46 protein-coding genes, 2 tRNA genes and 1 pseudogene are annotated in these 57671 nt (G+C 70.1%); 16 read left to right on the top strand and 33 right to left on the bottom strand.

Translation table 11 applies throughout. The features are described from left to right. Positions 1-33: 33 nt before the first annotated feature. Positions 34-1041 (top strand): XRE family transcriptional regulator, encoded by a 1008-nt coding sequence (locus G3I56_RS13630; RefSeq protein ID WP_164409437.1) that lies wholly within the window; start codon positions 34-36, stop codon positions 1039-1041. Here G3I56_RS13630 and G3I56_RS13625 read toward each other — a convergent pair. Then, positions 1025-1813, bottom strand: coding sequence for a GntR family transcriptional regulator (locus G3I56_RS13625; protein WP_164409217.1), 789 nt, complete (start codon positions 1811-1813; stop codon positions 1025-1027). The two genes, G3I56_RS13630 and G3I56_RS13625, sit on opposite strands and share 17 nt — an antisense overlap. Positions 1814-3489: 1676 nt before the next feature. On the opposite strand from G3I56_RS13625, the gene G3I56_RS13620 reads away from it, so the two are divergent. Further along, on the top strand, positions 3490-3882 hold the full coding sequence (locus G3I56_RS13620; protein WP_164409216.1) for a CBS domain-containing protein: 393 nt from the start codon (positions 3490-3492) through the stop codon (positions 3880-3882). Positions 3883-3939: 57 nt separating this feature from the next. Here the strand turns inward: G3I56_RS13620 and G3I56_RS13615 are convergent. The 4 genes from G3I56_RS13615 to G3I56_RS13600 form a co-directional block, all read right to left on the bottom strand. Next, a tRNA-Met gene (locus G3I56_RS13615) sits at positions 3940-4013 on the bottom strand. Between the two features lie 215 nt (positions 4014-4228). Further along, entirely contained in the window at positions 4229-6037 is a 1809-nt protein-coding gene (locus G3I56_RS13610; protein WP_164409215.1) for a tetratricopeptide repeat protein, read from the bottom strand. A gap of 206 nt (positions 6038-6243) precedes the next feature. Continuing rightward, positions 6244-6317, bottom strand: a tRNA-Met gene (locus G3I56_RS13605). A gap of 72 nt (positions 6318-6389) precedes the next feature. Next, entirely contained in the window at positions 6390-9329 is a 2940-nt protein-coding gene (locus G3I56_RS13600) for a UPF0182 family protein (protein ID WP_203689864.1), read from the bottom strand. A 165-nt stretch (positions 9330-9494) separates the two neighbouring features. Between G3I56_RS13600 and G3I56_RS13595 the strand changes: the two genes are divergently transcribed. Then, positions 9495-10037: a PPA1309 family protein gene (locus tag G3I56_RS13595; RefSeq protein ID WP_164409213.1), complete on the top strand. Its 543-nt coding sequence runs from the start codon at positions 9495-9497 to the stop codon at positions 10035-10037. A gap of 62 nt (positions 10038-10099) precedes the next feature. Here G3I56_RS13595 and G3I56_RS13590 read toward each other — a convergent pair whose 3' ends face one another. The 4 genes from G3I56_RS13590 to G3I56_RS13580 all read right to left on the bottom strand — a co-directional run bounded on the left by G3I56_RS13590 (position 10100) and on the right by G3I56_RS13580 (position 13275). Then, positions 10100-11194 (bottom strand): PDZ domain-containing protein, encoded by a 1095-nt coding sequence (locus G3I56_RS13590; RefSeq protein WP_164409212.1) that lies wholly within the window; start codon positions 11192-11194, stop codon positions 10100-10102. Between the two features lie 58 nt (positions 11195-11252). Continuing rightward, on the bottom strand, positions 11253-11411 hold the full coding sequence (locus G3I56_RS43205) for a hypothetical protein (protein WP_006379628.1): 159 nt from the start codon (positions 11409-11411) through the stop codon (positions 11253-11255). Between the two features lie 131 nt (positions 11412-11542). Beyond that, entirely contained in the window at positions 11543-12004 is a 462-nt protein-coding gene (locus G3I56_RS13585; protein WP_164409211.1) for a molybdenum cofactor biosynthesis protein MoaE, read from the bottom strand. Positions 12005-12162: 158 nt separating this feature from the next. Then, positions 12163-13275, bottom strand: coding sequence for an SDR family oxidoreductase (locus tag G3I56_RS13580; RefSeq protein WP_164409210.1), 1113 nt, complete (start codon positions 13273-13275; stop codon positions 12163-12165). Positions 13276-13462: 187 nt separating this feature from the next. Here G3I56_RS13580 and G3I56_RS13575 point away from each other — a divergent pair, with 187 nt between their 5' ends. Together G3I56_RS13575 and G3I56_RS13570 are read left to right on the top strand one after the other, a co-directional pair. Continuing rightward, positions 13463-14866: a zinc-dependent metalloprotease gene (locus tag G3I56_RS13575; RefSeq protein ID WP_164409209.1), complete on the top strand. Its 1404-nt coding sequence runs from the start codon at positions 13463-13465 to the stop codon at positions 14864-14866. Further along, entirely contained in the window at positions 14863-15378 is a 516-nt protein-coding gene (locus G3I56_RS13570; protein WP_164409208.1) for an NUDIX hydrolase, read from the top strand. The genes G3I56_RS13575 and G3I56_RS13570 overlap by 4 nt, the downstream gene beginning before the upstream one ends. Before the next feature lie 66 nt (positions 15379-15444). On the opposite strand, the gene G3I56_RS13565 is transcribed toward G3I56_RS13570, so the two are convergent. The 4 genes from G3I56_RS13565 to G3I56_RS13550 all read right to left on the bottom strand — a co-directional run bounded on the left by G3I56_RS13565 (position 15445) and on the right by G3I56_RS13550 (position 19310). After that, positions 15445-16200 carry an AIM24 family protein gene (locus G3I56_RS13565; RefSeq protein ID WP_164409207.1) on the bottom strand — a complete coding sequence of 252 codons (756 nt, stop codon included), beginning with the start codon at positions 16198-16200 and terminating at the stop codon, positions 15445-15447. Between the two features lie 17 nt (positions 16201-16217). Continuing rightward, positions 16218-16898 (bottom strand): AIM24 family protein, encoded by a 681-nt coding sequence (locus G3I56_RS13560; protein WP_164409206.1) that lies wholly within the window; start codon positions 16896-16898, stop codon positions 16218-16220. 11 nt (positions 16899-16909) lie between these two features. Further along, the gene (locus G3I56_RS13555; protein ID WP_164409205.1) at positions 16910-18574 is read right to left on the bottom strand and encodes a TerD family protein; all 1665 of its coding nucleotides are present in this window, start codon (positions 18572-18574) and stop codon (positions 16910-16912) included. A 133-nt stretch (positions 18575-18707) separates the two neighbouring features. Beyond that, complete coding sequence (locus G3I56_RS13550) at positions 18708-19310, bottom strand: M48 family metallopeptidase (protein ID WP_164409204.1); 603 nt, start codon at positions 19308-19310, stop codon at positions 18708-18710. Between the two features lie 330 nt (positions 19311-19640). Between G3I56_RS13550 and G3I56_RS13545 the strand changes: the two genes are divergently transcribed. After that, positions 19641-20849, top strand: a complete 1209-nt coding sequence (locus G3I56_RS13545) for a TOMM precursor leader peptide-binding protein (protein ID WP_164409203.1) — start codon at positions 19641-19643, stop codon at positions 20847-20849. Further along, on the top strand, positions 20842-22206 hold the full coding sequence (locus G3I56_RS13540) for an AarF/ABC1/UbiB kinase family protein (RefSeq protein WP_164409202.1): 1365 nt from the start codon (positions 20842-20844) through the stop codon (positions 22204-22206). The genes G3I56_RS13545 and G3I56_RS13540 overlap by 8 nt, the downstream gene beginning before the upstream one ends. A gap of 7 nt (positions 22207-22213) precedes the next feature. Here G3I56_RS13540 and G3I56_RS13535 read toward each other — a convergent pair whose 3' ends face one another. The 5 genes from G3I56_RS13535 to G3I56_RS13515 form a co-directional block, all read right to left on the bottom strand. Then, positions 22214-22429 carry a hypothetical protein gene (locus G3I56_RS13535; protein ID WP_164409201.1) on the bottom strand — a complete coding sequence of 72 codons (216 nt, stop codon included), beginning with the start codon at positions 22427-22429 and terminating at the stop codon, positions 22214-22216. 126 nt (positions 22430-22555) lie between these two features. After that, positions 22556-22879, bottom strand: coding sequence for a hypothetical protein (locus G3I56_RS13530; protein ID WP_164409200.1), 324 nt, complete (start codon positions 22877-22879; stop codon positions 22556-22558). After that, positions 22876-23244 (bottom strand): WhiB family transcriptional regulator, encoded by a 369-nt coding sequence (locus G3I56_RS13525; RefSeq protein ID WP_020119791.1) that lies wholly within the window; start codon positions 23242-23244, stop codon positions 22876-22878. The genes G3I56_RS13530 and G3I56_RS13525 overlap by 4 nt, the downstream gene beginning before the upstream one ends. Positions 23245-23417: 173 nt before the next feature. Further along, positions 23418-23741: a hypothetical protein gene (locus G3I56_RS13520; protein ID WP_164409199.1), complete on the bottom strand. Its 324-nt coding sequence runs from the start codon at positions 23739-23741 to the stop codon at positions 23418-23420. Between the two features lie 171 nt (positions 23742-23912). After that, complete coding sequence (locus G3I56_RS13515) at positions 23913-26108, bottom strand: ATP-dependent DNA helicase UvrD2 (protein ID WP_343239940.1); 2196 nt, start codon at positions 26106-26108, stop codon at positions 23913-23915. A gap of 179 nt (positions 26109-26287) precedes the next feature. On the opposite strand from G3I56_RS13515, the gene G3I56_RS13510 reads away from it, so the two are divergent. Next, complete coding sequence (locus G3I56_RS13510; RefSeq protein WP_006383423.1) at positions 26288-26545, top strand: glutaredoxin domain-containing protein; 258 nt, start codon at positions 26288-26290, stop codon at positions 26543-26545. A gap of 100 nt (positions 26546-26645) precedes the next feature. Here G3I56_RS13510 and nudC read toward each other — a convergent pair whose 3' ends face one another. From nudC to G3I56_RS13485, 5 genes are all read right to left on the bottom strand, one after another. Then, positions 26646-27605 (bottom strand): NAD(+) diphosphatase, encoded by a 960-nt coding sequence (gene nudC / locus G3I56_RS13505; protein WP_164409197.1) that lies wholly within the window; start codon positions 27603-27605, stop codon positions 26646-26648. Positions 27606-27759: 154 nt separating this feature from the next. Beyond that, positions 27760-29169, bottom strand: a complete 1410-nt coding sequence (locus tag G3I56_RS13500) for a dipeptidase (protein WP_164409196.1) — start codon at positions 29167-29169, stop codon at positions 27760-27762. A gap of 4 nt (positions 29170-29173) precedes the next feature. Further along, the gene (locus G3I56_RS13495; RefSeq protein WP_164409195.1) at positions 29174-32707 is read right to left on the bottom strand and encodes a UvrD-helicase domain-containing protein; all 3534 of its coding nucleotides are present in this window, start codon (positions 32705-32707) and stop codon (positions 29174-29176) included. 134 nt (positions 32708-32841) lie between these two features. After that, entirely contained in the window at positions 32842-36240 is a 3399-nt protein-coding gene (locus tag G3I56_RS13490; protein WP_164409194.1) for an ATP-dependent DNA helicase, read from the bottom strand. 252 nt (positions 36241-36492) lie between these two features. Further along, positions 36493-36858, bottom strand: coding sequence for an MGMT family protein (locus G3I56_RS13485; RefSeq protein ID WP_164409193.1), 366 nt, complete (start codon positions 36856-36858; stop codon positions 36493-36495). Between the two features lie 185 nt (positions 36859-37043). Here G3I56_RS13485 and G3I56_RS13480 point away from each other — a divergent pair, with 185 nt between their 5' ends. The 3 genes from G3I56_RS13480 to G3I56_RS13470 all read left to right on the top strand — a co-directional run bounded on the left by G3I56_RS13480 (position 37044) and on the right by G3I56_RS13470 (position 43090). Next, positions 37044-39779, top strand: a complete 2736-nt coding sequence (locus G3I56_RS13480) for a lysylphosphatidylglycerol synthase domain-containing protein (RefSeq protein WP_164409192.1) — start codon at positions 37044-37046, stop codon at positions 39777-39779. Between the two features lie 96 nt (positions 39780-39875). Beyond that, positions 39876-41426: an alpha/beta hydrolase gene (locus G3I56_RS13475; protein WP_164409191.1), complete on the top strand. Its 1551-nt coding sequence runs from the start codon at positions 39876-39878 to the stop codon at positions 41424-41426. A 116-nt stretch (positions 41427-41542) separates the two neighbouring features. Then, positions 41543-43090 carry an alpha/beta hydrolase gene (locus tag G3I56_RS13470; protein ID WP_164409190.1) on the top strand — a complete coding sequence of 516 codons (1548 nt, stop codon included), beginning with the start codon at positions 41543-41545 and terminating at the stop codon, positions 43088-43090. Positions 43091-43179: 89 nt separating this feature from the next. Here the strand turns inward: G3I56_RS13470 and moeZ are convergent, their stop codons facing one another. The 9 genes and pseudogenes from moeZ to G3I56_RS13430 form a co-directional block, all read right to left on the bottom strand. After that, on the bottom strand, positions 43180-44358 hold the full coding sequence (moeZ, locus tag G3I56_RS13465; protein WP_164323214.1) for an adenylyltransferase/sulfurtransferase MoeZ: 1179 nt from the start codon (positions 44356-44358) through the stop codon (positions 43180-43182). A gap of 63 nt (positions 44359-44421) precedes the next feature. Then, positions 44422-45171: a spherulation-specific family 4 protein gene (locus G3I56_RS13460; RefSeq protein ID WP_164409189.1), complete on the bottom strand. Its 750-nt coding sequence runs from the start codon at positions 45169-45171 to the stop codon at positions 44422-44424. After that, complete coding sequence (locus tag G3I56_RS13455) at positions 45159-46118, bottom strand: NAD-dependent epimerase/dehydratase family protein (protein WP_164323210.1); 960 nt, start codon at positions 46116-46118, stop codon at positions 45159-45161. The genes G3I56_RS13460 and G3I56_RS13455 overlap by 13 nt, the downstream gene beginning before the upstream one ends. 147 nt (positions 46119-46265) lie before the next feature. Beyond that, a complete protein-coding gene (locus G3I56_RS13450; RefSeq protein ID WP_164409188.1) occupies positions 46266-47573 on the bottom strand; it encodes a hypothetical protein in 1308 nt (435 codons plus the stop codon). After that, positions 47570-49294, bottom strand: a complete 1725-nt coding sequence (locus G3I56_RS13445; protein WP_164409187.1) for a DUF3492 domain-containing protein — start codon at positions 49292-49294, stop codon at positions 47570-47572. Before G3I56_RS13445 ends, G3I56_RS13450 begins: the two co-directional genes overlap by 4 nt. A 223-nt stretch (positions 49295-49517) precedes the next feature. Further along, a pseudogene (locus G3I56_RS13440) lies at positions 49518-50156 on the bottom strand (ATP-binding cassette domain-containing protein); the annotation flags it as partial. Between the two features lie 351 nt (positions 50157-50507). Then, positions 50508-50600, bottom strand: coding sequence for an Ms4533A family Cys-rich leader peptide (locus G3I56_RS45030; protein ID WP_343239939.1), 93 nt, complete (start codon positions 50598-50600; stop codon positions 50508-50510). A gap of 56 nt (positions 50601-50656) precedes the next feature. Further along, complete coding sequence (locus G3I56_RS13435) at positions 50657-51943, bottom strand: DUF3152 domain-containing protein (RefSeq protein ID WP_164409186.1); 1287 nt, start codon at positions 51941-51943, stop codon at positions 50657-50659. 8 nt (positions 51944-51951) lie between these two features. Continuing rightward, entirely contained in the window at positions 51952-52980 is a 1029-nt protein-coding gene (locus G3I56_RS13430; RefSeq protein ID WP_164409185.1) for an alpha/beta hydrolase, read from the bottom strand. A gap of 167 nt (positions 52981-53147) precedes the next feature. Here G3I56_RS13430 and G3I56_RS13425 point away from each other — a divergent pair, with 167 nt between their 5' ends. The 4 genes from G3I56_RS13425 to G3I56_RS13410 all read left to right on the top strand — a co-directional run bounded on the left by G3I56_RS13425 (position 53148) and on the right by G3I56_RS13410 (position 55004). Next, complete coding sequence (locus tag G3I56_RS13425) at positions 53148-53363, top strand: hypothetical protein (protein ID WP_164409184.1); 216 nt, start codon at positions 53148-53150, stop codon at positions 53361-53363. 173 nt (positions 53364-53536) lie between these two features. After that, the gene (locus tag G3I56_RS13420) at positions 53537-54178 is read left to right on the top strand and encodes a TetR/AcrR family transcriptional regulator (RefSeq protein ID WP_164409183.1); all 642 of its coding nucleotides are present in this window, start codon (positions 53537-53539) and stop codon (positions 54176-54178) included. 135 nt (positions 54179-54313) lie between these two features. Then, a complete protein-coding gene (locus G3I56_RS43770) occupies positions 54314-54541 on the top strand; it encodes a DUF3107 domain-containing protein (protein ID WP_164409182.1) in 228 nt (75 codons plus the stop codon). Between the two features lie 193 nt (positions 54542-54734). Then, positions 54735-55004, top strand: a complete 270-nt coding sequence (locus G3I56_RS13410) for a hypothetical protein (RefSeq protein WP_164409181.1) — start codon at positions 54735-54737, stop codon at positions 55002-55004. A 92-nt stretch (positions 55005-55096) separates the two neighbouring features. On the opposite strand, the gene G3I56_RS13405 is transcribed toward G3I56_RS13410, so the two are convergent. Beyond that, entirely contained in the window at positions 55097-55888 is a 792-nt protein-coding gene (locus tag G3I56_RS13405) for a ferritin-like fold-containing protein (protein WP_343239938.1), read from the bottom strand. 470 nt (positions 55889-56358) lie between these two features. On the opposite strand from G3I56_RS13405, the gene G3I56_RS13400 reads away from it, so the two are divergent. Further along, positions 56359-57671 (top strand): DEAD/DEAH box helicase (locus tag G3I56_RS13400; protein ID WP_239134880.1); only part of this gene is annotated, 1313 nt, incomplete at its 3' end.

Below are 57671 nucleotides of genomic sequence, written 5' to 3'. Positions count from 1 at the left end.
GTCACCGACGTTGCGTCGACCGCGAGTTTGCGGGTGTATGTGTCCGAGTGGGAGAACGGCAAGCGCACGTTGTCGGACCGCTATGCGGCGATCCTGAGGCAGCTTCTCGGGGTCACCGACAGGGAGCTGAGGGGTGCTTCGCTAGCTCCCGTTCCGCCGATGGCGGACGGGTACGACGAGCTGCTGAGCAGGATCGATTCAGCTACCAGCGTCGGCGTATCCATGGTGAAGACGTTCAACGACCAGACCGAGATACTGCGCACGATGGACCGTCAGATGGGTGCGGCCGGTCTCGTCGACCAGATGACGGGGCATCTCGCCCGCCTGGAAGACGCATTGAACTTCGCGGTGCTTCCCACCACACGTCGACCTGTGGCGCTCGCGCTCGCGGGGGCGTCGACCTTGGCCGCATGGCAGGCGATCGACTCGGGGGCGGTCGAACGGGCTTGGCGGCACTACGAACTCGCGAAGCGGGCAGCGCGCGACGCTGAGGCTCCGATGTACCTCGCGCACGCGATGGCGGAACAGGCATACGTGCTGTGTGAGGCTGGCCGGCCGTCCCTCGGTGTCGAGCTGGTACGCGATGCGCAACGCACCGTTGGGCAAGCAGGGTCGCCCCGCCTTCGCGCATGGCTGTACGCGGCTGAAGCGGAGATGTGCGCTCACGCGGGGATGCCCGACGACTGCCGCCGCGCCCTCGATGCGGCCCTGGCGAGCATCCCGCCCGGCTCCGAGGATCGCGACCCGGACATGTTGAGTATCTTCCTCAACGGTGCCCACCTCGCTCGGTGGCACGGCAACGTTCTCGCCCTGCTTGGCGACGGCGAAGCAGTGACCAGCCTGTACGACGCCTTGGACGTGGTGGACCCCACCTTTGTCCGAGCGCAGGCCGGCCTCCATAGCGACCTCGCGCAAGCGCACCTCGCACGAGCCGAGTACGACGACGCGCACACCCACCTGCGACAGGCACGACTGTTGGCGAGCCGCACCGGTTCGGTGCGGCAGCGCCGCCGCGTCGACCTGCTCAGTGCGCGGCTGTAAGCCCCTGCTTGCCGCGACTCGCCAGGATGTGGAGCAGTGCAACGAGGGTGCCGGAACCCATCAGATCACCGCGTGCCATCAGCCCTGGTACGTCGGCCAGCGGCACCCACTCGATGTGCCCCGCCTCTTCGAGGTCCGTTGGCGAACCGACATGGTCGGCCCCGTGGCCTACGAAGATCTCGTGAGGCGAGTCGACCATGCCGACCATGGGCTGGTAGGTGACTACGTGGTCCACCGACTTGGGCCGCCAGCCGGTCTCTTCGACGACTTCCCGAAGTGCCGTGGTCGCGGCCTCCTCCCCTTCGTCCACGATGCCGCCGGGCAACTCCCACCCCCACTGCTGCGGGACAAAGCGGTACCGCCACATCATGAGCACGCGGTCTTGGTCGTCCAGAACGGCGGTGATGGCGACGCGCTGGAGCTTCACGACATGATGTTCGAAGCGCTCCACTCCGGGCGGTTCGACGTCCCAGAGTTGGAGTTTGACCCACTGGTTGTCGTAGAGGTCTCGCTCGCCATGGATGCGCCACGGCTCCAGCCCCTCAGGGGTCTTGACGCTCACCGCGCCCGGCACGCGGTACGAACTCCGACCCCGTACCTCCAGCGCGCCCTCCACTACCAGTCGGGCCAGCACTTGCCGAAGCGCGGTCCGACCGATGCCGAGTTGTTCCACGAGTGTGCGCTCCGACGGGAGCTTGTCACCGGGTGCGTACTCGCCGGCGGCGAGTCGTGCGCGAAGCGTCTCGTAGACCTTGGTCGTCTTCGGTCCCATTCGCAGGGCACTCTCCGTCCTGAGGTGGTGCGTACCAGCGTAGCGGGCGTGCACCACACTGCGGCTGGTGTCATTTCGCTACGTCGCGGCAGAGGTGGCCAGCTCCACGGCCAGGAGATCACGGCTCCGGCGTCGTGTGTACGGGGCAGGTTGGCGCGCCATCTGACCTCGCGAGCTTCGTGATTGCTCTCTGATACCACGCGTGAAGCGGGAAGAGTTACACATCTGGTTCGCTGCGGAGGTGACTCTTTACCGCATCGAGACTTCAGGGCATCGCCAAAGCGTGCAAAATGCCGCAAGCGGCACAATTATTCTTCCATGTTGGATTAGCTCGAACGGGTGAGTCTTGAGCATGGACCGATACCCGTGAGCACAATTAGGTAACCCTAGTCAGGTCACGTCGTTAGCTCAGGTTGATACAGCGGCGCAGCGGAAGGCACTGAACCGCTGCATCAACGAAATGGACGCAGTAGCGAGAAAGGAACTGGGGCCAGTCGTGAAAGTTTATGACACGACGACACGCACCTTTTCGGTGACGATTACTACTGCGTTCAGCAAGCCGACGGTCACCAGGGAATGCCAAGCAGCCTGGTCCCAGGGTTCGTTTTTGGTGACGAGTAGGACTAGGTCGATAGCGCACCCAGCCAGCAGAGAGAGCCCCCTCTGAAGGACCGCGCCCTTCGCTGCAACCACTGCGGCGTGGCCGCTATTTGATGCTGGCGCAGCGGCTTGGCCGCTCGCTGCGACGGGTCCTTGGTTCGAGCTGTTCTGTTCGGGCAACTTACAACCCCAAAAGATGTGGGCGGACACTGGGCCCTCGCGACCGGAAAATTGGTTACTCGCCGGTCGCGAGGGTGGTCACGCTCGCTTGAGGCCGCAAGGCCTCACTGGAGGGCGAGGGGCTCCACCCCCTCGCCCTCCTTCGGCGTGTCCTCAGATCCAACGAGAACACCGAGGTGAAGTTACGGGCGTAGACATTCCTCGAATCGGAAGCAGGGCCTCTAATAACTATTCAAGTATTACTAACCGAAATAGCGATCCTGTGTACCTATGATTTTGCGTGACAGGCGGCGAAAGTCAGGGCATCTGACAGTGCATGCCGTATCAGTTTCTGTCGCCCCTCAATATAGTCTGGACAGCCGAAGATTCGAGGCCGGAAGGATCGCTACCACGGTTGCTGGATTCCAGCTTCAATAGCGAGCATCTCGGCGCCGCAGCCACGCGCGCGCCCTTACGCTCCCGTGGGCGACATGCGGACGGCCGAGGCGAGTTCTGGTCCAAGCTCTTAGTTTCAGCAGGTCAGCGCAGTCCATGAGCGGACATCTTGGGAGGACTGCAAATCTCCCGGTGGCGTCCCAGCCGGGCCGTCCTTGGGCCGTCCGAGGGCGACCAGCGATGACCAACGACAACCAACGACAACCGCGACCATGCAGCTCACCAGTGGAGCGCAGGGTGATCCTGCACCCCACCAGCGGTAACGTTCAATACCAGCGCTACTGATCCCGCCCCTGATCCCCCGCGCGCCCTGTAACAGCCTTACACGCCCCCTTGTTGACCGTCTCTTTAACTGCCACCCTGAAGCTCCCCCCACTTGTGAACTTGTGAAACGCTGAACAAGCCAGCGCGGACAGGACACTCAACAGGGGCGGGAACTCTCTAGGAGGTGGCTCCACCCCATGCTCGTACGTGACGCCATGAGCACCGTGGTCCTCACCATCGGCCCCGATCACACACTCCGTCAGGCCGCCGCGCTGATGGCCGCGCGGCGTATCGGCGCGGCGGTGGTCCTCGACCCGGACGCCGGCGCCATCGGAATCCTCACCGAACGCGACATCCTCAACTCCGTCGGCCGCGGCCAGAGCCCCGACGCGGAACGCGCCCACGCCCACACCACCAACGACGTCGTCTTCGCCACGCCCTCCTGGACCCTGGAGGAGGCCGCACACGCGATGGCCCACGGCGGCTTCCGCCACCTCATCGTCCTGGCCGACGGCGAGCCCACGGGCATCGTCTCGGTCCGCGACATCATCCGGTGCTGGGCCCCGATACGACAGCACGCACCGGCCTGAACGGGAAACGCACCGAGGGCCGAAGTCCTGTATCGGACTCCGGCCCTCGGCCTCAAGTAGCGGGGACAGGATTTGAACCTGCGACCTCTGGGTTATGAGCCCAGCGAGCTACCGAGCTGCTCCACCCCGCGTCGGTAAACCCAACGTTACGTCAGCCCCACCTACGAAGGCAAATCACTTGAGCACCGGCAGCCAGGCCGGATCATTTCAGCCCGTCCGGCGTTTGAGGACGAGGCCCCTTCAGGGCCGAAGCGGGGGTCTGGGGGCGCAGCCCCCAGGAACAGGATGGGACGTGTAGGGGCGGCGGGGGCGAAATAGCCAACGCCCACCCCCACCCACCGCACCGTCAGGCAGAAAGCTCTTCCCGCAACGCGTCCCGCAACCGAGCCGCCCGCTCCGCAACCTCCGCCGGCCCCAGCGAAACCGCCAGATCAGCCCACCGCTGCCCCTCCGCCAACTCCCCCCGCCGCGCATACACCAGCGCCAGCCGCAGCGCGGCCCGCCCATGCCCCGCCTCAGCCGCCCGAGCCCACCACACCGCGGCCTCGGGCTCACTCCCCTCCCGAGCCAGCAACAGCCCCAGATTGAACGCCCCGTTACGAGACCCGGCCTCCGCCGCGGCCCGGTACCACCGAGCCGCCTCCACCACGTCCCCACGAGCCGACGCCAGCATCCCCACCCGCACCTGCGCCCGCCGGTGCCCCTGGGAAGCCGCCCTCTCGTACCACTCCTCGCACTCCGTCTTCTCGTGCGCGATCTCACCGAGCTCGTGCGCGGGCGCCTGCGGACGGCGCGCGTCGAGCACCGAGGCCAGCCGATACGCGGCCTCGGGGCTCCCGCCGCCCGCCGCGCACCGCAGATACCGCTCGGCCTCCCGGTCGTCGCCTTCCCGCAGCCGGGCGATCCCGACCTGAAGCGCCGCCTCGGTGTGCCCGGCGCCGGCGGCCCGCTCGTACCACCGCAGCGCGGCCACGTCCTCGCCCCGCCCGGCGTGCAGAATCCCCAGATTGAAGGCCGCGTCAACACTGCCCACCTCGGCGGCCTTGGAGAACCACGGCTCGGCCCCGGACGCGTCCCCACCCTGCAACAGCAGAATGGCGAGCGCGTTCGCGGCCTCGCGGTGCCCGGCGTATGCGGCCCGCCGGTACCACTGCTCGGCCTGCGCGGTACGCGACTGCTCGGCGCAGAGCAGTCCGAGGTTGTACGCGCCGTTCACGTCCCCGGCGTCCATGGCCGCCCGGTACCAGCGCTCGGCTGTCTGGGTCTCACCGCGCTCGGCGTGCAGCGCGCCCAGCGCGTTGGCGGCGTTGCCGTCCCCGTCCTGGGCAGCCCGCAGCCACCACACAGCGGCGCTCTCGGCGTCCCCCGCGTCGCGCAGCAGGAACCCGAGTGCACACGCGGCCCGTGCCTCGCCGTCCTTGGCGGACGTCAGATACCAGCGCCCGGCCTCCTTGAGCTCACCGCGCCGCTCCAGAATCGCCCCGAGATGCAGCGCGGCCCGCTGATGCCCCCGAGCGGCGGCCTGCCGATACCACTGCTCGGCCTCAGCGCCGCCGCCCTCACCCGCACCGTCCTCAGCGCCGGCGCTCTCCGCACCTTCCGCAGCCTTGCGGTCGAGCGCACGGGCGAGCCGGTAAGCGGCCTCCCGGTGCCCCCGCTCGGCGGCAACCCGCATCCACTGCCCCGTGGCCGCGTCCCCGCGGTGCTCCAGCAGATCGGCGAGGGCGTACGCGCCCAGCATGTGCCCCTGCTCGGCGGACTGGCGCAGCCAGTACTCGGCGGCCGGCTCGTCGCCGCGCTCACGGTGGTGGCGGCCGAGTGCGTGCGCGGCGGCGGCGGAGCCGGCGACAGCCGCGACCCGCCACCATCCGGCGGCATCGTCGGCGTACCCGCGCTGATGGAGGAGGACGCCGAGGTTGTTGGCCGCGGCACGGTCACCCGCGGCGGTGGCGGCACGCAGCAGAGGCTCGGCTCCGTCGAGATCACCACGGCGCAGCAGCATGGCTCCGAGGACACTCATCGCCTCGACGTCGCCGGCCTCGGCCGCGAGCCGCCTGCGTGCCTCTTCTACCGCCTCGCCGGTTTCGTCCCGGTCGGAAGGCTGCACAAATCGCCCTGTCTCCAACAGAGTTGCCTTGTCCCCCATAACGTCCATCGTCGCACCACCTGCAACCTGGGTACACCTGGTATACCGCAGCCAGTGAGGTCTCTACAGCGTTTTGTCGACATGCCCACAGAGAGACAAGTGAAACACAATTACCCTCAACTGCCCCGGGTAGGCGCGGCCTTCACCAGGTCGGCACATGCGTTCGCACAGCGCGAAGGCCCGGATCCTTGGAGGATCCGGGCCTTCGCGATCAGTAGCGGGGACAGGATTTGAACCTGCGACCTCTGGGTTATGAGCCCAGCGAGCTACCGAGCTGCTCCACCCCGCGCCGTTGTGTTTAAACCGTACCACGGCGCGGGAGGAGCGGGAGCCACAGCCTCAGCAGGGCCTCCGAGCAGCACTAACTACTGGTGGAAGTACTGCTGGGACTGGGGCTGGGGCTCGCGGTACCGGAGGAGCCGCTCCCGGCGCCGGTCTTCTTGTCGGCCGCGGTCTGCGCCTCCTCAGCCCGCTTGAGCGCGTCCTCGAGTTCCGTCTGCGCCTTGCCGTACGCCTCCCAGTCGCCCTTCTTGAGGGCGGCCTGGCCGTCGTCGAAGGCCTTCTGGGCGTCGTTGAGGGCCTCTTGGACCGTCGGGTTGCCGGACGCCGGTGGCGGCGTCGTGCCACCGCCGTCGTCCGGTGGCTCGGTGGTCGTGCCCTCCGCCCCGAAGACCTTGTCGAGCGCGGCGTCGAGTGTGTCCTCGAAGGCGGTCTGGCCGTCGTAGGTCACCAACACCTTGCGCAACAGCGGGTACTTGAGTCCGCTGCCTCGTACGTAGACGGGCTCCACGTACAGCAGCCCGCCGTCGAGCGGCACCGTCAGCAGGTTGCCGTACTCGATCTCCGAGTCCCCGCCTCTCAGCAGCCTGATGGTCTCGGCGATGTTCTGTTCGGAGTTGAACTGGCTCTGGACCTGTTTGGGTCCGCTGACGGTTCCGCTCGTCGGCAGTTTCAGGATTCTGATCTTGCCGTAATCACTCGTCCCCGCCTCGGCGTTGACAGACATGAAGGCACTCAGGTTGTCCCTGCCGTTCGGCGTGAACGTCGTCGTCAGGGAGAACACCTGCGCCTGCTGGTCGGGCATCTTCATGCTCAGGTAGTACGGCGGCACCGCGTCGCCCGACTTGTTGCTCGGGTCGTCCGGCACCTGCCACACCTCGGAACCGCTGAGGAACGTCTCGGCGTCCGCCACGTGGTAGCGGGTCAGCAGCTCGCGCTGGACCTTGAACAGGTCCTGCGGGTACCGGAGATGGGCCATCAGCGCGGCCGAGATGTCGCCCTTCGGCTCGACCGTGTTCGGGAAGGCCTTCATCCAGGTCTTCAGGACCGGGTCCTTGGTGTCCCACTGGTAGAGCTTGACCTCGCCGGTGTACGCGTCGACGGTCGCCTTCACCGAGTTGCGGATGTAGTTGACCTGGTTCTGCTGGGCCACCACCGCGCGCTGGTTGTTGCCGGCGGTGAGCGAGTCGGCCGTCGTGTCTCCCAGCGTGGTGCGAGAGGCGTACGGATAGCCGTTCGTCGTCGTGTAGGCGTCGACGATCCACTGGATCTCACCGTCGATGACGGCCGGGTAGGCGTCACCGTCGATGGTCAGCCAGGGCGCTACCGCCTCGACGCGTTCCTTGGGCGTGCGGTTGTACAGAACCCGCGAACCCTCACCGATGGCACCGGAGTAGAGGATCTGCGGCTCACCGAACGCGACGGCGTACGCGGCACGGTTTATCGGGTTGGAGAGGCTGACTCCGCTCTTCCCCCGGTAGCTGGTGGTCTTCTCACCGGTGTCGTCGGAGTAGTCGATCTCCTTCTGGGGACCGCCGACGATCGAGTACTGGCTGGTCTTCTCGCCGTAGTAGATCCGCTGCTGGTACGTCCCGAGGTCACCCGTGGACGGCAGGTCGGACTCGGTGAAGACCGGGCGGCCCTGGGCGTCCCCCGTGGTGCCCTTGGCCGCGACCACGCCGAATCCGTGCGTGTAGCGGAAGTGGTCGTTGATCCAGTTGTTCTTCGGAATGCCGTTGAGGTTCAGCTCTCGCAGACCGATGACCGTGTCCTGGTCCTTGCCGTCCTTGCTGTACCGGTCGACGTCCAGGTTGGTCGGGAACGCGTAGTAGTTCCTGATCTGCTGGAGCTGCTGGAACGTCGGCGACACGATGTTCGGGTCCACGATGCGGATGCTCGCCGTGGCGTCGACGTCGTCGCGCAGCTTGGTCTTGTCCTCGGTGTCACTGCGGCCGGCGTACTCGCTGACCTTGGCGCCGTCGATGCCGTACGCCTCGCGCGTCGCCTTCAGGTTCTTCTCGACGTACGGGGCTTCCTTCGCCTGCTCGTTCGGCTGGACCTGGAACTTCTGCACGATCGCCGGGTACAGCCCGCCGATGAGGATGGCCGAGAGGACCATCAGTCCGAAGCCGATGACGGGCAGCTGCCAGGTGCGCCGCCACAGGGTCGCGAAGAACAGCAGCGAGCAGATGATGGCGATGCAGAACAGGATCGTCTTGGCCGGCAGGTAGGCGTTGGCGTCGACGTACCGCAGACCCGTCCAGTTGCCGGTCGCCTTGAAGTCACTCGACTTCACCGCGAGGCCGTACCGGTCGAGCCAGTACGCGACCGCCTTGAGGGCGACGAAGATACCCAGCAGCACGGACAGATGGCCCGTCGCCGCTGCCGTGGCGCGAGCGCCCGGGCTGGTGATGCGCAGCCCGCCGTACAGATAGTGGGTGAGGGCGGCGGCGATCAGGGAGAGGATCGCGGCTGCGAAGCCGAAGCCCATCAGGAAGCGGTACCAGGGCAGGTCGAAGGCGTAGAACGACACGTCCAGACCGAACTGGGGGTCCTTCTGCCCGAAGGACACTCCGTTGACCCACATCAGCCAGGTCCGCCACTGCCCGGACGCCGACGCGCCCGCGATGAGGCCGACCAGGGCGGTGATACCGAGCAGCAGCCACTTCTTGTACGGGGCGATGCCCATGCGGTACCGGTCGAGGCTCTGCTGCTCCATCGACATGGCGCTCAGCGGCGGGCGCAGCCGGTGCGCCAGCCAGATGTTCACCCCTACCGCAGTCGCCATCAGCAGACCGAAGACGAAGAAAAGACCGATCTTGGTCCACAGCGTGGTCGTGAAGACCGATGAGTAGTTGACCGAGCGGTACCAGAGCCAGTCCGTCCAGAAGCCCGCGAACATGATGAACGCCATGCCGAGTACGGCAAGGACGCCCAGCGTCATGAGCAGGGTCCGGACGCGCCGGGACGGGCGGCCCACTCTGATCCGTGGCCCCTGCGGGCCTCCGCCGCGGTCCGGCATCTGGAAAGCCAAGGTCGGCACCTCAAAAGTCGCTGTCGGTCCGTCAGGCCCCCGTGTTCGCGGACCATCCGTCAGGCCTCGTGATCGTAGAGGCCTCACCTATGCAACTTACTCACGCTTTACTCGGTTCCCGCTTCGGGCCATGAACGAGGCAGGATTGTGACCATGTCCAACACTCCCATGGCGGCGAACCCGCTCACCCGGGCCGTACTCGAGATCGACGAGTACGTCTCCGGCCTCGGCTGGGACCAGCCGGCCCGCCTCTTCGCCCTCGTAGACACCGCCCGCCTGCGGGTCCAGGAACCGGCTCTCGCAGCCCAGCTCGGCCTGGCCGACGAGCAGACGACCACCGGTCTCACCCCGATCGAGCAGGACGAGATTCCGGCGGGCAAACCGCTGGACGAGTTCCTCGCCACCATCGCCTGGCCCGACTCCGTGGTCGGCTGCGCCCTCACCGTCGAGCGCCTGATGCTCCCGCCGTCCGCGGAGGCGTCGGTTCCGGCGGGACTGAGCGAGAAGAAGCTGTCGGCCTGGGTCGCCGCGCACCCGGACCGTCAGGAGGTCCGGATGACGGTCGCGGTCCTGCGCGACGGCACGCGCGACTCGGCGGTACGCCTGCGCGAGAAGGACGCGGCGACGGAGGTACTGACGGGCTCGGGCCTGGTACCGGGCCTGGCGGAGGCACTGTCGGCGACGTTCGCGGACTAGCGGAGGAACGAGATGTGGGTGAGCGGCCCTACGGACCGCTCACCCACATTCCTGCCCGACTACTACTTGGTGCCGCACTTCGGCAGCTCACCGGTGTCACCGGAGCGGATGTCCTTGAGAGCGTTCAACGCCTCACCGATGGTGCCCACCTTGACGAGCGTGAGCCCGTCGGGGGTGTCCTTGGCGGCGGCCTCACAGTTGTCGGCCGGCGTCAGGAAGTACTGGGCCCCCTTGTCCCGCGCGCCGACGGTCTTCAGCTCGATCCCCCCGATGGGGCCGACCTTGCCCTCGTCGTCGATGGTGCCGGTGCCGGCCACGAACTTGCCGCCCGTGAGGCTCCCGGGCGTCAGCTTGTCGTAGATACCGAGAGCGAACATGAGACCCGCGCTGGGCCCTCCGACATCGGCGAGCTTGATGTCGATGGTGAAGGGGAAGGTGTGGTCGGTCCCGGCGGAGATCCCGACGATGGCGCGCTCGGCGTCGTCGTCCTCGGACCTGGTGGTCGTGATGGTGACGTCCTGTGTCTTGGTGGCCGCCCGCTTCGCCTTCTCGGCGGCTGCCTGCTCCGCGGCGGGCACGATGGTGAAGACGACCTTCTCGCCGGCCTTGTGCTTGGTCACCAGCTTGGCGACATCGCCGGGCTCCTTGACCGTCGTACCGTCGACAGCCTTGATGACATCACCGGCGTGCAGCGCGCCCTCGGCCGGGGACCCCTTCAGGACAGTGGAGACGATCACCCAGGACTGCACCGGGACGTCGAGCTGCTCCAGGGCCGCGACCTTGGCGCTCTCCTGGGACTGGCTGAACTCCTCGGCGTTCTCCTGGGTCGACTGCTCCTCGGTCTTGCCGTCCGGGTAGAGCGTGTCGTGCGGCACGATCTTGCTGTCGTGCGTGAGCCACCCGAACACGGCCTCTACGAGGTTCATCTTGTAGTCGGCGCTGGTGACCCGAACGGTGGTCATGTTCAGATGCCCGGTGGTCGCGTAGGTCTTGCGCCCGGAGATCTGCAGCACCGGGTCGCCGCCGTGGTCCCCGAGAGTGTTCACGGTCGGCCCCGGCGACAGCTCCGAATACGGCACGTTGATGAACACTCCGGCGCACAGGAGCGCGATCAGCATCAGGGTGGAGGCGAGCAGCGTCGCGGTGCGGCGTGGCATGGCACGACAGTACGGGACGGTCCTGTCGGCGCACCGTCAGGGCCGCCCGTCCGGTGGCTCAGGTACGGGACTTCTCCATGGCCTCGCGGAACCGCTCGTAACCGTCGAGTTCGGGACCGTCACCGCGCGTCCTGCGCGTCCGGTTGGCCCAACTGCCCCACAGACCGGCGCCGATCGCAGCCACAAGCGGAATCAGCAACCAGGCGAGTGCCGCCATGCCGACCTCCCAACCCCAAAGAGCGACTGCAACTGACTGATCAGCAGATTAACTTCCGCCGTGTCAACGCTCACGCCCGGGGGGCGGTTACGCAACCGGAGACGCCTCACGCACAGGGTCACCCGCCCGGCTCAGCAGACGCCGACCCATTCTTCGGTCCCGTCGGAGAACGTCTGGTGCTTCCAGATGGGCACCTCGTGCTTGAGGTCGTCGATCAGCTTCCGGCAGGCCGCGAAGGCCTCCCCCCGGTGCGGGCAGGACACGGCGACCACGACAGCGAGGTCCCCCACGGCCAGGTCCCCGACCCGATGCACAGCGGCGAGCGCACGCACCGGAAACTCGGCGACGACCTTCTCGGCGACACGCCGCATCTCGGCCTCGGCGCTGGGGTGACACGAATAGCCGAGCGCCTCGACATCGGCACCACCATCGTGATTCCGCACGGTCCCCACGAACAGGGCGGTCCCCCCGGCGGAGTCGTCTCCCACAGCCCGGAAAACCTCATCCAGGGAGAGCGGCGCCTCCCGAACGGCAACGAGCTTGATGGGCTCCAGAGCGGCCTGCTCACCGGGATGATCACTGAGGGATGCCATACCCCTCATCGTGCCACGCCCGCACATACAGCCCGTCCGGCGTTTGAGGACGAGGCCCCTTCAGGGCCGAAGCGGGGGCCTGGGGGCGCAGCCCCCAGGAACAGGATGGGACGGGTAAGGGCGGCGGGGGCGAGAAAACTCCACCCGCGCCCCACCCCTCAGATCCGCCGCCGAGCCTTCCGAGCCCGCCGCACCAACGCGGCCGTACCCAACAAAGCCACCGTCGCCCCCGCGGCCCCCGCCGCGGTCGCGTCCTTCCGCCCAAGCCGCCGCCCAGCCAGCGTGTGCCGCCCGGCAACCTCCTCGAGCAGCTCCGCGAGCACCTCCTCGTTGCTCCACTGAGGCCGCCACCCGGCATCGTGCAGCCTGCTCCCGCTCACCACCCAGGGATACATCGTGTACGCCAGATCCCCGGCCGGTGAGGGCGTGAGCCCGATCCTGTGCAGCCGGGCTGCCGCGCCCAGAGCGACAGCGGACGGCAGCTCCATGCGCCGGATCCCGCTGATCTCCTCGACCTGCTCCTGCTCCAGCCACCCGTCGCACCCGACGGCCAGCTCTCCCTCGACCTTCTCCAGCACCGCGTACTCCAGAGCGCTGCACAGATCCTCGACGTGACAGAACTGCCAGGCGGGCCGCGACCCGGCCACGACCAGCAGCCGAGGCGACTCGAAATACCTGGTCAGAGCGGTGTCCGTACCGCCGATCAGCACCGCGGGCCGCACGACCGTCACATTGAGCCCGGGATGCGCCCGCGGTGCGCGCCGGGCGAGCCGCTCGATCTCCAGCAGGTCGCCGACCCCGGTCGCCTCGGCAGTCGCGCGCAGCTCGGCGTCCTCCGCGAGCGGCAGTTCGTTGTCCGGCAACGCCCCGTAGACCATCGCGGACGTGCACAGCACGACCCGGTGCACCCCGGCCGCGGCGGCAGCCGTCAGCACGGTCTGCGTCCCGCGCACGTTGTACGCCGTACGGGCCGCGCCGTCCGTCTCCAGGTCCAGATCCAGGGCCAGATGGACCACGACGTCGGCGCCCCGCAGCTTCTCCGCGATGGCCGGATCCCGTACATCGAGGATGTGCCACTGCGCCGCCGCGCACTCGCCGCGGCGCTCGTCGATGGCGACGACCTGCTTGATCTCCTCGGACGCGGCGAGTCGCTCCGTGAGCAGCGCTCCGATGCCTGCCGCGGCACCGGTGACCGCGACGACCGGCCCGCGTTGGGCCGGGTTGGTTGAGTGGTTTCGCGCTGCGCGAACCTGCGGATCTGGGGAACTCACCGGCGTCTCCAGCGGTTGTCTTCAGTAAGGACGCGCGTGACGCGTACGTACCAGGTGACATCCATCCTGCCGCAGGCCAGGAGTCGGCGAAGCACCGAGCCCCCAACCGGCCACGGTGTCTAGGCTGGGTGGTGTTGTCGGGCAGCCGCCGTCGAAGAGCCGACGGCCTTACCAGCCGAGGAATCCCGTGAGTGACACCCCATTCGGTTTCGGCCTTCCGCCGGAGGAGCCGGAGAACGGCGACGAGGGCAAGCAGGAGGACCAGCAGGGCGGTGGTGGTCAGGGACCGTTCGGTTTCGGACTGCCCGGCTTCGGTGGTCCCGGAGGCGACAATCCGCTCGCAGCCATGTTCGGTTCCATGAACCCCAACGACCTGGGCGCCGCGTTCCAGCAGCTGGGCCAGATGCTCTCGTACGAGGGCGGTCCGGTGAACTGGGACATGGCCAAGCAGATCGCCCGCCAGACGGTCTCGCAGGGGACGTCCGACGGCACCAAGGACTCCAGCATCGGCCCCTCGGAGCGCACCGCGGTCGAGGAGTCCGTCCGACTGGCGGACCTGTGGCTGGACGACGCGACATCGCTGCCGTCCGGTGCGGGCTCCGCCGTGGCGTGGAGCCGCGCGGAGTGGGTCGAGGCCACCCTGCCCGCCTGGAAGGAGCTGGTCGACCCGGTCGCCGAGCGCGTCGGCGCGGCCATGGGCGATGTCCTGCCCGAGGAGATGCAGGCCATGGCGGGCCCGTTGATCGGCATGATGCGCTCCATGGGCGGCGCGATGTTCGGCACGCAGATCGGACAGGCGGTCGGGGTGCTCGCGGGCGAGGTCGTCGGCTCGACGGACATCGGTCTGCCGCTGGGCCCGACCGGCCGGGCCGCGCTGCTGCCGGCGAACATCGAGGCGTTCGGCAAGGACCTGGGTGTGCCGCAGGAGGAGGTACGGCTGTATCTCGCCCTGCGCGAGGCCGCCCACCAGCGCCTGTTCGCCCATGTGCCGTGGCTGCGTTCCCATCTGTTCGGCGCGGTCGACGGCTACGCGCGCGGGATCAAGGTCGACACGGCCAAGCTGGAGGACGTGGTCGGACAGTTCGACCCGCAGAACCCGGAGCAGCTGCAGGACGCGCTTCAGCAGGGCATGTTCCAGCCGGAGGACACCCCGGAGCAGAAGGTCGCCCTGGCCCGTCTGGAGACGGCGCTGGCCCTCGTGGAGGGTTGGGTGGACGCGGTGGTGCACGCTGCGGCGAAGCCCCGCCTGACGTCCGCGGACGCGCTGCGTGAGACCCTGCGCCGCCGGCGTGCCTCGGGCGGCCCGGCCGAGCAGACGTTCGCCACCCTGATCGGCCTGGAGCTGCGCCCCCGCCGTCTGCGCGACGCCTCGCGCCTGTGGGCGTCGCTGACGGACGCCCGCGGTGTCGACGGCCGGGACGGCCTGTGGGCCCACCCGGACATGCTGCCGACGGCCTCCGACCTGGACGACCCGGACGGCTTCGTGCACCGCGAGCAGCTCGACTTCTCCGAGCTGGACAAGATGCTCGGCGAGGCGGCGGGCGGCTCCGCCGAGAAGCCGGACCTGAAGAAGGACGACGACTCCGAGTGACTCTCCACGACGACACGGTCCAGGTGCTGGAGAAGTACGAGGATCAGCAGGATCTCCGTCAGGTCTACCTGGACCATCTGGACGGCCATCCCGACGGCATGTGGAAGGCCTGCGAGGACGGACATATCACAGCCAGCGCTCTCGTGATCGACCCGGAGCGTGAGCGGGTCCTGCTCACGCTCCACAGGAAGCTGCGGATGTGGCTCCAGATGGGCGGTCACTGCGAGCAGAGCGACAACACGCTCGCCGATGCCGCGCTCCGCGAGGCCACGGAGGAGTCCGGCATCCCCTCGCTGAGTCTGCTCCAGAGCACTCCGGTCCGCCTGGACCGGCACCACACGCCCTGCGCCTGGCACCTGGATGTGCAGTACGCCGCCCTGGCCCCGCGGGGAGCCGTGGCGGCGATCAGTGACGAGTCCCTGGACCTGCGCTGGTTCGCCTACGACGAGGTGGCGGACGTAGCGGACGACTCAGTCGTACGACTGCTCGAAGCAACCCTCGCCAGACTGTGAACGTGTAAGGGGCGACCACCCATGGCGGTCGCCCCTTACACGTCACCTGCCACCTGGCCGGTGCGACTAGCTCCAGGCGTTGCCCTGGTTCTGCGCCCGGGCCCCGTGCTGTCCCATACCGAACTGGGCGGCGGCGCCCGAGCCGATCTGGGCGTTCTGCGGCGGCAGCAACTCGCTGGGCTGGACCAGCGCGTAGCCGCTGCCCATGAAGCTGAGCTCCCAGCCCTCGCCGGTGTTGCCGCGGCGTCGCCACACTCCGGAGGTGTGCGTCTGGGCCTGCATCTGCACGCGCAGGCCGGTCGACCAGGCGACGATCGCGTCGGCGTCACAGTTGACGTACTTGTCCGGCGTCACCTGCATCATCAGCGGCGCGCCCGAGGTCATCAGAGCGACCCTGCCGCGGCCGGTGATGTTGAGCTGGTACTTCCCGGAACCGGAGATGCCGTACAGGCTGTCCACGGCGATGACCTCGTGGTGCAGCCCGGAGTCCATCGCCAGCACGTAACTGCTGTCGACCGTCAGCCCGTCCTGCTCCACGTCCACCACATGGATGTGCTGGGCGAGGTTGGCGAGATAGACGGTGCCCTGGCCGTGGCAGCGCATCAGGTCCAGGCCCTCGCCCGTTTGTGCGCGCGAGCGGCCCTGGTTGCTGCTCTGGTACTCGGCGTCGAACTCCATCAGGCCCTGGTAGGCGACCATCGTGCCCTTGCGGGCGAGGATGTCGTCGTGGCCCTCCAGGGTGACCCGGAGCATCTGCTTGCTCTGCAGACTCCAGCGTTCCTGGGTCTGCGAGTCGTTGTGCGCGAAAAGTGGGCTCTGCATGGCGTTCTGGTTCCCCCTCAGCCCCGGACCCGGAGACGGTCGGTGCTGTCCTCGCTGGGCTGGACGACGACGATGCCCTGGCCGGAGAAGGCCATCTGGTAGGCCTCGCCGCTGCCCCGCCCGATGAGCGACTGCGCCTTGAAGCTGCGCTTGCCCTTCACCTTGAGGTTCGGGGACCAGGCGACGAGCGCGTCCGGGTCGACGTACGTCTCGTCGTCGCCGCCACCGCAGTCGACGACGATCGGCTTGCCCCGGGAGGTCAGCGCGACCCAGCCCTGCCCGGAGATCTTGGTGTTCCACAGGCCCTGCCCGGCGAACTTCGCCAGCCCCTTGACCCGCTCGACGCCCCAGGTGAGGTGTGCGTCGAAGGCGAGCAGGTTGGTGGCGTTGACGGAGATGCCGTCGCCGTTGAGGTTGATCACGACCACGTTCGCGCCGTAGTCGGCGAGATAGAGCAGGCCGTCCCCCGAACACTTCATCAGGGGCGCGCCCTCGCCGGTCATCCAGTCCTTGGCGATCTGGCGTACGGCCGGCGGGTTGGGCTCGTACTGGACGAACCCTTCGTAGGCGACCATCGACCCCACGCGCGCGAGGAGGTCGTTTCCGGTCTGCATGGCGACCTTCAGCATGTGATTGCCGTGGTTGTCCATGCGGGCGGTGACGGGTGCGGGAGCGTAGCCCGCGAGTGGCTGGTTCATGACGGGCTCCCTCAGACCTCGTACGGCTGGACGACGATGAAGTTGCCGGGCGCGCCTCGGAACTGGAGGTTGACGCCCTCCCCGGTGTCACCGGGGTAGGCGTTGCGGCGCATCCGCACCTGGCTGGAGACAACCACCTGGGAGGCGGCGGACCAGGCGACCACGGCGTTGCAGTCGGCGAACGTGGTGGGCGTGACGGGCAGGACGACGGGGACGCCGTGCGTCTTCACGACGATGGTGCCGGTGCCCGTGAACAGCATGGTGAAGAGGGCACCGCCGGGAATGCCGTGTCCCTCGACGCGACGCACCTCGTACTGGAGGCTCTCGTCGAACGCGAGGACGTTCTCGGCGGACACGCAGATGCCGTCGCCCTGCAGCTCGATGGGGTGCAGCATCGTGGAGTTGTCGGCGAGGAACACCTGGCCCTGGCCGGTACAGCGCATCAGCTGCATCTCCTGGCCGGTCGCGCCACCCACGACGCGGCCGGCGAATCCGGCGCCCTTGTAGCTGAAGTCGACCTTGCCCTGGTAGAGGACCATGCTGCCCTGTCGGGCCAGCACGGGCTGACCGCCCATGCCCAGGTCGACGCGGATCAGCTTCTTGTTCTGCTGCGTCCAGCGCTGACCGGTCGGCGTCTCCTTGAACTGCTGGAGCGCGGCTGTGACGCCGGCGCCCTGCCCAGCACCTTGCGGTACGCCCTGGGGCACGCCGTAGGTGGCCTGCGGGCCGGGGACCTGCCCGAACGGGGGCTGCTGGCCGTAACCCGGGGGTGGGGTCGGCTGCCCGTAGCCGGGCGGGGTCTGGGGCGCCTGGGGCTGGCCGTAGCCGGGGGGCAGTGACCCTGTCTGGGCGGGCGGCTGGCCGTACGGGGCCTGCGGGTGCCCCGGCTGTCCGTAGGGCGCCGGAGCCGGAGCCGGGGGCGGTACCTGGGCGCCGCCGGGCGGTGTCAGGGGCGCGATGATGGTGGGAGCCGCGTGCATCGACGGCGCGGGGGCCGGAGCCGGGGGCGCGGTGGCTCCCGGAGGGGGCGCGAAACCCTGCGCGGCGGGCTGCTGAGCGGCGGGGGCCGGTGCCGGAGCACCGAACGCGGGCGGCGCGAAACCGGGAGCGGCACCGGTCTGGGGCTGCTGCGGAGCGGGCTTCTCCTCCTCGGCGACCTCCCCGCCGAAGTTCTTCAGCAGCGCGTCGAGGCCGCCGTCGAAACCCTGTCCGACCGCGGCGAACCGCCACACGTCCTTCAGGTAGAAGTCGCCCAGCATCACGGCCCGCTCGGTGGAGAACTCCGAGCCGTTGAAGGAGTAGCGGGCCACCTCTTCACCGCCGGCGACGATACGGAGGTATCCGGGGGCGATCTGCGACATCTGCCCGGCGCCGTCGAGCGTGGCCGTGAAGGACAGTTTCTGGATCTGCGGCGGGATCCGGTCGAGCGTGACGCGGAAGGACTCCGTGTCGCCCGCCTGAGCGCCCAGGATCTGGATGGACTCCTCGGGTGACTTCGGCTGGTTGAAGAAGACGAAGTACCGGTCGTCCGAGAGCCGCTCGTCGGCGTCGAGGCCGAAGCAGCTGATGTCGAAGGTCAGCCCCGGTCCGGAGATCTGTACACCTACGTACAGGTCCGTGCCCGCTGTGAGATCACTGATCCTGGCCTTGTGGCCGCGTTGGAATTCCCTGGCCATGCGTACCGACCGTCCCCCATCCCGAATGCCGAATGCGTCGGGTCAGGCTAACGGCTAATTCCGGACGTGACCCGAGCCGGTACAAACCCGGTACACAACACCCCGTCACCACCGCGCACTCGCGGCCCGGAGATCAGTCCCCGCGCGCGGAGGGCGGATGCGGCAGCCGGTCGGCGGCGACCACTCCTTCAAGGTAGCCACGGGCCCTCTCGGTCCGCGGATACGCGTCCAGGAGCCGCCAGAAACGGGGCCCGTGCCCAGGAACCAGCAGATGCGCCAGCTCATGGAGGAGGACGTAGTCGACAACGTACTCGGGCATGCCCTGCAGCCGGTGCGACAGGCGGATGCTGCCCTCGGCCGGTGTGCACGATCCCCAGCGCGTGTTCTGGTTGGTGACCCAGCGCACCGAGTTGGGCCGGGCGCGGCCTTCGAAGTACTGGGCCGACAGCTGCTCGGCGCGCTCGGCCAGCTCGCTGTCGCCGGGCACCCGTTTGTTCTTGCTCTCCTGGGCGGCCAGTTTGTCGAGCATGACAGTCACCCAGCGTTTTTCCTCGGCCTCGGACATCCGGGCGGGGATGAGCACGACGGTGCGATCGCCCTCGCGGTACGCGGAGACCGTCCGGCGTCGCCGGTCGCTCCTGCGAACCTCGATCGCGCTCGCCCCCGAGCCGCTCGGCGGCTGGCTCGTCGTACTGCGCTGTGGGTTTCCGGCGCGGTGCAGTGGGTCGGCGGGCACGGCACGACGTTACCCGCTGTGCATGGAGGAAGTCTTGACTCCGGCGCGGTTCGGCGGCGATCCCCACCATGCGTTTGATTTGTACGACTAACACCCACCGCCTGTGGACAACTTTCGACGCCCGATGGGCGAACCGGGCATGCTGGCATCCATCGGCGGACGAGCACTGACATCCACCGACAAACAAGGACTTTCCACGGGGATTTTCTCTGGCTACGGGGGCCTGCCATGCGATCAACCACCACACCTGCGCCTGCTTCGGACACGGCTGTCACACAGACGGCCACAAGGCACTCGGGTGAGACCCGCCCGCGTGTCAGTCACCCCATCATGAAGGGCGCGTTGCGCAGCGGCTGGCGGGATCTGAACACGGTGCAGTTCGGGATGACGCCCGCCCACGCGATGACACTCGGCCCGATGGACACGGCGACGGGCAGCTTCCTGAGCCTGCTCGACGGCACTCGCGGACTGCCGCGCCTCCATGACGAAGGGCACCGCATGGACCTGCCGGCCGCCCATGTCGACGGACTGGTGGAGCGGCTGAGCGAGGCCGGCCTCCTCGACGACGCGACAGGCGGCGGCCCGGCCGTCGAAACGCTGCGCGGCAAGGAGAAGGTTCTGGAGCGGCTGGGTCCCGATCTGGCCTCTCTGTCTCTGATCGCACGGGACCCGGGCGAGGCGATGGCACGGCTGGCCGCTCGCAGGTCGCTGCGCGTGCAGGTCCGGGGCGCGGGCCGGGTGGGCGCCGTGGTGGCCTCGCTGCTGGCGGGCGCGGGCGTGGGACACGTCGATGTGCGCGACGGCGGCGTGGTCGAGCCGTGGGACGTCGCACCGGGTGGTCTGCCCGTCGATTCCGTCGGCGAACGCCGGGACGAGTCCGCGCGGCGCGCTGCCCGCCGGGCGGCACCGGACCGCTCACCACGGCGTACGGCGGCCCAGTCGCCGCCCGGCGAGCACGACCCCGGTCTCTCCCTGGTGATCCTCGCCCCGCGCGACGACCTCGCCGTGCATGCTCCCGACCCGGCAGCCGCAGAACCACTCGTGACCTCGGGCACACCCCATCTGTACGCGGGCGTGGTGGAGGGAACCGGCATCGTGGGCCCGCTGGTCCTGCCGGGCGAGACGGCCTGCGCCGGCTGTCTGGACCGGTGGCGCGTCGACCGGGACCCCGTCTGGCCACGCCTGGTGGCGCAGTGGCGCTCCGCACGTCCGCGCCAGGTCAGGGCCTGTGATCTGGCCCTGGCGACGACGGTCGCGGGCCTGACCGCGAGCCACGCGCTCGCCTTCCTGGACGGTAGGACCCCGTCCACCGCGGGCGCCCGTTGGGAGGTCTCCGTACCCGGTCTCGACTGGCACGCCCGACCGGTCTGGGCCCACCCCGCATGTCCCTGCGGTGCCGAGGAGAAGAGTAAGAAGGAGGAACACACCTCGGAGGACGGGGAGTCGCACGAGACAATGGCGGAGCAACGGCCGTCGACGGAGTTACGCCGTGAGGCAGACGCGGCGCGGCTGTCCGGAACTTGGAGGGCTCATGTCTGATCTTCCCCGGAAGGCGGTCACCCGTACCGCCAAGCTCGCCGCGCTCCCGCTCGGCATCGCCGGGCGGGCGACCTGGGGACTCGGCAAACGGCTCGTCGGCGAGTCGGCGGACATCGTCGGCCGCGAACTGCAGCAGCGCACGGCGGAACAGCTGTTCAAGGTGCTCGGCGAGCTGAAGGGCGGTGCGATGAAGTTCGGGCAGGCCCTGTCCGTCTTCGAGTCGGCCCTGCCCGAGGAGGTCGCGGGCCCCTACCGCGCGGCGCTGACGAAGCTCCAGGAAGCGGCCCCGCCGATGCCGACGCGCACGGTGCACTCGGTACTCGAGGCACGGCTCGGCGCGGACTGGCAGGACCTGTTCCTGGAGTTCCAGGACAAGCCGTCCGCCGCGGCCTCGATCGGCCAGGTGCACCGGGGGCTGTGGCACGACGGACGCGAGGTCGCGGTCAAGGTGCAGTATCCGGGCGCCGGCGAGGCACTGCTCTCCGACCTGAACCAGCTGAGCCGCTTCGCCCGCCTGTTGGGGCCCCTCATCCCCGGGATGGACATCAAGCCGCTCATCACCGAACTCCGGGACCGTGTCTCGGAGGAACTCGACTACGGCCTGGAGGCCCAGGCCCAGCGGACCCATGCGGAGGAGTTCACGGACGATCCGGACGTCGTGGTACCGGCCGTCGTCCACCAGTGCGAGCAGGTCCTGGTGACGGAGTGGATCGACGGCATACCGATGTCGGAGGTGATCACCGACGGTACGCAGGAGCAGCGCGACCGCGCGGGCCAGTTGCTGGCGCGGTTCCTCTTCTCGGGCCCCGCCCGCACCGGCCTCCTGCACGCCGACCCCCATCCCGGCAACTTCCGTCTGCTGCCCGGCGGCCCGGGCGGCAAGGACGACTGGCGTCTGGGCGTACTCGACTTCGGTACGGTCGACCGGCTCCCGGGCGGTCTGCCTCCGACGATCGGCCACTCACTGCGCCTGACCCTGGACGGCCAGGCCGAGGCGATCTACGAGGCCCTCTGCGCGGAAGGCTTCGTCAAGGACACGATCGACCTGGATCCCGACGCTGTTCTCGACTATCTCCTGCCGATCATCGAACCTGCCCAGGCTGACGAGTTCACCTTCAGCCGAGGCTGGATGCGCAGCCAGGCGACCCGCATAGCCGACCCGCGCTCCCCCGCGCACCAACTGGGCAAGCGGCTCAACCTGCCCCCGTCGTACCTGCTGATACACCGTGTGACCCTGAGCACCATCGGTGTCCTGTGCCAACTGGGAGCGACGGTCCGCATGCGCGCGGAACTGGAGGAGTGGCTGCCGGGGTTCCTGCCGGAGGCCGAGGAGGAGTCCGCGGCTGCCGAGGCCTGAGCAGACTTCACCACCAGGCCGGGTCAAGCCGCCCCTCGATCGCCCTGAGGTTCTCCCGGGCACACGTGTCGCAGAGGTAGTGACGCGTTCCGTTCTCCACCGAGCAGGTCCAGGTCAGCAGCGTGCCCTCGGCCCGCGTACCGCAGCGGGCGCACACGACGGGTCGGGAGTCCGTCGGGGAATCGGCGTCCTCGCCACCACTGCTACCGGGAAGACTCGTCACCCGGCGACGATATCGCCGAGACCGGCGGTCTGGAGGGCACAACGCACCGCGGGGGCCGGTCCGTTCTGACGGACCGACCCCCACGGGAAGTGGCTGCTGTTGCTTACTGCAGAGCTGCCGTGATCGTTACTGCATGACCGCCATGGCGAGCGCACGGCGGGCACGCAGAGAGGCGCGCTCCGCTCGGCGCTGGAGCCGACGAGCGGTCACCACGCGGTGCGCGCGGCGTTCCCGCTCGGCCTCCTGGAGGCGGTCGTGCATATGCGCACGAGCCAAGGCTTCTGGGATGAGTTGCATCTCTCGGGTCCTGTTCTGGCGCGAGTCGTTCGCACCGGTGGTGGTGAAGTCCGGGGTCGCGGAGCCGACGGGCTCGCTGGTGGTCGGCGTCATCGGGGCCTGCTTCTTGGGGTCGTGCGTGAAGGGGCGGTCGATCGTTCCGGTGATGTTCATGCTGTGACCGGGTTCTTGCGCGGACGGCCACGGGGCCGCTTGCGGGCCACAACGACACCCTGGACGAACAGTTCGCCGCCCCAGACGCCCCAGGGCTCACGCCGCTCCTTGGCGCCGGCGAGGCAGGCCTCCATCAGCGGGCAGGTGCGGCAGAGGGACTTGGCGTACTCGACGTCGGCCGGCGACTCGGCGAAGAAGACCTCCGGGTCGTAGGAACGGCAGGGGACAGGTACGCCGAGGTTCTCGATGGCGTCGTCGAGCGCGGTGAGCGCGGTGAGCGGGATCAAGGTGCTGTCCTCCGTGAGGCCGGGCGGGGGGATCGTTTCGGAAGGCGGTACTGACGGGGCGTGCGCTTCGAGTTGCACGGGTTGTTTTCCTCGTCTGGTCGTTCCGGCCCTGTTGGGCCGGGTGCGGCTGGTACCGGCGGGTTTTCTCTTGTCCCGAGGCCCCTTCACTCCGTCGTCCCCGTTCGGGGAAAACAGAAGGGCCGCGGATCCCGGGTGGGGTTCCGCGGCCCTGAAGGCGCCGGCCTGATCAATCAGGCTGGATCACTCCAGGGTTCTGGCCCACGGAAGGCCCACATCGTGTGGTGCTGCGTCGTCTGCTTGAGGGATCCGGCACCGGCCGCAAAGGCATAGGCCGGGGCCTTCGCCTCTACTGCTCCTGCTTCCAGTGCCTTGCTCGGTCGCTCATTGCGCTCACGGACAGGAAGACCCGCGAGAGACAGGGAGGACGCCGGCCGGACGGCAGGAATGCCGGACAGACCGGTGCCCAGGTCCGAGACGCCGAGCATGCACAGGGAGACGGTCGAGAGATCGGTCATTTTGACCGTGCTGACAGAGCTGGTGTTGATGCTGATCACTGGACTCGCCTCCTCTCGGCGTCTTGGGGGACTGGGGTGAACCAGTCCAACAGATATACGACTATGAAGTACAGCACAGGGCCAGGCCTTCTGAGAAGACTCTGTTCCCGTGGCTAAGAACCTATGGGGATTCCCGGGGCATGCGCAAACTATTTTTCCGACGAGTTTGAATCAGTCACTGCCGACCTCACCCTCTACTTCCTGACCTGCGCAGATGGCCAGAACATCGGATCCGTACCGGTTGAGCTTGCGCACTCCGACGCCGGGGATACGGGCCAGCTCCCCTGCTTCGTCCGGGATGGTCTCCGCGATCGCCATCAGGGTCCTGTCGGTGAAGACACAGAAGGCCGGCTGCCCACTGCGCGCCGCCTGGACCGCCCGCCACTCGCGCAGCCGTTCGTAGAGGCCCTCATCCATGTCGGAGGGGCACTCGTCGCAGCGCATCAGCTTCATCTCGCCCGCGTCGGTCAGCGTGCGCCCGCAGACCCGGCAGCGGGCAGGCGTTCTCTGGGTCCGGCGCGGGACGGCCCCGGGGGGGCCTCCGTAGCCGCGCTCGATGCCACCGGAGCCGGCCGTGCCCGTCCGGACGGACGTGGTGACGGAGCCGGGGCGCAGTCCGTCCAGGAAGCGGCTGGGACGGCGGTTCGGACGGCCCCCGGGCGCGCGGGAGAGCGCCCAGGAGACATGAAGGCGTTCTCGCGCGCGGGTCACTCCGACGTACAGGAGGCGGCGTTCCTCCTCGATCTGTTCATCGGTCTTCGCGTAGCTGATCGGCATCATGCCCTCGGCGACGCCGACCAGGAAGACGACGTCCCATTCCAGGCCCTTGGCCGAGTGGAGGGACGCGAGAGTGACACCCTGCACGGTCGGGGCGTGCTGGGCGTTCGCCCGCTCGTCGAGTTCGGCGACGATGTCGGCGAGCGTGGCACTCGCTTTCGCAGCAGCGAAGTCCTGCGCGAGGTTCACCAGTGCGGCCAGCGACTCCCAGCGCTCCCTGACGGCCCCGGAGCCGGCGGGCGGCTGACTGGTCCAGCCTTCCCCCGACAGCACGGCACGCACCTGGGAGGGCAGGTCGATGACGTCGTCCAGGAGGGAGTCGTTGGCTCCGAAGCGGGCGGCGGCGCGCAGCGCGCTGATGGCCTTGCGCACCTCGGGCCGGTCGAAGAACCGTTCGGCGCCACGCAGTTGGTAGGGGACTCCGGCATCGGCGAGTGCCTGTTCGTACGTCTCGGACTGGGCGTTCGTCCGGGTCAGGATGGCGATTTCGCTGGCGGGCACGCCGCCGGCGACGAGGTCCCGGATGCGGCGGGCGGCGCCCTCGGCCTCGGCGGGTTCGTCGGCGTACTCGGTGTAGACGGGTTCGGGTCCGGGGGCGCGCTGGGAGATCAGTTCCAGGCGGTGTTCCGCGGCGCGGCCCCGGGCCTGGGCGAGCAGTCCGTTGGCGAGGTGGACGACCTGGGGTGTGGAGCGGTAGTCGCGGACCAGCTTGACGACGGTGGCACCGGGGTGGCGGGTGCGGAAGTCGAGGAGATGGTCAGGAGTTGCTCCTGTGAACGAATAGATCGTCTGGCTGGCGTCGCCGACCACACAGAGACTGTCCCTTTCCCCGAGCCACAGCTCCAGCAGCCGCTGCTGGAGCGGGCTGACGTCCTGGTACTCGTCGACCACGAAATGCTGGTACTGGGAGCGGACCTGCTCGGCGATGTCGTGCCGGTCCTGGAGGACAGCGACAGTGAGCAGCAGGACGTCCTCGAAGTCGATGAGGGAGCGGTCCCGCTTCAGATCCTCGTAGGTGGCGTAGAGCTGGGCGATCTCGGCCGGGTCGCGGGGTGCGACGCGGCCGGACTTGGCGACGGCGGGCACGTAGTCGGCGGGGACGGTCTGGGTGACCTTGGACCATTCGATCTCGGCTGTGACGTCCCGCAGTTCGCCCCGGTCGAGGCGGATGCGGCAGGCGGCGGCGGCATCGGCGACGAGCTGGATCTTGCGGTCGACGAGGCGGGGCATGGAGCCGCCGACGGCTTTCGGCCAGAAGTACTGGAGCTGGCGCAGCGCGGCCGAGTGGAAGGTGCGCGCCTGGACTCCGCCGGCGCCGAGCTGGCGCAGCCGCCCGCGCATCTCACCGGCGGCACGGTTGGTGAAGGTGACGGCGAGCACGCTGGAGGGCTGGAGCATTCCGGCGCGGACGCCGTAGGCGATGCGGTGGGTGATCGCCCGGGTCTTTCCCGTGCCTGCACCTGCCAGTACGCACACCGGCCCGTGCAGGGCGGTGGCCACCTCGCGCTGCTCGGGATCGAGTCCGTCGAGCACCGCGTCGGCCGAGTCCGGAACCTGCGGGAAGAGGGTGGAGTGCGTTGCTGCTGTCACACGGCCATGCTGCCAGGTCGCCGGAGACAGGTGAGCCGGTTGTCCACAGGCAGCCCCTTGCGGTCGTACTAATGCGGCAGGCATCCCCTCTCGGACACCCTGCGGGAATGGCGGCCGGGCCGCGTACGTTCCACCACAACGAGCACCCGTCCCCCGAACTGCTGAGGAGCGCGAGAGACATGCCGGGCACTGTGACGATGTACAGCACCACATGGTGCGGATACTGCCGTCGGCTGAAGAGCCAGATGGACCGCGAGGGCATCGCGTACAACGAGATCAACATCGAGCACGACCCGGACTCCGCAGCGTTCGTGGAGAAGGCGAACGGCGGCAACCAGACGGTTCCGACCGTACTGGTCGTTCCCTCCAACGACGGCCCGGAGGTCGTGATGACGAACCCGAGCCTCGCGCAGGTGAAGCAGGCCCTCGGCGCCTGACCCCGCGTGTCCCGGACCCCCGACCGGCCCGACGGCCGTGCGGGGGTCTTCGCATGCCCCGGCACATCGGCGGGACCGGCTCAGGAACCGGCCTCGGGCGTCAGAGCGCGCTGTTCGGTTTCGGCAGCGGCTTGCCGTACCAGAGTTCGATCAGGCGTGCCGCGATCGAGATGCCGTACGGCGGCAGGACCTCACCGGATTCGAAGCCCGCGCGCAGCTCCTCACGGGAGAACCAACGGGCCTCGTGGATCTCGTCGCCGTCGACCTCGATGTCGGTGGAGGTGGCACGGGCCATGAAGCCGAGCATGAGACTGGACGGGAACGGCCAGGGCTGGCTGGCGACGTACTCGACCTGGCCGACGTGGATGCCGGCCTCTTCGAACACCTCGCGGCGCACCGACTGTTCGATGGACTCGCCGGGCTCGACGAAACCGGCGAGCGTCGAGAAGCGGCCCTCGGGCCAGTGGACCTGGCGGCCGAGGAGGATGCGGTCCTCCTCGTCGGTGACGGCCATGATCACGGCCGGGTCGGTCCGCGGGTAGTGTTCGGCGCCGCAGGCCTGGCAGCGGCGGATGTGGCCGGCGCCGGCGATGACGGTGCGCTCGCCGCAGCGGGAGCAGAAGCGGTGCAGGCGCTGCCAGTTCTCCAGGGCGACGGCGTGCACCATCAGACCCGCGTCGCGGGGCGAGAGGAGCAGGCCGGCCTCGCGCAGGCCCGCGGGGCGCGCGGACTGGTCCATGCGGCCGGGCAGGGCGTCCTTCTGGAGGGCGAAGTAGCTGGTGCCGTCGTCGTCACTGCCGAGGAAGTAGCGGTGCGCTTCGGTGAGAGGGGCTTCGAAGGAGGGGGTCATGACGAGCTCGGTACGCCCCTCGGACGTCTCGTCGATGAGGACCTGGCCGCCGGAGACCACGAAGCAGCGGGTTGTGGGGTGGCTCCACGCCGCGGCGAGCCAGGCCTCGTCGAGCCGGTGGTGCGCGGCCCGGTCGATGCCACTGGGGGCGGTGAGCGAGATGGGACGGTCGGCGGTGTGGTCGGTCCAGGTGGTCACAGGTGCTTCCAACTCCCCCGGTGGAACGGATATTTCGGCGGTCGGTTCAGCGGGATGCGGGTGGGGACGCATGGGGGGCGGCGGTTTCCGGGCGGGTTCACGCAGGTGCGGGGCGGTGCTTCCAGTGTGCCCCGGGTCGGCTGCCGGTCCGGACCGCTCAGGGTTGTCAGGACTCATGGCGCCAGTTCTCCGCCAGATCGCCCCACAGGTAGGCGGTGGTCTCGACGCCCTTGAGGAGCAGGTCGATCTCCACCTTCTCGTTGGGGGCGTGCCAGCCGTCGGACGGGACGGAGATGCCCAGGAAGAGCACGGGGGCACCGAGGACGTCCTGGAGGTCGGCGGCCGGGCCGCTGCCGCCCTCGCGCGTGTAGCGGACCGGCTTGTCGAAGGCGCGGCTCATGGCGCGCACCACGGACTGCAGGGCGGGGTGGTCCAGCGGGGTCAGGCACGGGCGCGTGGCCGCCGCGAAGGTGATCTCGTACCGGATCCCGGCGGGAACGCGGGTCGCGGCCCAGTCGCGGACGATCTTCTCGATGTGGTCGGGGTCCTGGCCGGCGACCAGCCGGAAAGAGAGTTTCACCATGGCCGAGGCCGGGACGATCGTCTTGCTGCCGGGCCCCTGGTAGCCGCCGCCGATGCCGTTGACCTCAGCGGTGGGACGCGTCCAGACGCGCTCCAGGGTGGTGTGTCCGGCTTCGCCATGGGTGGCGTACGACTTGGCGGTGCGCAGCCACTGCTCCTCGTCGAAGGGGAGTTCGGCGAAGAGTTCACGCTCGCGGTCGGTGGGTTCGGTGACTCCGTCGTAGAAACCGGGGATCGTCACACGCGCGTGCTCGTCGTGCAGTGCGGCGACGAGGCGGGCGACGGCGGTCGCCGGGTTGGGCACGGCGCCGCCGAAGGATCCGGAGTGGATGTCCTGGTCGGGTCCCTGGAACTGGATCTCGCACTCGGCGAGGCCGCGCATGCCGGTGCACACCGTGGGGGTGTCCTCGGCCCACATGCCGGTGTCGGAGACGATCACGGCGTCGGCGGAGAGCCGGTCGGCGTGCTCCTCGACGAGGGAACGGAAGTGGACGGAGCCCGACTCCTCCTCGCCCTCGACGAGCATCTTCAGATGGACGGCGGGTGCGGTGCGGCCGGTGGCGGCGAGGTGGGCGCGGACGCCGAGTGTGTGGAAGAACACCTGGCCCTTGTCGTCGGCGGCCCCGCGCGCGTGGAGACGGTTTCCCCGGACGACCGGTTCGAAGGGGTCGCTGTCCCAGCCGTCCTCGATGGCCGCGGGCTGCACGTCGTGGTGGCCGTAGACGAGGACGGTGGGGGCGGCGGGGTCGTCGGCGGGCCACTCGGCGAAGACCGCCGGGGCTCCCGGTGTCGCCCAGACCTCGACGGTGGGGAAGCCGGTTTCCCTGAGTTTGGCGGCGAGCCAGTCGGCGCTGCGGCGTACATCGGCGGCGTGGTCGGGCTGCGCCGACACGGACGGGATGCGCAGCCACTCGGCGAGGTCGTCGAGGAAGGTGACGCGGTGCTGCTCGATGTACGTACGGACGGCGCTGTCCGGGGCCTGGCTCATGGTCATGAGCTTATCGGCCCGCACTGACGTCCTCGTCCGGTACTTCGAACGCTGCGGGCTCGTCCAGGAGCAGCCGCTCCAGTGCGGCCCGGTCCGGGAGATCGTCCGGCCGGACGATCTCGCCGCTGCGCACGTACAGGAAGGCCGCCCCGACGGCCTCCGGGGGAACGCCCTGCTGCTCGGCCCAGGCCAGGCGGTAGACAGCGAGCTGGAGGGGGTCGGCGGTGTGGGCGCGGTGGGTCTTCCAGTCGATGATCTCGTATCTCGCTTCCGCGCCGTCGCCTTCCTTGTAGACGGCGTCGATCCGGCCCCGTACGACGCGTCCGGCGATGTCGAGCTGGAAGGGGGTCTCGACCCGGTAGGGCGTGCGGTGGGCGTACACGGTGTGCTCGAAGGCGTCCTTGAGGGCCTGCAGGTCGCGTTCGTCGGCGATCTCCGCGTCGCTGCCCGGTAGTTCCTCGGGCTCCAGCATGGGGAGCCGCAGTTCCTCGAAGCGGGCCTCGACCCAGGCGTGGAAGCGGGTGCCCCGGCGGGCTGCGGGCTGCGGTGGGCGTGGCATGGGCCGGGCCAGCTCCTGCGCGAGGGCGTCCGGGTCGGCGGCCAGGAGCATCAGCTGGGACGCGGTCAGTGTCGGGGGCAGGGGGACGTCGGTGACGCTCGCCCGCGCGCGCAGCAGTTCCCCGGCGAGCGCGTCGAGGTCGCGGTCCCAGGAGGCGGCGGCGCGGGCCTCCTCAGGTGTGAGATCCGCTTCGGCGGGGTGTCTGCGGGCGTGGGGCACCGTGCGCGGGCGGTCGTGGTCAGGCCCGGTGTGGGTCACGCGCGCGTGGGACGGGGTCTGTACGGGCGGTTCGGGGCGCTCCGTCGTCCAGGCGTCCCAGTCACCGTCGTCCTCGGCGGGGGAAGCGGCGTCTTCGCGGAGGGGGCCGTCGTCAAGGGGTTCGTCATCCTCGTACGGAGGCTCGTCGTCCGGCGGCGGGGGCCAGTCCGGGTCGTCGTACGCGTCGGCGTCGTGTGCGGTCGCGGGGTGACCGTCCTCGTGGGAGGCGAGGGTCTCCAGGTGGGCGAGGACCGTCTCGGCTGCGGCCCGGCGGCGGCGGAACGCGGCGTCGTCCAGGGGCAGGGGCCACAGTTGGTCGGCGGTCGTCGCGCCCAGGGCGGGATTCTCCTCGTCCTCCGGCGGTTGGTCCGCCCAGGCCTCGATCTCGCCGTGTCCGGCCGTGCAGTGGTCGTGGAGGGCCTGCAGGAAGTCGGAGGGGCCTCGGGGCTTCTTCTGGGAGGGGCCCCACCAGTGGCCGGAGCCGAGCAGGAGGGAGCGGGGACGGGTGAAGGTGACGTAGCCCAGGCGGAGTTCCTCGGTGTGCTGGTGGTCCTTCATCGCCTCCTGGAAGGCCTTCATGCCCCGGGAGTCCCAGGCCTCGATGTCGGGCAGTGTGTCGGTGTCGCCGCGCAGTCCGTGCGGCAGGACCTTGGCCTGAGAGGTCCATTTCTCGCGGCCCTGGGCGCTGGGGAAAGTGCCGGTGACCAGGCCGGGAACGGCCACGACGTCCCACTCCAGCCCCTTGGACTTGTGGGCGGTGAGCACCTTGACGGTGTTCTCGCCACCGGGCAGGGCGTTGTCGAGGCCCTTCTCGTACTGCGCGGCCGTGCGCAGGAAGCCGAGGAAGGCGAGCAGACTCGCCTCGCTCTCGTGGGCGGCGAACGAGGCGGCGATGTCCAGGAAGTTGGAGAGGGTCTCGCGGCGGCGGGCGGCCAGGGCATGCGGGGACGCCGACAGCTCCACCTCCAGTCCGGTGACGGCGAGGACGCGGTGCAGTACGTCCATCAGCGGGTCGGCGAGTGAGCGGCGCAGGTCGCGCAGTTCGGTGGCGAGCCGGGCGAAGCGCACGCGCGCGTCCGGCGAGAAGGGCAGCCCGTCGTCGTCGCCCTGGCCCCTCAGAGGTGTCTCCAGGAAGGTGTCCAGGGCGTCCGCGAGCGAAATCACCTCGGCGGGATCGACCCCCTCGACAGCCGCGGCGAGCCGGCGGTCCGGGTTGTCGGCGTCGCTCCCGCGCGCGTGGGACACGAGAAGGCGGGCCCGGCGGCCGAGGAGGGCGAGGTCGCGCGGCCCGATGCGCCAGCGCGGGCCGCTCAGCAGCCGGACCAGGGAGGCGTTGGCCCCGGGGTCCTGGAGGACCTCGCAGACGGACACGAGGTCGGCGACCTCGGGCAGGTGCAGCAGCCCGGAGAGCCCGACCACCTCGACGGGGATGTCCCTGGCGACGAGCGCGCCCTGGATCTCGGCGAAGTCGGTGGCGGTGCGGCACAGGACGGCGATCTCGCCGGGTGCCTTGCCGGTGCGTACGAGGTGGGCGATGGAGTCGGCGAGCCAGTCGATCTCCTCGGCGTGGGTGCGCAGCAGCGCGCAGCGCACCTGGCCGTCGCGCTCGGCGCCGGGTGCGGGGCGGAGGGCCTCCACGCCCGCGTGCATGGCGCGCAGGGGCTCGGCGAGGCCGTTGGCGAGGCCGAGGAGGCGGCCTCCGCTGCGGCGGTTCTCACTGAGCGACTGGCGGGCGGCCGAGCTGCCGTCGGCGTGGGCGAAGTGCTCGGGGAAGTCGTCGAGGTTGGCGACGGAGGCGCCGCGCCAGCCGTAGATCGCCTGGCAGGGGTCACCGACCGCGGTCACCGGATGGCCGGTTCCGTCGCCGAACAGGCCTGCCAGGAGGACGCGTTGGGCCACCGAGGTGTCCTGGTACTCGTCGAGGAGCACCACCCGGAACTCGTCGCGCAGGACGCGGCCCACTTCGGGGACGCGGGCGAGCGCGGCGGAGAGAGCGATCTGGTCGCCGAAGTCGAGGAGGTCGCGCTCGCGCTTGGCGGCCCGGTAGCGGGTCACCAGTTCGGTGAGTTCACGGCGGGCCGCAGCTGTCTCGGGGACCTTGCGCAGGTCCGCGTTGGTGAGTTTGGCGCCCTCCAGGGCGCGCAGCAGTTCGGCGTCGTACGCGCGCAGTTCCTCGGGCCGGACGAGGTGTTCGGCGAGTTCGGCGTCGAGATTCAGGAGGTCGCTGACCAGGTCCGGGAACGAGCGGGTGAGTGCCGGATAGGGGCCGGGGGCTTCGCGCAGTACGCGCGCGGCGAGTTGGTAGCGCGTCGCGTCGGCGAGGAGGCGGGCGGTGGGTTCGAGGCCGATGCGCAGGCCGTGGTCCTTCAGGAGGCGGCCGGCGAAGGAGTGATAGGTGGAGATGACCGGTTCGCCGGGCGGGTTGTCGGGGTCGATGACGTCCGGGTCGGTGACGCCCGCCCGCACGAGCGCCTTGCGGACGCGTTCGGCGAGTTCACCGGCGGCCTTGTTGGTGAAGGTGAGGCCGAGCACCTGTTCGGGCGCGACCTGGCCGGTGCCGACGAGCCACACCACGCGTGCCGCCATCACCGTCGTCTTGCCCGACCCGGCTCCGGCCACGATCACCTGCGGGGCGGGCGGCGCGATGATGCAGGCCGTCTGCTCCGGGGTGAACGGGATGCCGAGGAGCTCTTTGAGCTGCTCGGGGTCGCTGATACTGGCTGGCACGTCAGAGAGGCTAGCGGCGGCCACTGACAGTGGAGGCCAGGTTCGCCGTCCGGGGCGGCACAAGCGCAGGTCGGCACAGGTGGTGCCGTACGTCACTCCCGTACGGCGTCACCCTCGTGCGGGGCCGACCGGTGTCACTCGACGACGTGCCGGCCTTCCGGGCGGGCACTGCACGACGCCCGGAAGGAGCAGTGCGCGCAGTGCTGGCCGACGGTCGGGCTGAACCGTTCGTCGAGCACCTTGCCGGCGGCGGTGGCCAGCAGGTCGCCGACCCACTCCCCCTCCGCCTCTGTCTCTTCCCCGAGGGGGGCCTGCGCCTGGACCTTGGGCAGCGTCTCGCCCCCGTCCTTCTTCGCGGCGCCCTGACGCAACTGGACGAGTTCCGCGCCGCCCGGTTCGGGGCGCACACCGTCGAAGGCGTCGTCGACGGCACCTTCGCGGACGGCGAGCTGGTAGACGGCGAGCTGGGGGTGACGGGCCACCTCGGCGGCGGTGGGCGTCTGTTTTCCGGTCTTGAAGTCGACCACGTAGGCCCGGCCCTCGCCGTCGGCCTCGACGCGGTCCATGGAGCCGCGGATGCGCACCTCGTAGTCGCCGGCTCCGAGGGTCACGTCGAAGTCGTGCTCGCTGGCCACCGGGGTGCGGGCGGTGCGACTGGAGTCGACGTGCCACGTCAGGAAGCGTTCGAGCGCCACGCGCGCGTGCTCCTTCTCCTGCGTCGACTTCCAGGGCGCGTCGAAGGCGAGTGCGTTCCAGACGGAGTCGAGGCGTTCCATGAGGACGGCGAGGTCGGCGGGGGTGTGTCCGGAGGCGACCTCGTCGGCGAGGACGTGCACCACGTTGCCGAAGCCCTGGGCGGCGGTCGCGGGGGCGTCGGCCTTCACCTCGCGGCCCAGGAACCACTGCAGGGAGCAGGTGTTGGCGAGTTGGTCGAGGGCGCTGCCGGAGAGCACGACGGGCTGGTCGCGGTCGCGCAGCGGGACCTTGCTCTCGGTCGGCTCGTACATGCCCCACCAGCGGTAGGGGTGGGCTGACGGTACGAGTGGGCGGCTCTCCTCGTCGGTGAGCGCGGCGAGCCGGGCCAGGCGGCGGGCGGCGGCCTCTCTGAGGGGGGCGGACACGCGCGGGTCGACCGTGGTGGCGCGCAGTTCGGCGACGAGGGCGGCCACGGAGAGGGGGCGGCGCGGGCGGCCCGTGACGTCCTTGGGTTCGACGCCGAGTTCGGTGACGAAACGGGAAGGCTGGTCGCCGTCGTCGGCGGGAGCCTTCACCGCGGTGACGACCAGGCGTTCACGCGCGCGTGTGGCGGCCACGTAGAACAGTCGCCGCTCCTCGGCGAGGAGTGCTCCCGGGGTGAGCGGTTCGGCGAGTCCGTCGCGGCCGATGCGGTCGGCCTCCAGGAGGGAGCCGCGGCGGCGCAGGTCGGGCCACAGACCCTCCTGGACGCCCGCGACGACCACGAGACGCCACTGGAGGCCCTTGGAGCGGTGCGCGGTCATCAGACGTACGGCGTCGGGGCGCACGGCACGGCGGGTGAGGGTGTCGGCGGCGATGTCCTCGGCGTCGATCTCCTCCAGGAAGTTGAGGGCGCCACGGCCGCCGGTGCGCTCCTCCGCGCGCGTGGCGGTCGCGAACAGAGCGCACATGGCGTCGAGGTCGCGGTCGGCGTTGCGTCCGGCCGCGCCGCCGCGCCGGGCGGCCCGCTCCAGCCGTCCTGGCCAGGGTGTGCCGTTCCACAGGTCCCAGAGGGCTTCCTCCGCTGTGCCGCCGCCCGCGAGGCGCTCACGTGCCTTGCCGAGCAGCGCGCCGAGGCGCTGGGCACCGCGCGCGTACGTCGGATCGTGGACGACCAGACGTTCCGGTTCGGCCAGCGCGCGAGCCAGGAGTTCGTCCGAGGGGGGTGGTACGGGGTTGCCCGCGGTCCTCTCCTCCTCTCGCAGGGCGCGGCCGAGGCGGCGCAGGTCGGCGGCGTCCATGCCTGCGAGGGGGGAGGTGAGGAGGGTCAGGGCGGTTTCGGTACCGAGCCAGGCGGTGGCTCCCGACGGGGCGACGTCGGCGTCTTCGCCCCCGCCGTCCTCCGCTCCTTCGGTGTCCCTCTCCTCACCCGAGCCCGAGCCCGAGCCCGAGTCCCAGCCCGACGCCGCTGCGGTCGCCACCGCTCGGAGCGCCGTCAGGAGCGGTGCCACCGCGGGTTCGTGGCGCAGGGGCAGGTCGTCGCCGTCGATGTCCAGGGGGACCCCGGCGGACGTGAGGGCGCGCCGGACCGTCGGGATCGTACGGCCGCCGGCCCGCACCAGGACAGCCATTTCACCCCAGGGGACACCGTCCTCCAGGTGTGCGCGGCGGAGGATGTCGGCGATGTTCTCCAGCTCCGTACCGGACGTCGGGTACGTGAAGACCTCGACGCGGCCTCCGTCGCGGACCGGGGCGAGTCCGCGGTGGGCGCGCACCTTCTCGGCCGGGAGGCGGCTCAGGGGCATGCGCTGGGTGAGGAGACGGGTGGCTGTCAGCAGAGTGGCGTCGGAGCGGCGGGACGTCCTGAGAACCTCGACCGGGGCAGAGCGGCCGTCCGCGCGCGGGAAGGCATCCGGGAAGTCCAGGATGCCGTTGACGTCCGCGCCGCGGAAGGCGTAGATCGACTGGTCGGGGTCGCCGAGGGCGACGAGTGTCCGGCCGCCTCCGGCAAGCGCGTGCAACAGCCGTACCTGGGCCGGGTCGGTGTCCTGGTACTCGTCCACGTATACGGCGTCGTAACGGGCGGCGAGCTGCCCGGCGGTGTCGGGGCGGCTCGCTAGGAGTACGGCGCGGTGCACGAGTTCCGCGTAGTCGAGCACTCCTTGCATGTCGAGTACGTCGAGGTACTCGGCGAGGAAGGCGGCGGCGGCCCGCCAGTCCGGGCGGCCGATACGCCGGGCGAAGGCGTCCAGGGCGTCCGGGCCGAGGCCCAGTTCGCGGCTGCGGGCGAGGACCGCGCGGACCTCGTCGGCGAAGCCGCGGGTGGTGAGGCAGGCGCGCAGTTCGTCCGGCCAGCGCACGTGGGCCAGGCCGAGTCGCTCCAGGTCGGGCTGGCCGGCGAGCAGTCCGCGTACCGCCACGTCCTGTTCGGGGCCGGAGAGGAGCCGCAGGGGTTCCGCGAACAGGTCGCTGTCCTGGTGGGCGCGGACCAGGGCGTAGCAGAAGGAGTGGAAGGTGGTCGCGCGGGGAGCGCGGGCGGCTCCGATGCGCAGTGCCATGCGGTCGCGCAGTTCGACGGCCGCCTTGCGGCTGAACGTCAGCACGAGGATCCGCTCGGGGTCCCCGCCACGGGCGATCCGGGCCGCCACGGATTCGACGAGGGTGGTGGTCTTCCCGGTACCCGGACCTGCGAGGACGAGGAGTGGGCCCCGCGCGTGGTCAACCACCGCGCGCTGTGCGGCGTCCAGAAGAGGGGGATCCTGCCGCGTGGGCGGGGTGCGCACCAGCCGGTAAGCGCCACGGTTCCCCTGTCGCACCTGGAGGTGCGACAGGCGCCTGGTGGAGGAAGAGGAGCTCACGTGGTTCGCCGGTCCTGGTGGGTGTGCTGGTTGGCCGACCGCGTGGAGGACGGTGGCCGGGAGGTGAGGGGGGTGGGTGCAGCCGACGGTACGCCGACGGGCGGTTCGGAAGCAGGTCTTCCGCTTGTTCACTCCCGCCCCGAGCGTCACCCGGGCCCCTCGCCCCACGAACGTACGCCATGGCACGGACGTGCCCGGTTTACCCCGTACGGGCCACTGGTCCCCCTGACGCCCGCCCGATGGCGGAAGCTGTCAGGTGTGACCCTCCGCCCGCTCACCGCCGTCCCACCGCGCCCGTCTCATGTCGAGGCGCGGCAGATGCCCCTCGGCGGACCGGCTCGCCTCCTTCAGTGGCGTGCCCTCCGCGCGGTAGTGGCTGAGGGCCTCCAGTTCGTGGCCCGGGAGCAGGACGCCGTCCGCGCGGACCACCCGCCACCACGGAACAGCCCCTCCGTAGAGGGCCATCACACGCCCGACCTGGCGCGGTCCGCCCTCCTCCAGCCACTCGGCCACATCGCCGTACGTCATGACACGCCCGGGAGGGATCAGTTCGGCGGCCTCCAGGGCTCGCTCGGCGTACTCCGGCAGGGCGTCCGCCGGACGGCTCTCGTCGCTCATCCGACCCATCCTGCCCCACCCCACCGACAACGTGACGAGACGGCGACCGTGGGTATTCCTCGCCCCGGAGCAGTGCTTGCGGCAGACTGTGCGCCCCCGCATTGCACCCTGATGCCCCTGTGTGTCAGTGGGGCATGCCACCATCGTGCGGGCGGTGACCGGTGATACGAGACCAAGAAGAGACCATGAAGCAGCAGGGCGTGCACCCCGAAGGCACGGAGGACACCTCTGAGGTCTCGTCGCGCCCCGGTGCGGACGGCACCGGCAACGAGCCCGAGCGGACACCGGCCGGGCCAGCCGCCGACTGCGCCGACGACGAGGCCCACGCGGAGGAGGTCGAGGGCGACGAACCGCTGCTCCCCGCGCGCGTGCACCGCCCCTCCGATCTCATGCGGCTCCTGGCCGGCGTCTTCGCGATCGTCGTCCTGCTCGCGATCGCCGCGTTCGCGCACGGCACCACCTCGGGGCTCGAACAGGACATCAACAAGGGCACCGGCCAGGCACCCGACCTGCTGATCAAGATCGCGGGTCTGGCGTCGAGCATCGCGATCCTCCTGGTGCCGGTCGCCTTCGCGATCGAACGGCTGATCAAACGGGACGGGCTCCGCATCGCCGACGGTGTGCTCGCGGCGGTCCTCGCGCACGGGGTGACCCTCGCCACCGACCTGTGGGTCGCCAAGGCCGCCCCGAACTCCATCCAGGAGGCGCTGACCCAACCCTCCCCCGGCGACATCCACGCGCTCACCGACCCGGTGCACGGCTATCTCGCGCCAGTCATCGCGTACATGACGGCCGTCGGCATGTCCCGTCGGCCGCGCTGGCGCGCCGTGCTGTGGGTGGTGCTGATGCTCGACGCCTTCTCGATGCTGGTCACCGGCTACACGACACCGTTCTCGATCATCCTGACGGTGCTGATCGGCTGGTCGGTGGCGTACGGGACGCTGTACGCGGTCGGCTCGCCGAACGTGCGTCCCACCGGACGCAACCTGATGGCGGGCCTGCGGCACGTCGGTTTCCGCCCGGTGAGCGCGGCCCGCGAGGAGGTCCCGGAGGCCGCGGACAGCGGTGACCGCGGCCGGCGCTACTTCGTCACCCTGGAGGACGGCCCCCCGCTGGACGTCACCGTGGTCGACCGCGAGCAGCAGGCGCAGGGATTCTTCTACCGCATGTGGCGCAACATCACGCTGCGCGGCCTGGCCACCCGCAGCAGCCTCCAGTCGCTGCGCCAGGCGCTGGAGCAGGAGGCTCTCCTCGCGTACGCGGCGATCGCCGCCGGGGCCAACGCGCCGAAGCTGATCGCGACCTCGGAGCTCGGCCCTGATGCCGTGATGCTCGTCTACGAGCACACCGGAGGCCGCACGCTCGACTCGCTGGAGGACGAGGAAATCACCGACGACCTGCTGCGCAACACCTGGGACCAGGTGAGGGCCCTGCAGTCGCGGCGCATCGCGCATCGCAGGCTCGTCGGCGAGGCGATTCTGGTGGATCGTTCCGGCAAGGTGATCCTCACCGACCTCCGGGTCGGCGAGATCGCGGCCGGGGACCTGCTGCTGCGCATGGACATCGCCCAGCTGGTGTCGACGCTGGGGCTGCGCGTGGGCGCCGAACGCACGGTGACGTCCGCGGTCGGAGTGCTCGGCCCGGACGCGGTGGCGGACTGTCTGCCGATGCTCCAGCCCATCGCCCTGTCGCGCTCCACGCGCGCGACGCTGCGCAGACTCGCCCGCGAGCGCGCCCAGCGGCAGCGCGAGGCGGTCCTGGAGGCGTCCCAGCAGGCAAAGCAGGCCCGGCTTGAGGCGGCCCAGCCCGACGCTGTGCCGGTGATACTGGAAAAGTCCGACAAAAAGGCCGTGCGGGCGGAGCAGCGGGCCGAGAAGCGGGCCATCGACGAGGCTCTGGAGGGAGCCCGGGAGGAGGATCTGCTCGCCCAGATCCGCCACCAGGTGCTGCTGATCAGACCGCAGGCACCGGTCGAACCGGCCCGGCTCGAACGGGTGAGACCGCGCACCCTGATGAGTTTCATCGCGGGCGCGTTCGGCGCGTACTTCCTGCTGTCGCAGCTCACCCACATCGAGTTCGCCACGCTGTTCGACGAAGCCGAGTGGGGCTGGGTCATCGCGGCCGTGCTGTTCTCGGCGCTCAGTTACTTCGCCGCCGCGATGAGTCTGCTCGGCTTCGTGCCGGAGCGGGTGCCGTTCATGCGGACCGTGGCCGCACAGGTCGCCGGGTCGTTCGTGAAGATCGTGGCACCCGCGGCAGTCGGCGGTGTGGCCCTCAACACGCGTTTCCTGCAACGCGTCGGCGTGCGGCCCGGGCTCGCGGTGGCCAGTGTCGGCGCGTCGCAGTTGTTCGGGCTCGGCTGCCACATCCTGATGCTGCTGTCGTTCGGCTATCTGACGGGCACCGAGAAGACACCGTCGCTGTCGCCGTCCCGGACGGTCATCGCGGGCCTGCTGACCGTCGCGGTACTCGTGCTCGTGGTGACCTCGGTGCCGTTCCTTCGGAAATTCGTCGTCACGCGCGTGAGGTCGCTGTTCGCCGGTGTCGTACCGCGCATGCTGGACGTTCTCCAGCGGCCCCAGAAGCTGGTCACCGGTATCGGCGGCATGCTGCTGCTGACCGCGTGCTTCGTGATGTGCCTGGACGCGTCCATCCGGGCGTTCGGCGACGAGTCGACCTCGCTCAGCCTCGCCAGCGTCGCCGTCGTCTTCCTCGCCGGCAACGCGCTGGGCTCCGCGGCACCGACCCCAGGTGGTGTGGGCGCGGTCGAGGCGACCCTGACGGTCGGTCTGATCGCCGTCGGTCTGCCCAAGGAGGTCGCCGCCCCGGCCGTGCTGCTCTACCGGTTGCTGACCCTCTGGATCCCGGTACTGCCGGGCTGGCTGTTCTTCAACCACCTGACGCGGAAGGGCTCCCTCTAGGGAGTGCGGCCTCGCACCGGTGCTTCCCGGGGCGCGCGCTACCTCGTACGGCTCGCGCCCCGAGCGTCCCACCGGGTACGACCGCAGGATGGGGGCATGCCCAACCCCTTCCGGCCGCGTGCCGCTGCTCTGACGGCCACCGCCCTCCTGCTGTCGTCCCTGATGTCGGGGTGCAGCGACGATTCCGGCTCCGCGGAAGAGGATCCGTCGGCCCAGAAGCTGAGTTGGCAGGACTGTCCCGCGCCGTCCGGGTCGGAGGGCGGCGGCGAGGCGCCATCCCCCCTGCCGGGCGGCGGCGCCTGGCAGTGCGCCACCATGAAGGCACCACTGGACTGGGCCGAGCCCAAGGGCGAGACGATCGGACTCGCGCTGATCCGCGCGAAGACGAGCGGCGCCGCGAGCAGGCGCATCGGATCCCTGATCTTCAACTTTGGCGGGCCCGGCGGCTCGGGAGTCACCACACTTCCCGCGTTCGGCACGGACTACGCGACCCTGCGCACGCGCTACGACCTGGTGAGCTTCGACCCGCGCGGGGTCGGCCGCAGCGCCGGCGTGAGGTGCGAGGACGACGAACAGCTCGACGCGTACTTCCAGCAGGACGCGACGCCCGACGACGCCGCCGAACGTTCCGAGCTGCTGGACAACACCCGCGAGTTCAACGCGGCCTGCGAGAAGAACTCCAAGAGGGTGCTCCCGCGTGTGCGCACCACCGACGCGGCCCGGGACATGGATCTGATGCGCCAGGTCCTCGGCGACGACAAGCTGTACTACTTCGGCATCTCGTACGGCACCGAACTCGGCGGCGTCTACGCACATCTGTTCCCCAAGAAGGTGGGCCGAGCCGTCTTCGACGCTGTCGTCGACCCCACCCAGACACCCGAACAGGGATCGCTCGGGCAGGCCAAGGGCTTCCAGCTCGCGCTCGGCAACTTCGCCGAGAACTGCACCTCCAAGACCGAGGACTGCCCGGTCGGCGACACCGCCCAGGATGTCGAGGACCGGATCGCCAAGCTCCTCAAGGACCTCGACGCCAAGCCGGTCCCGGGCATCTTCCCCCGCGAGCTGACCCAGAGCGCGGCGGCCAACGGCATCGCGCAGGCGCTGTACTCGCAGGACTTCTGGCCCTACCTCACCGAGGGCCTCGAGCGGGCGTACGACGGTGACGGCAGGGTCCTGATGCTGCTGTCCGACTCGATGAACGGGCGCGACCAGAACGGCGGGTACAGCAACATCACTGCGGCGAACATCGCCATCAACTGCTCCGACCAGAAGCCGCGTTACACCGTCGCGGACGTCGAGGCGCGGCTGCCCGCATTCCGCGCCGCCTCTCCCCTGTTCGGCGACTTCCTGGCCTGGTCCATGATCAGCTGCACCGACTGGGCCGTGCGGGGCGCCGCCGACCACCCCGACGTCGGCGCGACCGGATCGGCGCCGATCCTCGTCATCGGCAACACCGGCGACCCGGCCACGCCGTACGAGGGTGCGCGGAAAATGGTGGGTGCGCTGGGTGAGGGTGTCGGCGTCGAGCTGACGTACAAGGGGCAGGGGCACGGTGCGTACGACAGCGGGAACCGTTGTGTGCGCACGGCGGTGAACGGCTATCTGCTGAACGGGAAGGTACCGGCGGCGGGGATCGTCTGCTCCTAGAAAAGTGCAGGTAAGAGCGTTATCCACAGGCTGATACGGGCTCGACTTGATCCGCCTAACATGGCCGGAACGCCATCCGCTGATCCGAGCGGACGGCTCTCAGGGGGGAAGTGCGCATGTCTCGTTTCGTACGCTGGACGGCTGCTGCCGCCACCGTGTTGCTGGTGGCCGGCTGCAGCGCCAACACATCCGACAGCGGTGACGGCAAGGGGTCCGGCACGGCCACGCCCTCGACGGCGGCCTCCTCGTCCCGGGCCTCGCCGGCGCTGCCCGCCTCGCTCACCTCGCAGAAGCTCGGCTGGGGCCGCTGCGAGGGCACGTCGGACTCCCCCACGCCGGGCAGCGACTGGCAGTGCGCGACGCTCAAGGTGCCGCTGGACTACGCGAAGCCGGGCGGTGAGACCATCGGCCTGGCGCTCATCCGCGCCAAGGCCACCGGAGGCAACCGCATCGGGTCCCTCCTGTTCAACTTCGGCGGACCGGGCCAGTCGGGCATCTCCGTGATGCCCTCCTACGCCGGCACGGTCTCCGCACTCCGTGAGCGCTACGACCTGGTGAGCTGGGACCCGCGTGGGGTAGGGGCCAGCGAGGGCGTGCGCTGCCGCAGTGACAAGGAGATCCAGGCCGCCGAGTCGGTGGACCCGACGCCGGACGACGCGGCCGAGGAGAAGTCGTACTTCCAGGACGCGACCGACTTCGGGAAGGGCTGCGAGAAGTCCGCCGGAAAGCTCCTCGCGCATGTCTCGACGACCGACTCCGCCCGCGACATGGACCTGATGCGCCAGGTCCTCGGCGACGCGAAGACGCACTACTTCGGCATTTCGTACGGCACCGAACTCGGCGGTGTGTACGCCCACTTGTTCCCGAAGCACGTGGGGCGGCTGATCCTCGACGCCGTCGTCGACCCGAGCGCCGACATGGTGGGACACGCGGAGAACCAGGCCCGGGGATTCCAGCGCGCCCTCGACGACTACCTGAGGTCGACGGGCCAGGACCCGGACCAGGGATCGCGGAAGACCGCGGCGCTGCTGAAGCGGATCGACGCCAAGCCGCTGCCCACGTCCTCCGGGCGGAAACTGACCCAGGGCATGGCGGTCACCGGCGTCGTCCTGCCGCTGTACAGCAAGCAGAGCTGGCCGGCGCTGACCAGCGCCCTGGACGCGGCCGAGCAGGGCGACGGATCGGACCTGCTGGCGCTCTCCGACAGCTACAACGACCGCGACGCGTCGGGCCACTACGGCACGACGACACATGCCCAACGGGTCATATCGTGCTTGGACGACAAGCAGCGGCCGACCGCGGCACAGACCAGGAAGCTGCTGCCCGAATTCCGGAAGATCTCGCCCGTGTTCGGGGAGTTCATGGGCTGGGACACGGCCGGCTGGTGCCACGACTGGCCGGTGGCCGGCCAGTACGACACACCGGAGGTCGGCGCGCCCGGCGCGGCGCCCGTCCTCGTGGTCGGCAACACCGGGGACCCGGCGACGCCGTACGAGGGCGCGCGCAAGATGGCGGACGAGCTGGGCAAGGGCGTCGGCGTGATGCTGACCTGGAAGGGCGAGGGGCACGGGGCGTACGGCAGTGGGAGCGACTGTGTCGATTCCACGGTGAACGCGTATCTGCTGGACGGGACGGTGCCGAAGGACGGCAAGGTCTGTTCATGACGGCGGCGGGGGCCCCGGGCACCTGTGGTGCGCGAGACCCCCGCCGGCCGAACAGGAGCAACGGGACGGACGGGGTGGTGAACCGCGGGTCAGTAGACGGGCTTGTGCGGCTCGATCTGGTGGACCCAGCCGATCACACCGCCGCCGACGTGGACCGCGTCCGCGAAACCGGCGGACTTCAGGACCGCGAGGACCTCCGCGCTGCGGACACCCGTCTTGCAGTGCAGGACGATCTTCTTGTCCTGCGGGAGGGTCGCCAGGGCCGTGCCCATGAGGAACTCGTTCTTCGGGATCAGCTTGGCGCCGGGGATCGAGACGATCTCGTACTCGTTGATCTCGCGGACGTCGATGATCTCGATGTTCTCGCCCTCGTCGATCCACTCCTTGAGCTGCTTGGGAGTGATCGTCGAGCCGGCCGCCGCCTCCTGGGCCTCCTCGGACACGACACCGCAGAAGGCTTCGTAGTCGATGAGCTCGGTGACGGTCGGGTTCTCGCCGCAGACCGCGCAGTCGGGGTCCTTGCGGACCTTGACCTGGCGGTACTGCATCTCCAGGGCGTCGTAGATCATCAGACGGCCGACGAGGGGCTCGCCGATGCCCGCGAGGAGCTTGATGGCCTCGTTGACCTGGATGGATCCGATGGACGCGCACAGCACGCCCAGGACGCCGCCCTCGGCGCAGGAGGGAACCATGCCCGGCGGCGGGGGCTCCGGGTAGAGGCAGCGGTAGCAGGGGCCGTGCTCGGACCAGAAGACGGAGGCCTGGCCGTCGAAGCGGTAGATCGAACCCCACACGTAGGGCTTGTTCAGCAGGACGGCCGCATCGTTGACCAGGTAGCGGGTCGCGAAGTTGTCCGTGCCGTCGACGATCAGGTCGTACTGGCTGAAGATCTCCATCACGTTCTCGGCTTCGAGCCGCTCTTCGTGAAGGACCACGTTGACGTACGGGTTGATGCCAAGCACCGAGTCGCGGGCCGACTGGGCCTTGGAGCGGCCGATGTCCGCCTGGCTGTGGATGATCTGGCGCTGCAGGTTCGACTCGTCGACCTCGTCGAACTCCACGATGCCGAGCGTGCCCACGCCCGCGGCGGCCAGGTACATCAGCGCCGGCGAGCCCAGGCCGCCGGCGCCCACACAGAGCACCTTGGCGTTCTTCAGCCGCTTCTGCCCGTCCATCCCGACATCGGGGATGATCAGGTGGCGGGAGTACCTGCGGACCTCGTCTACGGTGAGCTCGCCAGCGGGCTCGACCAGGGGTGGCAGCGACACGGGGACTCCGTTGGTCGGTCAATCACTACAGTTGTTCTCCCCGTAACACTGCCACGCCCTTCTTCATTCCGAGACACCCGTTCCGAGGCGCGAGACGATCTCGTCCCAGTAGCCGGGCATCGTCTCCCAGGGGTCGGTGCGGCCACCGCGATCCGTACGGTCGGTGAAGTAGATCGTGGCGGCGCCCTGCCAGCGGGCGACGCGCAGCGCCTCGTCGAGATGGCCGAGCGGCAGGCCGTGCACGAAGTGGCAGAAACGCTCGGGCGGATGGTCGGCGGTCCACTCGGCCACCTGCGACCAGCGGTAGTCGCTCCAGTGGCCGGAGAACGTGACGAGCTGGTCGGCGTGCTCGACGTAGTCCGGATGCGGATGGGTGCCGTGCCCCAGGACGATGTGCGCGTCACCGTCCGCCTCGCGGAGCGTGCCGACCGTACGGCGGATCTCCGGAAGCGCGGTGCGGTCGGCCGGGCAGCGGTCCAGGAGGAACCCGTCGGCCTTGTACCAGTCGCGGTACCGCTGCGCCTCGGTGATGAGCTCACCGTACGTACGGGCCCCGTGGGCGGTATCGAGGTGGCCCAGGACGCGGACACCCGCGTTGCGCAGGCGGCCGACGGCCGCCAGGCAGTGCGGATCGGGGCGGCTGCCCGGGCCGTCGGCGACGTTGAGGACGACCCAGTGCAAGGGCGTGCCCGGGCGGGTCAGTTCGCCCCACTCGGCCGGGGCGACGAGGGGGTGCGCGAAGCCCGGGATGCCGAAGCCGGTGCGTACGCCGGTGCTCGCGGTGCCCGTCCTGGCACTGGTCAGATGCGGCATGCCGCCTCCATCCAGATGTCGGCGAGGGACTCCTCCAGATTGATCCGGGGCCGCCAGCCGAGCCGGTCGCGTGCGGTGCGTACGTCGGCCTGCTGCCAGCTGCCGCAGCCGTCCGGGTACGGGTACGCGGCCGGAGGCGCGTGGTCCGGGTCGGAGCGGGGGTGGCCGATGGACGCCCTCAGGGGGCCGGGCGGGCCGTCGAGCTCGTGCAGCGCGCCGCCGTACCCGGCCACGCGGGCGAGGACGGAGGCGGCGTCTCGCAGCCGCACGGCGCGGCCGGAGCCGATGTTGATGACGCCCTGCGCGGCCGAGAGCGAGGCGGCGTGGACCGCCCGTGCCACATCCCGTACGTCGATGAAGTCGCGCTGCGCGCCCAGGCCACCGAGCTTGAGCTCACCATCGCCGGACTGCATCGCGCGGCGCATAGCCTCGGCGAGGCGGCCGAGCGGGGAGCCGGCGGGCGTACCGGGCCCGGCCGGCGAGAAGACGCGCAGGACGACGGCGTCGAGGCCGGAGCCGAGGACCAGTTCGGTGGCGGCGAGTTTGCTGACACCGTACGGGCCGCCGGGGCGGGGGACGGCGTCCTCGGCCGTGGAGGAACCGGGCTGGCTGGGGCCGTACTCGGCGCCGCAGCCGAGCTGGACCAGACGGGCGCCGCAGCCGCTGCGTCGCAGGGCCTCGCAGACGGTGGCGACGGCGACCGTGTTGTGGCGGGTGAGTTCGCGGGCCCCGCCGCGGGTGGCGCCCGCGCAGTTGACGACCACTCCGGGATGGACGGCGTCGAGGAAGCGGGTGAGTGCGCCGGGGCTGCCGGACGCGAGGTCGAAACGGACGTCGGCGTCGTCGCCGCGGCCGAGGACGGTGAGCTGCACGGCCGGGTCGGCGAGCAGCCGGTCGGCGACGAAGCGGCCGAGATAGCCGTTGGCTCCGATCAGCAGAACCCTCATCGGACGGCTCCCTCGGCGGATTCTCCGGCTCCGGGTCGGGAGGTGATCATCGGTGTACTCCTTCGGGGGTTGCGGGTTCGTTCGTGATGGAGGGCCGGGCGTCGCGGAATGGGTCGCCTGCCGTGGTCGTGGTCGTGCTCCGGGACGTCATCCGGGCTCACCCGGCATCGCGTGCGCCGACGCCCTGGTCAGCGTGCGGGTGGCGTGGAGCAGGAGGATCAGGGCGGCCACTCCGCAGGCCGCGGCCGGGATGCCTGCCGGACTCCAGGCAGCCACGACCGTGTCCACCGGGACGGCCAGGAAGGCGCAGCCGGGGAGGTGGGACGCGAAGGCGGTGGCCAGGGCCGCCGCCTCCGTCGCGGTTGCCGCGCCGAGGACCACCGCCGGGGCGTGGGTGAAGCCGTGCGCCGTGAGGAGCCGGGCCAGGAGCAGCAGGGCGCCCAGGGTGACCGTCGTGGTGTAGGCCGCCGGTTCACGCAGGACCGTCGCGGAGATCGCCACGAGCGCCGCCGACGTGCAGAGGAACAGGGCGAACGCGCCCAGGAGGAGGGGTTTCACTGCTGCGGTGAAGTCTGTCAGGCCACGGCTGGCGGCCAGTTTGCGACGGGCTCCCGCCGCGAAGAGGTGGGCGCACCAGGCCGCCGGCGCGCAGGCCAGGGTGAGCGCCATGACGGGGGCGGTGGACAGGTCGCGGACGGCGGCCTGGAATCCGCCGTCGGGGCCGCCCGTCAGCGCGGCGGTGAGCAGACCGTCGCCCAGGAGCGCGTACGCGAGGAGCCAGTAGGTCCACGCGCGTGTGGAGCCCGGGGTGTGGCTCGGGTACGTGCCGGGGGGCGCCGGGTGGGACCTGGGGCCCAGTGGCCCCCGGCCCAGTGCCGCGCGTACGGCCAGCGCCACGGCCAGGGCGCCCAGCGTCGCCACGGCCAGCCGCACCCGGCCCTCGGTGAGGTGCAGACCCGCCACCGTCGCCGCGCACAGGGTGCCCGGGAGCAGGGAGAGCAGGGCCCAGTCGGCCCGTACCCGGGGTACGGGCGGCGGGGTGGGCCGCGGTGCCGAGTCCGTGTCCCGGGAGACCCGGGCGTACATCTCCTCGGCCAGGGAGAACACGTCCCGGTGGCGGAAGCGGGCGGCCGTACGGTCTGTCACACCGTGGGCCTCCAGGCCGGCGGCGATCTCCAGGGGGTCCACCGCCCGCTCGCACAGCTCACGGTGTCTGTGCATGAGCGCCTTCACGGGGTCTCCGGTCCCCCGGCGCGCGGTACGGGTGGAGGACGTGGTCGTCTGTGACCGTGTCCGCGTCGTCTCCGTCTCCGTGTCTGTCTCCGTGTCGGTGTCGGTGTCGGTGTCCCGTACGTTCGTCTCCGCCGCGCCTGTGAGCCACTCCTCCGAGTGTTCGTCCCAGGCTGCGGGGTTGTCCGGTGTCCCCGGGCGGTCCAGTTCTCCCAGCTCGCTCATCGCGCGCCCTCCCCTGCGGGTACGGGGGTCGCCTGTACCGGTGCGGAAGCGCGTCCTGTCGCCCAGCCGGGCCCGCCCCGGGCCACCACGCGTATGTCGGCATGCGTCCAGCGGCCGGGGACGTGCGCCTCCGCCGGGACGGCGAACGGGAGCGGTTCGCCGGCTTGGTCGAGGACCACCTTGTGGACTGGGCAGCGCGAGACGACCTCCAGGTAAATGCCGTGAAATGCCTCGACGTTCTGCTCGACGGTGAACAGTTCGAGGGCACGGGCGCGCGCCGCGGCGCCCAGGCGTTCTCGGCGCGCCGGGTCGCGCAGCAGCGCCACGCACGCCTCCGCGAGCGCCCGCGGGTTGCGCGGGGGCACCACGAGCCCCGTACCGCCGATGATCTCGACCACCGCGCCCACGTCGGTCGACACGGTCGCCCGGCCGCAGAACATGGCCTCGACCAGGCTGATCGGGAAGCCCTCGACCACGCTCGACAGGACGACGACCGCACCGGCCGCGTACGCCTCCGCGAGCGTCGGTGCCTCCGGGCCGCCGATCTCCTCGAAGGACACCGGGTTGTCGCCGACCGCGTGGATGCCCTCGGCCTCGTCGGGGAAGAGCTGCGCGGCCAGCGCCCGGCAGTGGCCGAGGTACGCCTCGCTCTCGGCTCCCGTAGCCGCGCCGATGATGCGCAGGCGGGTCTTCGGTTCCTCCTTGCGGATCTCCGCGAAAGCGTGCAGGAGGGAGATCAGGTCCTTGGCGGGCTCGATCCGGCCGACCCAGATCAGCGTGTCGGGGTCCGCGGTCTCCGGCGACTCGCCCACTTCCGCGAAGTGGGACGCCTCCATGCCGGGGTACACGGTCCGCAGCTTCTCCCGGTCGGCCCCACATCTCTCCTGCCAGCGGCGGGTGTGCGTGTTGCCGGGGGTGACGAGCGCGGCCCGCCGGTAGACCTCCGAGGCCAGCCTGCCGTGAAAGGCCGCGAGCAGGGACCGTACGGCCGGGGCGCTGTCGTCCGCGCCCGAGGCCAGATAGTGCGCCCGCAGCGGGACTCCGTACTCGGTGACCAGCAGGGGGACGTCGGAGAAGTGGTGGGCGAGCAGTCCGGGGAGCGCCGCCGGGCCGCCGGCCGCGGCATGGCAGAGGTCGACCGAGCCGAGCCCGTCGTCCTCGTACCAGTCGAGCGAGAGGGGGCGCAGAGCGCGTTCCAGGTGCGCGGCGACGGCGAGCAGGTCCGGGACACGCGCCTCGCGCGCCGCTCCCTGTGCGCCGGGCGCACGACAGGCGCGCTCCAGAGCACGTACGGCGGCTTCGGAGCGGAGCGCTCCCACCAGGCCGCCCTCGTCCCGGGCGAGTTCGGCGAGCCCGTACAGCGCGCTGCCGAAACGGTCCGCCTCAGCGGTGGACGGGTCCGATCCGCCTGACGCGTTCCCCGCGTCGGGCCCGCCACACAGGGCCGCGGCCAACTCTCCGTAGGCCTCGGCGAATCGCCGGCGTGCGCGGCGGCCGTAGACCACCCCGTCGTCCTCGGCCGTCCACAGCGGGGCGGTCCGGACCCGGCTGACCTGCGACGGAAGCTCGATCCAGCCCTCGTCCTCCTGCCGCTCACTGCGACTGAGCGCGTAGATGTCGAACTCGTGTCCGCCGAGCCCGCGCACGAGCCGGTCGCACCAGAGTCTGGCGTCACCGCTCACATACGGATAGCCACCCTCCGTCAGCAGTCCGATGCGCACGAGCACACCCCCGATCTCCCGTATGAGGAGCCGCCGTTGACCCGGCGGCTCGCAGCGGGACGAACGTATGCGGACATGACGGTGGTGCGACGGACGGTTGTCCGTCGCACCACCAAAAGGGGTGAACGGTCGTAACTTTCCCGTGCGGCGGGCGTTCCCTCGCGCTAAGAGATCATTCGCGCACCCATGGTTACGAACATTCGTGCGGTCACGCCGGGGCCAACTACTGTCGGGCCGTGCGGCGCCGGGCCGCGATCTCCGGGTCGAGAGCGGGTACGGCGGCCAGCAGCTGCCGGGTGTACGGGTTCCGCGGGTTGTCATACACCTCGTCCGCGGGGCCCGACTCGACGATCCGTCCCCGCCGCATCACCGCGACGCGGTCACTGACCTGGCGTACTACGGCGAGGTCGTGGGCGACGAACACCAGCGCGAGGCCGAGTTCGCGCTGCAACTCGCCGAGCAGGGCGACCACCTGGGCCTGGGTCGTGACGTCGAGCGCCGAGACCGGCTCGTCGCAGACGATGACGCGTGGTTCGGCGGCCAGCACCCGCGCGATGCCCACACGTTGGCGCTGGCCACCGCTGAACTCGTGTGGATAGCGGTCGAGGTGCGCCGAGTCGAGCCCGACACGCTCCAGCAGCTCACCCACCCGCCCCCGCACATGCATCTCGTCGTTCTCGCCGCGCGCCCGCAGCGGGTCGGCGATCGACTCGCCGGCGCCGCGGCGGGGGTTGAGGGAGGAGACCGGGTCCTGGAAGACCATCTGCACGGCCGGGCCGACCCCGGACCGCACGCGCCCCTCGTAGCGCACCTCGCCGGCCGTCGGCTCCAGCAGCCCGACCAGCATCCGCCCGAGCGAAGTCGTCCTGCGGGTTGGAGTTCAGGACGGTGAGCGTGCCGCCCTTCTGCGGCTTGGAGTCGCCGCTCCCCGCGCCCTTGGCATCGTTGTCCTTCGGACCGCACGCGGCGGCGCCCGCGGCCAGGACAAGGCTGACGGACACCGCTGCCACGCGGCGCGCTCTGACGGACGGCTGGCGCGTCAGGAAGACGATCTCTCGAATGATGAGACGGAATGACGGGGAATGAGACGGGAGGAACACACGTCTGCCCGGGCGTCGGGTCGCATCAGGCCGTCGAGAACCGCCGCCGATGGCGGAGGTCAGTTGGTGAGGGCAAAGACGAACGTCGCGACACACACGCGCGGGGGCAGGTGTCAGCGACAGAGAACGTCGGCTACACAGAGCGGGGTCACGCCGATCAGCGCCAGCTCGATGGCGGCGCGACGGACAGCATGACTAGACCACATGCGCAAAAATGTGAACGAACTTTCCACCCATGTCAACGTGGCCCCTGAGCCGCGTGTCAACTTCCCGGATACGGCCAGGGGTTGGCCCGGCAGTGGATCCCGTCATGGTCGAGGAACTTGGTCTGCTGCTGCATGACCGGGGCGAGTTCGCCGTCCTTGTCGCAGGTCACGTGACCGTAGCCGAGGCGATGGCCGACCTCGTGGTTGATCAGCATCTGCCGGTACGCGTAGATCTTGTCGCCGTAGGTCTTGGACCCCTGCGCCCATCGATAGGCGTTGATCATCACGCGGTCGGTGGAGGCCGAGTCGCAGGACACGTTGTCCTCGGTGGTGTCGAGACCGGACTTGGCGCACCAGAAAGCGGTGGTGCCGGGGCTCGCCAGGGTGATCACGAAGTCGGGCTTGCCGGAGGAGATCCGCTCGAACGTACGACCCCCGTTGTGCGCCCAGCTTCGCCTGTCGTTGAGCGTCTTCTGCACGGCCTGCGCGAACAACCCCCCGTCGAGCCCGAGGCCCTGCTCGACATCCACCCGGTAGGTGTACTTCCGCCCCGCCCCCGGCGCCTTGGCGAACCCGCGGATCGCGTCGAACTTCCCCGAGCCCTTGAGGGCCGCCCCGAGCGCGTACGTCCTGGCCATCTTCTGGTCGTACGTCAGTGTCGTCGCCTCGGCCGGCGCGTCGGACGCGGCGGGGACGCCGTCGACGCGCGCCGCGGAGTCCCCGGAGCCCTGGACGTCCTGGCCCGAGCCGATCGCGGTCTGTGTCCGCACACCGCCGACGTCGTCCTGGCCCTGGGTGACCTGTCCGGCCACGACGACCGCCAGCACGGTGGTGACGGCGGCAGCCGCGATCCCGGTGAACGCCCGGCCCTTGCCGCCCTTGCCCTTGACGGCCACCTCGGCGGCCGGGGCGTACGTGTCGGCGGGGTGCGATGTCCGGGCGCGGGGCGAGAAGGGGCCTACGTCCTCGACTGCGACACCGGGCCGGCCCGCTCCGTCGAAGGCGTCGACGTACGCCTGCCTGGGCCCGGAAGCGTGCGGAGGCACGGGACGCTGACGCGGTATGGCGGGACCGGCTCCGGGCCGCCCGCCGAACTCGCCCCAGCCACCGCCGGTTTCGCGCTGCTCGGGGTGCCCGCTTCCCCGGACACGGGGAAAGCCGTGAGCGGGCGTGCCCTCGGGGAGGCGCGGGAACCCATGAGCGGGCGTGCCGTCAGGAACGGTGAAACGGGGTGCGCCCTGCCCCTGTTGGGGTTGCTTCCCCTGCGGAACCACGGGGATGTTCGCCGAGCCGCCTGTACTCGCGCTGCCGCCGGTTCGCCCGCGGCGGCTGTGACGTCCCACCTCGCGTCTCAGCTCCCAGCGTTCGCGGCGTCGGCCCGGCTGCCGACGGTCCTCGCTGTCACAGTACCGGCATTCGCCTTCAACAAACCTGTGTCCTCGAGCAGTTCACGGAACGCCGACGCGACCGTCTCCGGGTACTCCATCATCGCCACGTGCCCGGCGTCGGGCAACGAGAGCAGCCGCGAGTCGCGGAAGGTGCGCGCTGCGCGCTGGGCCATTCGGTAGGAGACGAGTTGGTCCCGGCCGCCGTAGACAAGGAGCGTCGGCGCGAGCACACGCTCGGCCTGGCGCCACAGCCCGTGCTGTCCGCCGAGCGTGTACGCGTTCACGATCCCGCGCGCGGAACGCGCCATCGCGTCCCAGAAGTACGGCAGTTGCAGCCGTCTCTCCATCTCCTCGACCGCGTTGCGGAATCCCTCGGGCGTCACCTGCCCAGGATCCCCGTAACAGAGGGCCGTGACCCCGCGGACGCGCTGTTCGGCGCTCCACTCCGCGGTCAACCGGGTGAACAGGCGGGCCACACCGGGCAGGGCGAGGAGCCCGGTCGGCACCGCGTTGCGCTGCACGCGGATCTCCGGCAGCGCGGGCGAGACGAGCGTGAGCGTCCTGACGAGGTCGGGCCGCACCGCCGCGACGCGGGTCGAGACCGCACCGCCCAGCGAGTTGCCGAACAGGTGCACAGGCCCGCGCCCGGAGGCATCGAGATAGCGGATGACGGCACGCGCGTGCCCGGTGACCGAGTAGTCGCCGTCGTCCGGCGGCGGGGAGTCGCCGAAGCCCGGCAGGTCGAGCGCCTCGCTGTCGACGAGCTCGTCCTGGAGCTGCATGAGCGCCGACCAGTTCTGCGAGGAACCGCCCAGGCCATGGACGTACAGCGCGGGCGGCAGTCCCTCGCGCGCGGGGGGCCTCGACCGCACGGTCAGGGTGATCCCCGGCAGACCGACCGAGCGCAGCCGCTCGCCCTCAGCGACCCTGACGGGCGCCACCTTCGGAAGCACGTTGGTGGCCGGCATGTACGGCGGCTCGGTCGAAGACATGCGGCAATGTTACGAGACGATCACGCAGTGGCTCGTGTGTTCGGCATCACAGGGCCGGTAATCCCGATCGCCTGGCACTCCGATCGCCTGGCATCTCGATCCCGTGTCTCCTACGCTCGTAACAGGGCACCCGCAGTGGAACCGCACCCCCGGGAAGGGAGCCCAGCATGGCCGTCGACCCCACCGACCCCGAGGACTACGAGGGCGAGGACAGCGCCGAGTTCGACGTCGAAGCCCCCGAGGCCGACACCGCCGAGCAGCGCACGGACATCACCCCGCAGCACGACGCCCCACTGACCGGCGAGAACACGGACCGCGCGAGTGAGGCCGATCTCGCGGAACAGGCCCGCGTCGTGAATCTGGACGAGGACGACTACCGCTAGCCGTCACCACACTCCATACCGAGCGCAGGATTTGTTGCCATTTGAGCGGATAGCCCGGAACATACAGTCGCTCGGTCGAGGAATTTCTGTGCTCGCACCGCGCACACGAGGGTTACCGAAAAGTACGATGGCGGCGCGGCGCACACCGCATGTGAATGAAATTGGGAGGCGGCGTGACAGCCATCGAGCAAACTGAGGCGGCACGCCCGCGGGGCACGCGGTTGCCGCGTCGCGCCCGACGGAACCAGCTGCTGGGCGCCGCCCAGGAAGTGTTCGTGGCGCAGGGCTACCACTCCGCCGCGATGGACGACATCGCCGAACGGGCCGGCGTCAGCAAGCCGGTGCTCTACCAGCACTTCCCGGGCAAGCTCGACCTCTACCTGGCCCTGCTGGACCAGCACTGCGAGGCCCTGATCGCGTCGGTCCGCGCGGCCCTGGCCTCGACCTCCGACAACAAGCAGCGCGTCCGGGCGACGATGGACGCGTATTTCGCGTACGTGGAGGACGACGGCGGAGCCTTCCGCCTGGTCTTCGAGTCCGACCTGACGAACGAGCCCGCCGTGCGCGAGCGTGTCGACAAGGTGACGAACGAGTGCGCGGAGGCGATCTCCGAGGTCATCGCCGAGGACACCGGCCTCTCGCCCTCGGAGTCGATGCTGCTGGCCTCCGGTCTGGGTGGTCTCTCCCAGGTGGTGGCGCGGTCCTGGCTGCACAGCGACCGCAGTGTCCCGCGTGATCAGGCGGTCCAGTTGCTGGCCTCGCTGGCCTGGCGCGGCATCGCCGGTTTCCCGCTGCACGGCACCGAGCAGCACTGACCGCCCGTTTGTTCCCGTCGGCTGTTCGCTCCTGGCGTTCCCGGGCGGAACATGTACGTCCCCTCACCGGGCTAATGTGTGCTGGGTACGGCGCGGACGCCCGCGCACTTCACTGACCGTCGGAGGGACATAGCCGTGGAGGTCAAGATCGGCGTGCAGCACGCGCCCCGCGAGATCGTTCTGGAGAGCGGTCAGAGCGCCGAGGAGGTCGAGCGGGCCGTATCCGAGGCCCTGGCCGGCAAGTCGGCGCTGCTGAGCCTCGTGGACGACCACGGCCGCAAGGTCCTGGTCCCCGCAGACCGTCTCGCGTACGTCGAGCTGGGCGAGCCGACGGTCCGCAAGGTGGGCTTCAGCGCGCTGTAGGACACGTAGGGACACATATGGGTGGGGCCCGGCGGTTCGAACGACGAACCGCCGGGCCCCACCCGCGTTCTCGCGCATGCCGTATTCACAGGTTGACCACACGTCACCCTTACAAGTGGGTTGCCCTGCGCAGGTCACGGGTATGACGGGCTGAGAACGTCACGCGCAGGCAGGCTGTGGGAGGGACCCCGACATGTTCTTGGAAGCACTCGGCTCCGCGATCCTCGGCCTCGCGCTGGCATGGGCGGCGGCCCGTCGGCTGCCCGACCGCCTCCCCGCACGCCCGCTGGTCCTGTCGACCGGTGCGGCCGGAGCCCTTTTCGGCGCCTTGATCACACACAGCGCGCTGAGTTCCGGCCACTTCGTGCTGATCCTGCTGGGCGCGGCGGCCGTCTCCGCCGCCTCCCTCTCCCTGCTGCTCCGCCCTAAGGGCAGACTCCACCGGTCATCGGCGACGGCGTAGCCGCAGGGCCCCTGAAGGGGCGCGGGGCTGTGACATGTACGGCTCCGCCGCGCGGGCGCGACCAGCCACAGCGGACCCGCGGACAAAGACAACTACGCGGCCAGGCCCAACGCAGCCATCCGCTTCGTGTGCGCCTCGGTGATCCGGGAGAACATCCGGCCGACCTCCGCGAGGTCGAACCCGTCCGCGACGCCGCCGACGAGCATCGTGGACAGCGCGTCCCGGTCGGCCACGACCCGCTGCGACTGTGACAGTGCCTCGCCCATCAGCCGCCGCGCCCACAGTGCGAGTCGCCCGCCCACACGCGGCTCCGCGTCGATCGCCGCGCGCACCTTCTCGATGGCGAAGCTCGCGTGCCCGGTGTCGTCGAGGACCGCGAGCACCAGCTGCCGGGTGTCCGAGTCGAGGCGGGCCGCGACCTCTCGGTAGAAGTCGCTGGCGATCGAGTCACCGACGTACGCCTTGACGAGTCCCTCCAGCCAGTCGGAGGGAGCCGTCTGCTTGTGGAAGCCGTCGAGCGCGGCGACGAACGGCTCCATCGCCTGGCCCGCGTCGGCGCCGATCTCCGTGAGCCGGTTCCTGATCTGCTCGAAGTGGTGGAACTCCGCCGACGCCATCTTGGCCAGTTCCGACTTGTCGACGAGCGTCGGCGCCAGCTTGGCGTCCTCGGCGAGCCGCTCGAACGCGGCCAGTTCGCCGTACGCGAGCGCGCCGAGCAGGTCCACGACCGCGGCACGGTACTGCGGGTCGGTGGCGGCCTGTGCCCAGTCCTGGGCGGCGATTCCGGTGAGTGCGGGAGCGGCGTCGGCCGCGCTCCCTGCCGTGCTTTCGTCGGGGGTCGCGGAGGTACCGGAGGCATTGTCAGGCGTCGTCATGAAGCGCACAATAGCCCGCTGGCCACAAGGCGGAAGGCCCTGCTCAATCAGTGTGACGACCACTACGTGACCGAATCGGCCATCGCATGTGCGCGATTCCGGGGTATGGTGGTATTGCGCTCACTGAGTTGAAAGACGTAGCTCGGCGGGCCACATGAATGAGGATGCCCGGTCGGTGGCCCGATCGGCTCCGACCCGACAGCTCTCCTCACCTGTACGGCACGATGCGTACGGAGTTCGGAGAGACCCTCAGCGGTACGAGCGCTCGAGCGTCGGCAGTGGTCCCGTGCCACTCGGCCCGCCCGTGAGGCGGCCGATGTTCTCGGCCCGGTCCCGACACGACCCCCGCGCTCGCCTCGCACCGCGTACACAGAAGAGGCATTGCCCTGACTACGACTTTCCGGGATCTCGGAATTCTGCCCGAGACCGCCGAGGCGCTCGAAGCCGTCGGCATCATCACCCCCTTTCCCATCCAGGAGATGACGCTCCCTGTCGCCCTCAGCGGCTCGGACGTCATCGGCCAGGCCAAGACCGGTACGGGCAAGACGCTCGGCTTCGGTCTCCCGCTCCTCGAGCGCGTGACCGTCCCCGCCGACGTCGAGGCCGGCCGCGCCAAGCCCGAGCAGCTCACCGACGCCCCGCAGGCCCTCGTCGTCGTCCCGACGCGCGAGCTGTGCCAGCAGGTGACCAATGACCTGCTGACGGCCGGCAAGGTCCGTAACGTGCGCGTTCTCGCCATCTACGGCGGCCGGGCGTACGAGCCGCAGGTCGAGGCCCTCAAGAAGGGCGTCGACGTCATCGTCGGCACCCCGGGCCGTCTCCTCGACCTCGCGGGCCAGAAGAAGCTCGACCTCAAGCACATCCGCGCGCTCGTCCTCGACGAGGCCGACGAGATGCTCGACCTGGGCTTCCTGCCCGACGTCGAGAAGATCATGAACATGCTGCCGCCCCGGCGTCAGACGATGCTGTTCTCGGCGACCATGCCGGGCGCGGTCATCGGTCTGGCGCGGCGCTACATGTCGCAGCCCACGCACATCCGCGCGTCCGAGCCGGACGACGCGGGCAAGACGGTCGCGAACACCGCGCAGTACGTCTACCGCGCGCACAACATGGACAAGCCCGAACTGGTGGCGCGGATACTGCAGGCCGACGGCCGGGGACTGGCCATGGTCTTCTGCCGTACCAAGCGCACGGCGGCCGATCTCGCCGACCAGCTCGCGCAGCGCGGTTTCGCCTCCGGCGCCGTCCACGGCGACCTCGGTCAGGGTGCCCGCGAGCAGGCGCTGCGCGCCTTCCGCAACGGCAAGGTCGACGTCCTCGTCTGCACGGACGTGGCCGCGCGCGGTATCGACGTCGAGGGCGTCACGCACGTCATCAACTACCAGTCTCCCGAAGAGGAGAAGACCTATCTGCACCGCATCGGCCGTACGGGCCGCGCGGGTGCCAAGGGCATCGCGATCACGCTGGTCGACTGGGACGACATCCCGCGCTGGCAGCTGATCAACAAGGCGCTGGAGCTGAAGTTCAACGACCCGCCGGAGACGTACTCCACGTCTCCGCACCTGTTCGAGGAACTGAGCATCCCGGTCGGTACCAAGGGTGTCCTGCCGCGCTCGGAGCGCACGCGGGCCGGCCTGGGCGCCGAGGAGGTCGAAGACCTCGGCGAGACGGGTGGACGCGGTGGCCCGCGCGGTCGCGGCGGCCGTTCCGGCCACTCCTCCGGCCCGGCGGCTGCCGCCGCGCCGCCGGTGGAGCGCGAGCGTCCGGCGCGTACGACGCGCGGTCGCCGCCG

This window comes from Streptomyces sp. SID12488 (assembly GCF_010548275.1).
In the GTDB taxonomy this organism is placed as follows: Bacteria; Actinomycetota; Actinomycetes; order Streptomycetales; family Streptomycetaceae; genus Streptomyces.
This window is presented reverse-complemented; position numbering and strand designations above follow the sequence as displayed.

What these genes read in the sequence shown, in the direction of transcription:
- G3I56_RS13625 (WP_164409217.1), bottom strand. Translation starts at nt 1,813, where the DNA reads ATGGGACCGAAGACGACCAAGGTCTACGAGACGCTTCGCGCACGACTC.
- G3I56_RS13620 (WP_164409216.1), top strand. Translation starts at nt 3,490, where the DNA reads ATGCTCGTACGTGACGCCATGAGCACCGTGGTCCTCACCATCGGCCCC.
- G3I56_RS13610 (WP_164409215.1), bottom strand. Translation starts at nt 6,037, where the DNA reads ATGGACGTTATGGGGGACAAGGCAACTCTGTTGGAGACAGGGCGATTT.
- G3I56_RS13600 (WP_203689864.1), bottom strand. Translation starts at nt 9,329, where the DNA reads ATGCCGGACCGCGGCGGAGGCCCGCAGGGGCCACGGATCAGAGTGGGC.
- G3I56_RS13595 (WP_164409213.1), top strand. Translation starts at nt 9,495, where the DNA reads ATGTCCAACACTCCCATGGCGGCGAACCCGCTCACCCGGGCCGTACTC.
- G3I56_RS13590 (WP_164409212.1), bottom strand. Translation starts at nt 11,194, where the DNA reads ATGCCACGCCGCACCGCGACGCTGCTCGCCTCCACCCTGATGCTGATC.
- G3I56_RS43205 (WP_006379628.1), bottom strand. Translation starts at nt 11,411, where the DNA reads ATGGCGGCACTCGCCTGGTTGCTGATTCCGCTTGTGGCTGCGATCGGC.
- G3I56_RS13585 (WP_164409211.1), bottom strand. Translation starts at nt 12,004, where the DNA reads ATGGCATCCCTCAGTGATCATCCCGGTGAGCAGGCCGCTCTGGAGCCC.
- G3I56_RS13565 (WP_164409207.1), bottom strand. Translation starts at nt 16,200, where the DNA reads ATGCAGAGCCCACTTTTCGCGCACAACGACTCGCAGACCCAGGAACGC.
- G3I56_RS13560 (WP_164409206.1), bottom strand. Translation starts at nt 16,898, where the DNA reads ATGAACCAGCCACTCGCGGGCTACGCTCCCGCACCCGTCACCGCCCGC.
- G3I56_RS13555 (WP_164409205.1), bottom strand. Translation starts at nt 18,574, where the DNA reads ATGGCCAGGGAATTCCAACGCGGCCACAAGGCCAGGATCAGTGATCTC.
- G3I56_RS13545 (WP_164409203.1), top strand. Translation starts at nt 19,641, where the DNA reads ATGAAGGGCGCGTTGCGCAGCGGCTGGCGGGATCTGAACACGGTGCAG.
- G3I56_RS13540 (WP_164409202.1), top strand. Translation starts at nt 20,842, where the DNA reads ATGTCTGATCTTCCCCGGAAGGCGGTCACCCGTACCGCCAAGCTCGCC.
- G3I56_RS13530 (WP_164409200.1), bottom strand. Translation starts at nt 22,879, where the DNA reads ATGAACATCACCGGAACGATCGACCGCCCCTTCACGCACGACCCCAAG.
- G3I56_RS13510 (WP_006383423.1), top strand. Translation starts at nt 26,288, where the DNA reads ATGCCGGGCACTGTGACGATGTACAGCACCACATGGTGCGGATACTGC.
- G3I56_RS13500 (WP_164409196.1), bottom strand. Translation starts at nt 29,169, where the DNA reads ATGACCATGAGCCAGGCCCCGGACAGCGCCGTCCGTACGTACATCGAG.
- G3I56_RS13485 (WP_164409193.1), bottom strand. Translation starts at nt 36,858, where the DNA reads ATGAGCGACGAGAGCCGTCCGGCGGACGCCCTGCCGGAGTACGCCGAG.
- G3I56_RS13480 (WP_164409192.1), top strand. Translation starts at nt 37,044, where the DNA reads ATGAAGCAGCAGGGCGTGCACCCCGAAGGCACGGAGGACACCTCTGAG.
- G3I56_RS13475 (WP_164409191.1), top strand. Translation starts at nt 39,876, where the DNA reads ATGCCCAACCCCTTCCGGCCGCGTGCCGCTGCTCTGACGGCCACCGCC.
- G3I56_RS13470 (WP_164409190.1), top strand. Translation starts at nt 41,543, where the DNA reads ATGTCTCGTTTCGTACGCTGGACGGCTGCTGCCGCCACCGTGTTGCTG.
- G3I56_RS13460 (WP_164409189.1), bottom strand. Translation starts at nt 45,171, where the DNA reads ATGCCGCATCTGACCAGTGCCAGGACGGGCACCGCGAGCACCGGCGTA.
- G3I56_RS13455 (WP_164323210.1), bottom strand. Translation starts at nt 46,118, where the DNA reads ATGAGGGTTCTGCTGATCGGAGCCAACGGCTATCTCGGCCGCTTCGTC.
- G3I56_RS13450 (WP_164409188.1), bottom strand. Translation starts at nt 47,573, where the DNA reads ATGAGCGAGCTGGGAGAACTGGACCGCCCGGGGACACCGGACAACCCC.
- G3I56_RS45030 (WP_343239939.1), bottom strand. Translation starts at nt 50,600, where the DNA reads ATGTGGTCTAGTCATGCTGTCCGTCGCGCCGCCATCGAGCTGGCGCTG.
- G3I56_RS13430 (WP_164409185.1), bottom strand. Translation starts at nt 52,980, where the DNA reads ATGTCTTCGACCGAGCCGCCGTACATGCCGGCCACCAACGTGCTTCCG.
- G3I56_RS13425 (WP_164409184.1), top strand. Translation starts at nt 53,148, where the DNA reads ATGGCCGTCGACCCCACCGACCCCGAGGACTACGAGGGCGAGGACAGC.
- G3I56_RS13410 (WP_164409181.1), top strand. Translation starts at nt 54,735, where the DNA reads ATGTTCTTGGAAGCACTCGGCTCCGCGATCCTCGGCCTCGCGCTGGCA.